Origin of the sequence: Bradyrhizobium sp. SMVTL-02 (genome assembly GCF_051853005.1) — a bacterium.
GTDB lineage: Bacteria > Pseudomonadota > Alphaproteobacteria > Rhizobiales > Xanthobacteraceae > Bradyrhizobium.
Map to the genome: position 1 here is coordinate 5,939,168 of NZ_CP182469.1, position 57,132 is coordinate 5,996,299.

At 63.9% G+C, this 57,132-nt stretch carries 47 protein-coding genes, 1 tRNA gene and 3 pseudogenes (2 of these 51 only partly in view); 21 read left to right on the forward strand and 30 right to left on the reverse strand.

Annotation, left to right across the window (positions count from 1 at the left end; genetic code table 11):
• Window positions 1-395, forward strand: the 3' portion of a protein-coding gene (locus ACNJYB_RS28450; protein ID WP_439369853.1) for a haloacid dehalogenase type II. It extends 295 nt beyond the left edge of the window; the window shows 395 of its 690 coding nt (coding positions 296-690); the start codon falls outside the window, past its left edge; its stop codon occupies window positions 393-395.
• 131 nt (window positions 396-526) lie between these two features.
• Here the strand turns inward: ACNJYB_RS28450 and ACNJYB_RS28455 are convergent, their stop codons facing one another.
• Window positions 527-1,984 (reverse strand): NAD-dependent succinate-semialdehyde dehydrogenase, encoded by a 1,458-nt coding sequence (locus ACNJYB_RS28455; protein WP_439369854.1) that lies wholly within the window; start codon window positions 1,982-1,984, stop codon window positions 527-529.
• Between the two features lie 201 nt (window positions 1,985-2,185).
• Window positions 2,186-2,254: pseudogene (locus ACNJYB_RS28460) on the reverse strand (cupin domain-containing protein); the annotation flags it as partial.
• Window positions 2,255-2,589: 335 nt separating this feature from the next.
• On the opposite strand from ACNJYB_RS28460, the gene ACNJYB_RS28465 reads away from it, so the two are divergent.
• From ACNJYB_RS28465 to ACNJYB_RS28495, 7 genes are all read left to right on the forward strand, one after another.
• A complete protein-coding gene (locus ACNJYB_RS28465; protein WP_439369855.1) occupies window positions 2,590-3,468 on the forward strand; it encodes a GNAT family N-acetyltransferase in 879 nt (292 codons plus the stop codon).
• 606 nt (window positions 3,469-4,074) lie between these two features.
• Window positions 4,075-6,045 (forward strand): AMP-binding protein, encoded by a 1,971-nt coding sequence (locus tag ACNJYB_RS28470; RefSeq protein ID WP_439369856.1) that lies wholly within the window; start codon window positions 4,075-4,077, stop codon window positions 6,043-6,045.
• On the forward strand, window positions 6,042-6,827 hold the full coding sequence (locus ACNJYB_RS28475; protein ID WP_439369857.1) for an ABC transporter ATP-binding protein: 786 nt from the start codon (window positions 6,042-6,044) through the stop codon (window positions 6,825-6,827). Before ACNJYB_RS28470 ends, ACNJYB_RS28475 begins: the two co-directional genes overlap by 4 nt.
• A 9-nt stretch (window positions 6,828-6,836) precedes the next feature.
• Entirely contained in the window at window positions 6,837-7,766 is a 930-nt protein-coding gene (locus tag ACNJYB_RS28480; protein WP_439369858.1) for a branched-chain amino acid ABC transporter permease, read from the forward strand.
• Window positions 7,767-7,781: 15 nt separating this feature from the next.
• Window positions 7,782-8,909, forward strand: a complete 1,128-nt coding sequence (locus tag ACNJYB_RS28485) for a branched-chain amino acid ABC transporter permease (RefSeq protein WP_439369860.1) — start codon at window positions 7,782-7,784, stop codon at window positions 8,907-8,909.
• 30 nt (window positions 8,910-8,939) lie between these two features.
• A complete protein-coding gene (locus ACNJYB_RS28490) occupies window positions 8,940-10,346 on the forward strand; it encodes an ABC transporter substrate-binding protein (protein WP_439369861.1) in 1,407 nt (468 codons plus the stop codon).
• A gap of 70 nt (window positions 10,347-10,416) precedes the next feature.
• Entirely contained in the window at window positions 10,417-11,259 is an 843-nt protein-coding gene (locus ACNJYB_RS28495) for an ABC transporter ATP-binding protein (RefSeq protein ID WP_439369862.1), read from the forward strand.
• 289 nt (window positions 11,260-11,548) lie between these two features.
• Here ACNJYB_RS28495 and ACNJYB_RS28500 read toward each other — a convergent pair.
• The 4 genes and pseudogenes from ACNJYB_RS28500 to ACNJYB_RS28515 all read right to left on the reverse strand — a co-directional run.
• A pseudogene (locus ACNJYB_RS28500) lies at window positions 11,549-11,755 on the reverse strand (P-type conjugative transfer ATPase TrbB); the annotation flags it as partial.
• Complete coding sequence (locus tag ACNJYB_RS28505; RefSeq protein ID WP_439369863.1) at window positions 11,680-12,168, reverse strand: hypothetical protein; 489 nt, start codon at window positions 12,166-12,168, stop codon at window positions 11,680-11,682. The gene ACNJYB_RS28505 and the pseudogene ACNJYB_RS28500, both read right to left, overlap by 76 nt.
• A 245-nt stretch (window positions 12,169-12,413) precedes the next feature.
• Entirely contained in the window at window positions 12,414-13,610 is a 1,197-nt protein-coding gene (gene lldD / locus ACNJYB_RS28510) for an FMN-dependent L-lactate dehydrogenase LldD (protein WP_439375667.1), read from the reverse strand.
• 112 nt (window positions 13,611-13,722) lie between these two features.
• Complete coding sequence (locus ACNJYB_RS28515) at window positions 13,723-14,607, reverse strand: LysR family transcriptional regulator (protein WP_439369865.1); 885 nt, start codon at window positions 14,605-14,607, stop codon at window positions 13,723-13,725.
• Between the two features lie 148 nt (window positions 14,608-14,755).
• Here ACNJYB_RS28515 and ACNJYB_RS28520 point away from each other — a divergent pair, with 148 nt between their 5' ends.
• Entirely contained in the window at window positions 14,756-16,621 is a 1,866-nt protein-coding gene (locus tag ACNJYB_RS28520) for an FUSC family protein (protein WP_439369866.1), read from the forward strand.
• A gap of 363 nt (window positions 16,622-16,984) precedes the next feature.
• Here the strand turns inward: ACNJYB_RS28520 and ACNJYB_RS28525 are convergent.
• The 5 genes and pseudogenes from ACNJYB_RS28525 to ACNJYB_RS28545 all read right to left on the reverse strand — a co-directional run bounded on the left by ACNJYB_RS28525 (window position 16,985) and on the right by ACNJYB_RS28545 (window position 21,569).
• Window positions 16,985-17,060, reverse strand: a tRNA-Lys gene (locus ACNJYB_RS28525).
• A gap of 168 nt (window positions 17,061-17,228) precedes the next feature.
• A pseudogene (locus tag ACNJYB_RS28530) lies at window positions 17,229-17,824 on the reverse strand (Spy/CpxP family protein refolding chaperone).
• 209 nt (window positions 17,825-18,033) lie between these two features.
• On the reverse strand, window positions 18,034-19,035 hold the full coding sequence (locus ACNJYB_RS28535) for a TRAP transporter substrate-binding protein (protein WP_439369867.1): 1,002 nt from the start codon (window positions 19,033-19,035) through the stop codon (window positions 18,034-18,036).
• 264 nt (window positions 19,036-19,299) lie between these two features.
• On the reverse strand, window positions 19,300-20,862 hold the full coding sequence (locus ACNJYB_RS28540) for a 2-isopropylmalate synthase (protein WP_439369868.1): 1,563 nt from the start codon (window positions 20,860-20,862) through the stop codon (window positions 19,300-19,302).
• A gap of 443 nt (window positions 20,863-21,305) precedes the next feature.
• Window positions 21,306-21,569, reverse strand: a complete 264-nt coding sequence (locus ACNJYB_RS28545; RefSeq protein ID WP_439369869.1) for a hypothetical protein — start codon at window positions 21,567-21,569, stop codon at window positions 21,306-21,308.
• 277 nt (window positions 21,570-21,846) lie between these two features.
• On the opposite strand from ACNJYB_RS28545, the gene ACNJYB_RS28550 reads away from it, so the two are divergent.
• The 3 genes from ACNJYB_RS28550 to ACNJYB_RS28560 all read left to right on the forward strand — a co-directional run bounded on the left by ACNJYB_RS28550 (window position 21,847) and on the right by ACNJYB_RS28560 (window position 26,007).
• Window positions 21,847-23,079, forward strand: a complete 1,233-nt coding sequence (locus tag ACNJYB_RS28550; protein WP_439369871.1) for an SMP-30/gluconolactonase/LRE family protein — start codon at window positions 21,847-21,849, stop codon at window positions 23,077-23,079.
• 121 nt (window positions 23,080-23,200) lie between these two features.
• Entirely contained in the window at window positions 23,201-24,322 is a 1,122-nt protein-coding gene (locus ACNJYB_RS28555) for a D-alanine--D-alanine ligase family protein (protein WP_439369872.1), read from the forward strand.
• A gap of 374 nt (window positions 24,323-24,696) precedes the next feature.
• A complete protein-coding gene (locus ACNJYB_RS28560; protein ID WP_439369874.1) occupies window positions 24,697-26,007 on the forward strand; it encodes an ABC transporter substrate-binding protein in 1,311 nt (436 codons plus the stop codon).
• A 210-nt stretch (window positions 26,008-26,217) separates the two neighbouring features.
• Here the strand turns inward: ACNJYB_RS28560 and ACNJYB_RS28565 are convergent, their stop codons facing one another.
• From ACNJYB_RS28565 to ACNJYB_RS28605, 9 genes are all read right to left on the reverse strand, one after another.
• Window positions 26,218-27,387: a Gfo/Idh/MocA family protein gene (locus ACNJYB_RS28565; protein WP_439369875.1), complete on the reverse strand. Its 1,170-nt coding sequence runs from the start codon at window positions 27,385-27,387 to the stop codon at window positions 26,218-26,220.
• Between the two features lie 43 nt (window positions 27,388-27,430).
• The gene (locus ACNJYB_RS28570; RefSeq protein ID WP_439369877.1) at window positions 27,431-27,745 is read right to left on the reverse strand and encodes a septal ring lytic transglycosylase RlpA family protein; all 315 of its coding nucleotides are present in this window, start codon (window positions 27,743-27,745) and stop codon (window positions 27,431-27,433) included.
• Window positions 27,746-27,845: 100 nt separating this feature from the next.
• Window positions 27,846-28,691, reverse strand: a complete 846-nt coding sequence (locus ACNJYB_RS28575; protein WP_439369878.1) for a CmcJ/NvfI family oxidoreductase — start codon at window positions 28,689-28,691, stop codon at window positions 27,846-27,848.
• A gap of 334 nt (window positions 28,692-29,025) precedes the next feature.
• Complete coding sequence (locus ACNJYB_RS28580; RefSeq protein WP_439369880.1) at window positions 29,026-29,964, reverse strand: ABC transporter substrate-binding protein; 939 nt, start codon at window positions 29,962-29,964, stop codon at window positions 29,026-29,028.
• Window positions 29,961-31,055, reverse strand: a complete 1,095-nt coding sequence (locus tag ACNJYB_RS28585) for an LLM class flavin-dependent oxidoreductase (protein WP_439369881.1) — start codon at window positions 31,053-31,055, stop codon at window positions 29,961-29,963. Before ACNJYB_RS28585 ends, ACNJYB_RS28580 begins: the two co-directional genes overlap by 4 nt.
• 26 nt (window positions 31,056-31,081) lie before the next feature.
• The gene (locus ACNJYB_RS28590) at window positions 31,082-32,254 is read right to left on the reverse strand and encodes an acyl-CoA dehydrogenase family protein (protein ID WP_439369882.1); all 1,173 of its coding nucleotides are present in this window, start codon (window positions 32,252-32,254) and stop codon (window positions 31,082-31,084) included.
• Entirely contained in the window at window positions 32,248-33,045 is a 798-nt protein-coding gene (locus ACNJYB_RS28595) for an ABC transporter ATP-binding protein (RefSeq protein ID WP_439369883.1), read from the reverse strand. Before ACNJYB_RS28595 ends, ACNJYB_RS28590 begins: the two co-directional genes overlap by 7 nt.
• The gene (locus ACNJYB_RS28600; protein ID WP_439369885.1) at window positions 33,039-34,061 is read right to left on the reverse strand and encodes an ABC transporter permease; all 1,023 of its coding nucleotides are present in this window, start codon (window positions 34,059-34,061) and stop codon (window positions 33,039-33,041) included. The genes ACNJYB_RS28595 and ACNJYB_RS28600 overlap by 7 nt, the downstream gene beginning before the upstream one ends.
• Entirely contained in the window at window positions 34,039-35,142 is a 1,104-nt protein-coding gene (locus ACNJYB_RS28605) for an ABC transporter substrate-binding protein (RefSeq protein WP_439369886.1), read from the reverse strand. Before ACNJYB_RS28605 ends, ACNJYB_RS28600 begins: the two co-directional genes overlap by 23 nt.
• 473 nt (window positions 35,143-35,615) lie before the next feature.
• On the opposite strand from ACNJYB_RS28605, the gene ACNJYB_RS28610 reads away from it, so the two are divergent.
• On the forward strand, window positions 35,616-36,596 hold the full coding sequence (locus ACNJYB_RS28610; protein WP_439369887.1) for an ABC transporter substrate-binding protein: 981 nt from the start codon (window positions 35,616-35,618) through the stop codon (window positions 36,594-36,596).
• A 124-nt stretch (window positions 36,597-36,720) separates the two neighbouring features.
• Here the strand turns inward: ACNJYB_RS28610 and ACNJYB_RS28615 are convergent, their stop codons facing one another.
• Window positions 36,721-37,167: a hypothetical protein gene (locus ACNJYB_RS28615; RefSeq protein ID WP_439369889.1), complete on the reverse strand. Its 447-nt coding sequence runs from the start codon at window positions 37,165-37,167 to the stop codon at window positions 36,721-36,723.
• A 319-nt stretch (window positions 37,168-37,486) separates the two neighbouring features.
• On the opposite strand from ACNJYB_RS28615, the gene glgC reads away from it, so the two are divergent.
• From glgC to ACNJYB_RS28630, 3 genes are all read left to right on the forward strand, one after another.
• Window positions 37,487-38,749: a glucose-1-phosphate adenylyltransferase gene (glgC, locus tag ACNJYB_RS28620; protein WP_439369891.1), complete on the forward strand. Its 1,263-nt coding sequence runs from the start codon at window positions 37,487-37,489 to the stop codon at window positions 38,747-38,749.
• Window positions 38,746-40,200: a glycogen synthase GlgA gene (gene glgA / locus ACNJYB_RS28625; protein ID WP_439369892.1), complete on the forward strand. Its 1,455-nt coding sequence runs from the start codon at window positions 38,746-38,748 to the stop codon at window positions 40,198-40,200. The genes glgC and glgA overlap by 4 nt, the downstream gene beginning before the upstream one ends.
• Window positions 40,201-40,461: 261 nt before the next feature.
• Window positions 40,462-40,722 (forward strand): SemiSWEET transporter, encoded by a 261-nt coding sequence (locus ACNJYB_RS28630; protein WP_183241954.1) that lies wholly within the window; start codon window positions 40,462-40,464, stop codon window positions 40,720-40,722.
• Between the two features lie 192 nt (window positions 40,723-40,914).
• Here the strand turns inward: ACNJYB_RS28630 and ACNJYB_RS28635 are convergent, their stop codons facing one another.
• A complete protein-coding gene (locus ACNJYB_RS28635) occupies window positions 40,915-41,709 on the reverse strand; it encodes a DODA-type extradiol aromatic ring-opening family dioxygenase (RefSeq protein WP_439369893.1) in 795 nt (264 codons plus the stop codon).
• Window positions 41,710-41,866: 157 nt separating this feature from the next.
• Here ACNJYB_RS28635 and ACNJYB_RS28640 point away from each other — a divergent pair, with 157 nt between their 5' ends.
• A complete protein-coding gene (locus ACNJYB_RS28640) occupies window positions 41,867-42,046 on the forward strand; it encodes a hypothetical protein (RefSeq protein ID WP_027547875.1) in 180 nt (59 codons plus the stop codon).
• 7 nt (window positions 42,047-42,053) lie between these two features.
• On the opposite strand, the gene ACNJYB_RS28645 is transcribed toward ACNJYB_RS28640, so the two are convergent.
• Window positions 42,054-43,529, reverse strand: coding sequence for a carboxylesterase/lipase family protein (locus ACNJYB_RS28645; RefSeq protein ID WP_439369895.1), 1,476 nt, complete (start codon window positions 43,527-43,529; stop codon window positions 42,054-42,056).
• A 273-nt stretch (window positions 43,530-43,802) separates the two neighbouring features.
• Window positions 43,803-44,051, reverse strand: a complete 249-nt coding sequence (locus tag ACNJYB_RS28650) for a hypothetical protein (RefSeq protein WP_439369896.1) — start codon at window positions 44,049-44,051, stop codon at window positions 43,803-43,805.
• 190 nt (window positions 44,052-44,241) lie between these two features.
• Between ACNJYB_RS28650 and ACNJYB_RS28655 the strand changes: the two genes are divergently transcribed.
• The 3 genes from ACNJYB_RS28655 to ACNJYB_RS28665 all read left to right on the forward strand — a co-directional run bounded on the left by ACNJYB_RS28655 (window position 44,242) and on the right by ACNJYB_RS28665 (window position 47,726).
• Window positions 44,242-46,932 carry a flavin-containing monooxygenase gene (locus tag ACNJYB_RS28655; RefSeq protein WP_439369897.1) on the forward strand — a complete coding sequence of 897 codons (2,691 nt, stop codon included), beginning with the start codon at window positions 44,242-44,244 and terminating at the stop codon, window positions 46,930-46,932.
• Between the two features lie 131 nt (window positions 46,933-47,063).
• The gene (locus ACNJYB_RS28660) at window positions 47,064-47,336 is read left to right on the forward strand and encodes a hypothetical protein (protein ID WP_439369898.1); all 273 of its coding nucleotides are present in this window, start codon (window positions 47,064-47,066) and stop codon (window positions 47,334-47,336) included.
• A gap of 84 nt (window positions 47,337-47,420) precedes the next feature.
• The gene (locus ACNJYB_RS28665; RefSeq protein WP_439369899.1) at window positions 47,421-47,726 is read left to right on the forward strand and encodes a hypothetical protein; all 306 of its coding nucleotides are present in this window, start codon (window positions 47,421-47,423) and stop codon (window positions 47,724-47,726) included.
• A gap of 269 nt (window positions 47,727-47,995) precedes the next feature.
• On the opposite strand, the gene ACNJYB_RS28670 is transcribed toward ACNJYB_RS28665, so the two are convergent.
• The 4 genes from ACNJYB_RS28670 to ACNJYB_RS28685 all read right to left on the reverse strand — a co-directional run bounded on the left by ACNJYB_RS28670 (window position 47,996) and on the right by ACNJYB_RS28685 (window position 53,779).
• Window positions 47,996-48,151 carry a hypothetical protein gene (locus ACNJYB_RS28670; protein ID WP_439369901.1) on the reverse strand — a complete coding sequence of 52 codons (156 nt, stop codon included), beginning with the start codon at window positions 48,149-48,151 and terminating at the stop codon, window positions 47,996-47,998.
• 127 nt (window positions 48,152-48,278) lie between these two features.
• Window positions 48,279-48,797 (reverse strand): septal ring lytic transglycosylase RlpA family protein, encoded by a 519-nt coding sequence (locus ACNJYB_RS28675; protein ID WP_439369902.1) that lies wholly within the window; start codon window positions 48,795-48,797, stop codon window positions 48,279-48,281.
• Window positions 48,798-49,252: 455 nt separating this feature from the next.
• Window positions 49,253-50,848 carry an NAD-dependent malic enzyme gene (locus tag ACNJYB_RS28680; protein ID WP_439375668.1) on the reverse strand — a complete coding sequence of 532 codons (1,596 nt, stop codon included), beginning with the start codon at window positions 50,846-50,848 and terminating at the stop codon, window positions 49,253-49,255.
• 600 nt (window positions 50,849-51,448) lie between these two features.
• Complete coding sequence (locus ACNJYB_RS28685; protein WP_439369903.1) at window positions 51,449-53,779, reverse strand: mechanosensitive ion channel domain-containing protein; 2,331 nt, start codon at window positions 53,777-53,779, stop codon at window positions 51,449-51,451.
• Window positions 53,780-54,669: 890 nt separating this feature from the next.
• Here ACNJYB_RS28685 and ACNJYB_RS28690 point away from each other — a divergent pair.
• Window positions 54,670-55,389 carry an MBL fold metallo-hydrolase gene (locus ACNJYB_RS28690; RefSeq protein ID WP_439369904.1) on the forward strand — a complete coding sequence of 240 codons (720 nt, stop codon included), beginning with the start codon at window positions 54,670-54,672 and terminating at the stop codon, window positions 55,387-55,389.
• 208 nt (window positions 55,390-55,597) lie between these two features.
• On the opposite strand, the gene ACNJYB_RS28695 is transcribed toward ACNJYB_RS28690, so the two are convergent.
• Both ACNJYB_RS28695 and ACNJYB_RS28700 read right to left on the reverse strand, forming a co-directional pair.
• Window positions 55,598-56,635, reverse strand: a complete 1,038-nt coding sequence (locus tag ACNJYB_RS28695; RefSeq protein ID WP_439369905.1) for a patatin-like phospholipase family protein — start codon at window positions 56,633-56,635, stop codon at window positions 55,598-55,600.
• Window positions 56,632-57,132: the 3' portion of a polyphosphate kinase 2 family protein gene (locus ACNJYB_RS28700; protein ID WP_439369906.1), read on the reverse strand. 429 nt of this gene lie beyond the right edge of the window; the window shows 501 of its 930 coding nt (coding positions 430-930); its start codon lies off the right edge, out of view; the stop codon is at window positions 56,632-56,634. Before ACNJYB_RS28700 ends, ACNJYB_RS28695 begins: the two co-directional genes overlap by 4 nt.

Sequence of the window (57,132 nt, forward strand, 5' to 3'; positions counted from 1 at the left end):
CCGACGTTCCGGCAGGCCTGGCCAAGGTCGCCAGGGAGATTCCGCTGGTCATCCTGTCGAACTCAATGAAGAACCTCATCATGTCGAATGTGGAGAAGCTTGGCGCTCCCTTCCACATGGTCATCACGGCGGAGGAGACCGGCGCCTACAAGCCGCAGATGAAGGGCTTCGAGTATATGCTGGACAAGCTGGGCTGCGGCCCGGACGATATCACCCACGTCTCCTCTTCCTTCCGCTACGACCTGATGACCGCCTACGACCTCGGCATCAAGAGCAAGGTCTGGGTGAACCGCGGTCACGAGCCCGCGAACCCCTTCTATGAATACACCGAGGTCGCTGGCATCGACGGGCTCGCCGCGGCGGTCGGCCTGGAGCCGATGCGCAAAACCGCGTGAGAGCGATTGGTTCTGGTCCTCTCGCTGCGCTTCATTTCTTCGAAGCTTCGATGGATTGGTGTGATGTGAAGGAAAGAGGGGGCGGTTCGACCGCCCCCTCTCTTGCTTCCGATGCCGATCCGATGGACCGCTCAGTCCAGCCCGCCCACGTGGAGCGCCTTCGTCTCGAGATATTCTTCTATCCCGAGCTGGGATCCCTCGCGTCCGAGGCCCGACTGCTTGATGCCGCCGAAAGGCGCCACCTCGGTCGAGATCAGGCCGGTGTTCAGGCCGACCATGCCGAACTCGAGCGCCTCGGCAACGCGCCAGGAGCGCCTCAGGCTCTCAGTGAAGAAATAGGCGGCAAGGCCGAAGGGCGTGCCATTTGCTATCGCAATCGCCTCGTCCTCGGTCTCGAACCGAAAGAGCGGTGCGACCGGCCCGAAGGTCTCCTCTGAAGCCAGGAGCATCTCGGTCGTCGCGCCGCCGAGCACGAGAGGTCGGGCATATTGCCGACCTTCCGGCACCGCGTCACTCTCCGCGATGATCTTTGCGCCCTTGTCCAGGGCGTCCACGACGTGCCGCTTGATCTTCTCGATCGCGGCGCCATTGATCATCGGCCCTATCGCCACGCCGTCCTCCGTGCCGGGACCGACCTTCATTTTCGCGACCCGGCCGGCAAGCTTCTGGGCGAAGGCGTCGTAAATGCCGGATTGAACGAGAATGCGATTGCAGCAGACGCATGTCTGCCCGCCATTGCGGAATTTTGACGCAATCGCCCCCTCGACCGCCCGGTCGATATCGGCATCGTCAAAAACGATGAACGGCGCGTTGCCGCCGAGCTCGAGGCTCAGCCGCTTGATGTTGTCAGCAGCACCTTTCATCAACAAGGCGCCGACGCGGGTCGATCCGGTAAACGAGATCTTGCGAACGGTTTCGTTGGCCATCAGCTCCTTTCCAATGTCCGCCGGCATGCCCGTCACGATGTTGATCACGCCCGCGGGAATTCCCGCCCGCTCGGCCAAAACAGCGATGGCGAGGGCCGAAAAGGGCGTGAATTCGGAGGGCTTGATGACCACAGTGCAGCCGGCAGCCAGCGCGGGTGCCACTTTGCGGGTAATCATCGCGTTCGGGAAATTCCAGGGCGTGATGATCCCGCAGACGCCCGCCGGCTCTTTCAGCACCAGGATACGGCGGTCGACGGTCGGTGACGGGATCGTCGATCCGTTGATCCGCCGTGCCTCTTCTGCAAACCATTTGACGAAGGACGCCCCATAACGGATTTCGCCGAGCGATTCAGCAAGCGGCTTGCCCTGTTCCAGCGTCAGTAGAAGCGCCAAATCTTGCTCATGATGCCGCATGAGCTCATACCAGCGCTCGAGCAGTACGGCACGCTCTGCATGAGTCTTTGCCTTCCAGTGCTTGAACGCAGCGGCGGCGGCCTCGATTGCTGCCCTGGTCTCGTCTCGACCCATGTGGGGGATGGTACCAAGCACGCTCTGGCTCGCGGGATCGATGACATCAACAACCGCCTTCGTGCTCGCATCCCGCCAGGTACCGCCGATCAGCGCTTGCTGCCGAAACAGATCCTTCTCCTTCAATGCAATCATGGCCTTGCTCCTTGCCTCGGGCTCGACTCCGCCGTCACTGCCTGGATTTGCGAGTGGCGGGACGAAGCCGTCTCATGCGAGCAGTACACGCCCGCACGCCGCATTTTTCGTTGATCACGAAGTGCCTGGCCGCTCTGAATCTCGTCAGATGGTGCCTCGTAAGTCGAATATTCCAGCGCCGGCTCTGCCCTCGGCCTCGCCTCAGTCATAATGGCAGACGTAGATCTTTCGCACGGTCTCGATCGTGCGCCAGATCCCAACAAAGCCAGGAAATGCCATCGGTGCACGCCTCTGCCTGGCTTGGCGCGTCGACGACGCCCGGAAAAGCGACTAGCCTCGCAAGATCTTCTTGAGCATTCCCGCCGCCCAATCTTTCCTGCGCAGCTTGCCGAACATTCGAGAGGGTAGCTGCGAGCCGGAGCTTTCCCTGCCGAATCAAACTGCAAGACAGGCCGAAGATTTCGAAATGAAGGCCCAAACAGGGGAAACCTGCTGGGATTCCGTGCGATAGTGCGGCGAAATACGCCTGCTGCCCTATCGTGGTGGGAGGAAAAAGGCGCGATGTGCGAGAGATTGGCATCCCCCGAAGGAATGGACGAGTCGAGATGGGACGAACGGTACGCGTGAAGTCCTTTGAACTGACCGCGAAAGACATCAACGACATTGATGTGACGCTGCTCCACGCCCTCTCGACCGGGGTTGGCTGGCCCCATCGGCCCAAGGATTGGGATTTCCTACGCCGCGCAGGTCACGGCATCGTAGCCGTTGATGGCATTGGACGCGTCTTCGGCAGCGCGATGTGGTTCCCACATGGCCGCGAATTCGCAACCATCGGCCTGGTGATCACATCGCCCCGAACCCAGGCTCAGGGTACTGGCCGCTGGCTCATGGAACAGGTGTTCGAGCGGTGCGGCGACCGCAATTTGAGCCTCAACTCGACCGATGCCGCATATCACATGTATCTTTCGCTGGGCTTCACGAAGGAAGCCACCGTGTATCAGTGGCAGGGCGAGTTCGTGTCGCCGCCCCCGCCGGTGCCGGCTCTGGACGGCGAATTGAGCTCGCTGTCCAGCGAGAATATCGAAGAGATCGCAGCACTGGATGAACGCGCGTTCGGCACCAACCGTCAGAGGCTGCTGGCATTGCTTTGCGAAGGCGCGTCAATTTGCGTCCTGCGCCGCGGCGGAGAGACCGTCGGTTATTCGATGAAGCGCGAATTTGGGCGCGGTCATGTGATCGGCCCCATCGTCACCAGCAACGATTGTGACGCGATCCATCTTACGGCCGTGCATCAAAGGGACCTCGCGGGAAAATTCGTCCGCATCGATACGCGGGAGCAGACGGGCCTGTTTGCCGAGTTTCTTCAACAGAGCCGCCTCGCCATGAACGACACAGTCACAACCATGTCCAAAGGACGTCAATTCCTGAACCGAAAGGAAAACGAGCCGTGGGTCTACGGATTAGCCGGTCACGCCTTAAGCTGAAGAAGTGAATCCGATCGACGCGATGGCGTCCCTTGCGACCAGCGATATTGCCTGCGCTCCGCGCCGCCAACCACGCGTTCTGTGTTTCAACTCATTCGTACAACGACCCGAGCGCTTCGGCACTGGCGCATCCGTGAACGCGCAGGCTCAGCCATCGACGATCGCCCGCACCTGATGACACGCTTATCCGACGCGTTGCACGCCGTGCCGTAGGACCATCAAAAGCGTCGCACGAGACCCGCTTTGCGCTGCCGCCAAATTTAAAAAAGCCCCTGCGGGCCAATCGTTTAAGGGTGGTGGGCGACCAGGGCTGAACCTGGGACCCGCTGATTAAGAGGCGCGAAGAGCGGGCTCCATCGCAGCGCAACATAAATCTGGACGTTTGAGTTTGGGCGTCTGAACCGCATCGGTATTAGCGACCGGCATCCCAATGCCACCGCGTCTGCCGCCATGACGACCTGGCGCGGCAAACGAGGGCTTGTAGGACTTTTGATCCGTTGTAATGTTGGAACATGCGGACATTCGCATGGCTGCTTCCCGAAAAGGGCGCGGAATCACCATAAGCAGGCGCGAACCAACGCGCCGGTTTTTTGGATCGAGACCGACATGGCCTGTGGTGGATCGTTCGATACGTTCCCCAAATTGCTCCTGCGAAATGCAGCACGGTTCGGCACGCGTCCGGCGTTTCGGCACAAGGATCTTGGCATCTGGCAGACCTGGACCTGGGCCGAGGTGGCCGCAATCGTACGTGCTTACGCCGCGGGCCTGTATCGACTTGGCGTGCGGCAAGGAGACAAGGTCGCTGTCGTTGGCTCCAATCGGCCGAAACTCTACTGGACCATCATGGCAGCGCAGGCGCTGCGAGCGATTCCGGTTCCGGTTTATTCGGATGCGGTGGCTGACGAACTTGCTTTTGTTCTCGCTCACGCCGAGGCAATGTTTGCGGCAGCACAAGATCAGGAGCAGGTCGATAAGATCCTCTCGGTATCCGACCGAGTGCCGGCTCTGCGGAAGATCTTCTATGACGAGCCGCGCGGCCTTGACGACTACGATCACAGCCGATTGATCGCAATTCACAACGTTGTCGAAGACGGCTGCGCAGCGCTTGCGGCCGACGCAGCGCTTGGTGGCCAGATTGATGAATTCATCCGCCAAGGCGACGACTCTGACATTGCGGTCATCCTCTATACTTCTGGAACGACCGGCACATCGAAGGGCGTTGTATTGTCGACGCGAGGCTGCATTGATGCGGCGACAGATACCACCAGGTTCGACAGACTGACCGACCACGACGTAGTGTTCGCCTATCTGCCGCTGGCCTGGGTTGGCGATCATTACCTCAACTATGTGCAAGGCCTTGTCGCTGGTTTCTGCATGGCGTGTCCCGAGAGCGGCGAAACGATCGAGCAGGATAGGCGTGAGATCGGGCCGACCTTCTACTTCGCCCCGCCGCGCGGTTTCGAGGCCATGCTGACGCGGGTCATGATCCGCATGGAGGACGCTGCGCCCATCAAGCGGCGGATGTTCAACTACTTTCTCGGCATTGCGCGCCGATATGGCGAACAGATCGTGAGCGGGAATCCGGTGCCGCTGTCAGGCCGGCTGCTCTACGCGCTTGGGCGCTTGCTGGTCTACGAGCCGCTCAAGAACGTCCTTGGCCTGTCCCGCGTTCGCGTCGCCTATACTGCCGGCGAAGCCATCGGTCCGGATCTGTTCGCGTTCTACCGCTCGATCGGCCTGAACCTGAAGCAACTCTACGGGCAGACCGAGGCGTTCCTCTATGTGACGTGCCAGCCGGATGGTGAGATTTACTCCGATACGGTTGGTCCGGCAGCGCCGAACGTCGACATCCGGATTACGGAATCGGGCGAAGTGCAGTTCCGCTCGCCCGGCATGTTCATTGGATATTTCAAGGATCCAGCGAAGACCGCGGAGGTCATGACTTCCGACGGTTACGTGAAGACCGGCGATGCGGGCTTCTTCGACGAGAAAACCGGACATCTGAAGATCACCGATCGTGCGAAGGACGTCGGCCGGCTGGCCGACGGCACGATGTTTGCGCCGAAGTATCTTGAGAACAAGTTGAAGTTCTTTCCTAACATCAAGGAAGCGGTCACTTTCGGCGACTCCAGGGAGTTCGTTTGCGCCATGCTCAATATCGACCCGACCGCTGTGGCGAATTGGGCCGAACGCAACAACATCGCCTACGGTTCCTATCAGGAGCTCGCCGCGCATCCGCTGGTCTATGATATGGTGGCGAAAGATATCGCCGAGGTGAACCGATCTCTTGCCAGGGAAAAGGTGCTGGCGGGGGCGCAGATCCGCCGCTTTCTTATTTTGCACAAGGAGCTCGACGCCGACGACGGCGAATTGACCCGTACGCAGAAGGTGCGCCGCCGGTTCATTGCCGAACGCTATGCACCGCTGGTCACGGCGCTCTACAACGGCTCGCACGAAGCCGACATTTCCATTGAGGTCACTTTTGAGGATGGCCGCAAGGGCACGATCGCGGCGCGGGTCAAGATTCGCGACACGCAAGCAATTGGTTCTGCGGATTCTCTGGGGAAGGCCGCATGAGAGCGCCGGATACCAACGAAATCCTGCTGCAGGTCGAAGGCGTATCGCTGGCCTTCGGCGGCGTTAAAGCGCTGACAGACGTTTCGTTCAACATCAGAAAGGGCGAAATTCGCGCGATCATCGGCCCCAACGGCGCCGGCAAGACCTCGATGCTCAACGTCATCAACGGCTTCTATCATCCTCATCATGGCGCCATCACCTTCAAGGGGCGCACCCGGGCCGAAATGCAACCCTTCGAGGCAGCCCGCGGCGGCATCGCGCGCACCTTTCAAAATGTCGCCCTGTTCAAGGGAATGAGCGCGCTCGACAACATCATGGCCGGCCGCACGCTAAAGGTGCGCCGGGGCCTGTTCTGGCAAATGCTGCGCTACGGTCCTGCGCGGGCAGAGGAACTCGAGCATCGGCACCGGGTCGAGCAGATCATCGACTTCCTGGAGATCGAGGCGATCCGCAGGGTGCCGGTTGCGCGTTTGCCATACGGCCTGCAGAAACGCGTCGAACTTGGTCGCGCTCTCGCGATGGAGCCCGACCTTCTTCTCCTCGATGAGCCGATGGCGGGCATGAACCTTGAGGAAAAGGAGGACATGTCGCGGTTCATCGTCGACGTGAACAACCAATACGGCACGACGATCGCGCTGATCGAACACGATATGGCCGTGGTTATGGATCTCTCGGATCGGGTGGCGGTGCTCGATCACGGCGTCAAGATCGCCGACGGCACGCCCGACGAGGTAAAAAACAGCCAAGCCGTCATCGAAGCCTATCTTGGCGTTGCACATTGAGGAGCGTTCGTGATCGCATTGGGCCAATTTCTGGAAGTTCTGATCGGCGGATTGTTGTCCGGCGTGCTCTATTCGCTGGTCGCGCTCGGCTTTGTGCTGATCTTCAAGGCATCCGGTGTGTTCAATTATGCGCAGGGCGCAATGGTATTGCTGGCAGGGCTCGCACTGGTTCGCACCCTCGATCTCCTGGTTGCCAGCGGCTTTCCTCTTTGGGCTGCGATCGTCCTCGGCATCGGCTGTGCCGCAGTGATCATGGCGGCAACGGCTTGGCTGATCGAGCGGTTCGTGATCGGACCTCTCGTCAACCAGGACGGGCTCACGCTGTTCATGTCCACGATCGGCGTGACATTCGTCATCGAGGGCGCGTCGGAGATGATCTTCGGGTCGGATGTCTACCCGTTGCGGCTGTTCCCGACGGACGCCTGGTTTGTGCTCGAGGATCTCTTCCCGGGTGGAATTCTGATCAACAAGCTGGATGTCTGGGGCGCGTTGATCGCCGGCATCCTGGTCGCCGGCCTCGCGATCTTCTTCCAGCGCACCAAGACCGGTCGCGCACTCAGAGCGGTGGCCGACGACCATTTGGCCGCGCATTCAGTCGGTATTCCGATCAGTTGGATCTGGTTCGTGGTCTGGCTCGTTGCCGGTCTCGTTGCGCTGGTCGCGGCGACCGTGTGGGGTACCAAACTCGGCGTGCAGTTCTCCATCACCTTCCTCGCGCTTAAGGCTCTGCCGGTTCTGATCATCGGGGGCCTCACCTCCATTCCGGGAGCCATCATCGGCGGGCTCATTGTAGGGGCGGGTGAGAAGATTGCCGAGGTGTATTTGGGGCCGTCCATCGGCGGCGGCATCGAATATTGGTTTGCCTACGTGCTGGCGTTAACGGTGCTGCTCGTGCGGCCGCAAGGGCTATTCGGCGAGAGGATCATCGAACGCGTCTGAGATGAGGAGTTCGTTGTGCTTTATCGCGAGGCTGGCCAGTTCAAGACGACCTACGCAGAGGACATGGCGATCTTCCCGATCCGTCAGGACCGTATTGCGCTGGCGATCTTGCTTGGTCTCGCGTTCATTGGCGTGCCGTTGTTGGCGACCCTCCATATCTGGCCGTTCGGCAGCGACTATCTGCTGTGGGCCATCTTGCTGCCCTTCCTAATCCTGTCGCTCGCGGCGATCGGCACGAACGTTCTCGTCGGGTATTGCGGCCAAATCTCGCTGGGCAGCGGCGCATTCATGGCCATCGGCGCCTATTCCGCCTACAAGCTGGCAGTAGGTGTTCATATCCCGCTTGCCTGGTTTGGGTTCGCGATCTCGATCCCGCCGTTGCCCGTGCTGGCATCCATTCTGCTTGGCGGGCTCATCGCGGCGGGGGTCGGAATCCTGTTCGGCATTCCCAGTCTGCGGATCAAGGGCCTCTACCTGGCAGTAGCAACGCTCGCGGCGCAGTTCTTCTTCGATTGGGCTTTCCTCCGGATCCCGTGGTTCACCAACTACGCCCCGTCGGGATCAGTCAATGCGCCGGAGCTGGATTTCTTCGGTCTGGTCGTTCGCACGCCGGTCGAGCGCTATCTGCTGTGCCTGCTCTTCGTGACCGTGATAGCGGTTTTGGCGAAGAATCTCGTTCGCGGAAATCTTGGCAGACAATGGATGGCGATCCGCGACATGGATATCGCCGCCGAGCTAATCGGTATCCGGCCGCTCTATGCAAAGCTCACGGCTTTCGCCGTCTCTTCGTACATCGTCGGCGTGGCGGGGGCGCTTTGGGCGTTCGTCTACCTGGGCTCATGGGAGCCGCTTGCGTTCTCGATCGACCGTTCACTGCAGCTTCTGTTCATGGTCATCATCGGCGGGCTCGGATCGATAATGGGTTCGTTCGTCGGGGCGGCCTTCATCCTCATCGTGCCGATCATGCTAAATCTGATTCCAACCGAGCTCGGCGTGCCACTGTCGACGCAAACGATCACTCATCTCGAGTTCATCATCTTCGGATCGCTGATCTGCTATCTTCTCATCAAAGAGCCCCAGGGCTTCGCCCGGCTGATAACGATTGGCAAGGAGAAGCTGAGACTTTGGCCGTTTCCCTATTGAAGGAGCGATCGCGCCTGGATCGCCACGCAGATGGCGACGCTGGCTGAAGAGGCAGGAAACAAATCCCCCGGACGGAAAAAGAGGGGCTCAAAGGAGGAGGATATCAAGATGGCAAGTACTGCACGGAATGTATTGATACTGGTGGTGGCCGCCCTGTCGGGCGCGGCGTTCACCGCACCGGCTGCAGCGCAAAACGAGCAGTTCGTCCCGATTCTGTCCTACCGGACAGGACCGTACGCTGTGAATGGCGCCCCATATGCGAACGGCGTTGCCGACTACTACACCCTGATCAACGAGCGCGACGGCGGCATCAACGGCGTCAAACTCCTGGTCGAGGAATGCGAGACCGGTTACGCCACCGACAAGGGCGTCGAGTGTTATGAGCGTCTCAAGGGCAAGGGGCCGACCGGCGCGGCCTTCATCAATCCGCTGTCGACCGGCATCACCTTCGCCCTCACCGAAAAGACGGAGGCGGACAAGATCCCGATCATCACGATGGGGTACGGCCGTGCCGACTCAAAGAACGGTGCGGTGTTCGCGTACAACTTCCCATTGCTCGGCACCTACTGGTCCGCGGCCGATATCGCGATCCAGCACGTCGCCAATGAGCTCGGTGGGTTCGATAAGCTCAAAGGCAAGAAGATCTCGCTGCTGTATCACGACAGCCCGTACGGCAAGGAGCCGATCCCGATGCTGCACGTGTTGGCAAAGAAGTACGGTTTTGAGTTTACTCCGATCCCCGTGACGCACCCCGGCGTCGAACAGAAATCGCAATGGCTGGCGATCCGCCAGAACCGGCCGGACTATGTCCTGGTCTGGGGCTGGGGCGTCATGAACAGCACGGCAGTCAAGGAAGCGGCGGCCGTTGCTTATCCGCGCGACAAGATGATCGGTGTCTGGTGGTCGGGTGCAGAGCCGGATGTCACGCCCGCAGGCGATCAGGCCACAGGCTACAAGTCGCTGATGCTGCAGCATGGCGCAGGTAAGTTTCCCGTGCACGCTGACATAGCGAAATACGTCTACGCCAAGGGTAAGGGTTCAACAGAACCTGGCAAGGTCGGCGAAGTTCTCTACAACCGTGGCGTGGTTAATGCCATGCTCGGCGTGGAGGCGATCCGCAAGGCGCAGGAGAAGTTCGGCCACAAGCCGCTGAAGGGTGAGCAGGTCCGTTGGGGCCTCGAGAATCTCAATCTCTCTGATGCACGCATCAAAGAGCTCGGCTTTGAGGGAATGTTGAAGCCGATCAGGATCTCCTGCTCCGACCACGAGGGCACGCGTGACGGGCGCGTACAGCAGTGGGATGGCAAGACCTGGAAGGTGATCTCCGACTGGTACACGGCTGACGAATCGCTCATCGACCCGCTCGTCGCCGACGTTTCCGCGAAGTATGCCGCGGACAAGAAGATCCCGCCGCGCGATTGCGCGAAGGAAAGCTGAGGCATGTGAGCGATCCGGGAGCAGGCTTTGGCTCCCGGATTCCGGCCACCCTGCTTGGAAAGGTTTGCGCGTGTCAATTTCCAAGGTCGTTGCCACGGCGACGGAAGAGGCAGCTCCGGTTCTGTCCGTCAACAATATCGAGGTTGTCTACGATCACATCATCCTCGTGTTGAAGGGCGTATCGCTGGCGGTCCCTCGGGGCGGCATTGTCGCGCTTCTCGGCGCCAATGGTGCCGGCAAGACCACGGCGCTGAAGGCGATTTCCAATCTGCTGCATGCAGAGCGCGGCGAGGTCACCAAGGGCTCGATCTTGTTCGACGGCGTCGAGGTCCAGTCCCTGTCGCCAAACGATCTGGTGCGGCGCGGCTGCATTCAGGTGATGGAGGGGCGGCGTGCCTTCCCTCATCTTACGGTCGAAGAAAATCTCCTGACCGGCGCTTTCACGCGCAGAGACGGCAAGTTGGCGATCACGCAGGATCTGGAGCGAGTCTATGCCTATTTCCCCCGTCTCAGGGAGCGGCGAGGTTCGATCGCCGGCTATACGTCGGGCGGCGAACAGCAGATGTGCGTGATCGGACGTGCGCTGATGTCGCGCCCCAAGATGATCCTGCTCGATGAGCCCTCGATGGGCCTCGCGCCGCAGATCGTCGAAGAAATCTTCGAGATCGTGAAGGATCTCAACATTAAGGAAGGCGTCTCCTTTCTTCTCGCCGAGCAGAACACCCATATGGCGCTAAAATACGCGAGCCACGGCTATATCCTCGAAAATGGTCGCGTGGTGATGGACGGCGAGGGACGGACGCTCGCTGCAAATGAGGACGTCAAGGAGTTCTACCTTGGCGTCGCTGGTGACAAGCGAAAATCATTCCGCGATGTGAAGCACTACAAGCGTCGCAAGCGCTGGCTCGCTTAGTCGAGGACCTGAGTGATCGAAGCGATTTGGTCGGGGGATTCGCGCCGAACCGGAACGATGTCCGTTCGCGGGTGATTGCCGCGCGGCGCTGTACAGCCGATGCCCCGGTTTGTCGGAATGGCTCGCGCCATCAGCCGTAAGTGCTTGATTTTAATGGTGGGCGCACCAGGGCTCGAACCTGGGACCCGCTGATTAAGAGGCGCATGAATTGCCAGCAGAATCAACGACCATTCCGACAAGTGTACGGTTTAACCAGCATTGAACCTGCAATTGGTTTCGCTCTTGTCGGAATGGCGCGATAGATGCGCACTCCATCGGGAGCGGACATCATTTGTCCTGTGTCCGTCAGAGGATTCGCTAGTCGGCCGACCCACAGCCGGCCATCAGGGTTGAGCATCAGTTCAACAATCGCCGGATCGTTCAGAAAGCGCGCGATCGCCGGTCCGAGCACGTGCGAAGTTGCTGACTCCGGAGCGCCTCGAATTCGTCGCGACATGCTTCGCTGAAGTTGCGAAGAATATCGCCCTTTTTTGACTCGAACAGCTCCCGAACCTTTACATTCGTAACCGCAACCGCCGGCTCGAAAAGCGTATCTATGACCCGAGCAAGCACATGTTCGGCAGCCGAAAGAACTTCAGGCGAGGACATAACACGCATGCGGCTTATCTTCTCGTATAGAACGGTCAGTGAGCCGACATCGGGTTTATCGTGCTGGAGCGCATCCGCGAAGCACTTGGAGGCGATTTCAATGAATTCCTTGTAGAGGTCCTGGCGGCGCAGCCTGTCCTGGACCAGCCATCGGGCGCGAACCTCGCGCCGCTGAACAATCCAGGAGCCGAGAAAGGACATCGCTCCGCCGATCGAGGCCCCGCCTAAGGCCGCGGCTGCTGAAACGAACGTCGCATCCATCGTCTCACCTTTCTTCAAGAACCAAAAGCCCGAGGTGCAGGGAGCACATCAGCAGAAGCGCGGGCGAGTATCGTCAGCAGTGCCGAACCGGATGGCCTTTGACGGCTTTGAGATTTACTGCCAGAAGGTTGGCAAAAACAAAATCCGCTTTGAGCGCGCGTCGCGTGCGGCGCCTACGTGCGTCTCGATCCATCTGCTCCGACGCATGCATCCTCGCGCCCGACGGAGCAAACGGCAATCAGTCGTCACGCAGCCGCTTTCGGCAACAAACCGGGTCTGGACAGCTGTTGAGACTCGAGTTGCCTCGCTGCCGTCTCGAGGCTGGCACTTGTGATCTCGGCCGGCGATTTCGCGCCGATCAGGGTCATCGTCACCTTCATGTCGGCGGCAAGAAGTTGCAGTAGATGCGACACGCCTTGCTGGCCGCCAGCGGCGAGCGCGTAGATGTAGGCGCGGCCGAGCAGGACGCCCTTGGCGCCCAGCGCAAGCATGCGCACGACGTCAAGGCCGGAGCGAATTCCGGAATCGGCTAGCACGGTCAGCTTGTCGCCCACCGCGTCGACGATGGTGGGCAGCGCGCTCACCGTTGGCATGGCGCCGTCCAATTGCCGGCCGCCATGGTTTGACACCACGATCCCGTCGGCGCCGAGACGAACCGCGTCGCGTGCGTCCTGCGGGTCGAGTAGCCCCTTGATGATGAGCTTGCCCTTCCAGCTGTCGCGCAGCCATTCGAGATCTTGCCAGCCGATCGACGGATCGAAGTTGGCGTCGAGGAAAGTCGTGTAGTCCGTCATGCTCATGTGACGGCGGGTATACGCCTCGATGTTTCCGAACGAGAGCGGCCGGCCTAGCAATCCCACCGCCAAGGCCCAGCGTGGGTGGGTGATGGTCTGCATATATTGTCGCAGCCTCGCGCGCGGGCCAGACATGCCCGAATGGCGATCGCGGTAGCGCGAGCCGGGGGTCGGCATGTCGACGGTAAAGACGAGCGTCTTCATGCCGACCGCCCATGAGCGCTCCAGCGCGTTGCGCATATAGCCGCGGTCCTTCAGCACGTAGAGTTGCGACCAGAGCTCGCCATCCGCACCTTCGGCGACCTCCTCGATCGGGCAGACGGATACGGTGGAAAGAGTGTAGGGGATGCCGGTCGTCGTCGCGGCCCGCGCCGCCTGGACCTCGCCGCGCCGCGCATACATGCCGGTTGCGCCGACCGGCCCGAGCGCGATGGGCATCGCCCATCTCGTGCCAAGGATCTCCGTGTCGAGCTTCGGGGCGCCGACGCCCCGGAGCACGAACTGGCGGAGCGCGATCTGCTGCAGCGCCTCGACGTTGGTCCTCATGGTGAACTCGGTGCCGGCGCCGCCGTCGATGTAATCGAACAGGAAGCGCGGCAGCGCGCGACGCGCTGCCTCGCGATAATCTGTTGGTGCCGAGATGATCATATCGTTTCTCACGTTTGTTTCGGCTGGCGTTGGCAGCCTCAATAACGGAGAAACTCGCATTCTTAAAATGAAACGTTGGACTAGGACTTAGTCGGCAAAGGAATAGCAATCGTCACTCGGCAGTTTTCTTCTTCCCGGTCATCTCCAGCCAGGCACGCGCGGCGTGGGAGAGGTAGGCGCCGCGACGCCAGATCATCGTCAATCGCCACTCGGTATCCGGTTCCGTAAGGAGCAGGGCCTTGACCCGCTGCCCACAAGCACGATCGGCAAGAATGCGGGGCAGGAAAGCGACGCCGAGACCTGACGCGGCCAGTTCGACAAGGAAGTCGACCTGGCTACTTCGCGCCGCGACGGCGGGCTCGAAGCTGTGGCGGCGGCATGCGTTGGTGATCAAGCGGTTGATCGCATACCCTTCTGCAAAGAGAAGGAAGGGCAGGTCCCGCAGCGCCGCAATATCAGTCGAGCTGGCGCGCGCGAGTGGGTGGCCCAAGGCCAGCACAGCGACGAGGGGCTCGCGTTCCACATCCTGCCATTCCAGTGCTTCCGTGTCGGGCATGAGCGCAGCGGCGAGGTCGAGATCGCCCGAGTGAACCATCTCGATGAGTTCGTCGCCGCCGTGCTCGGTCAAGCGCACGTCAATGCCCGGATAGCGTCGCCGGAAACGAGCCAGCAAGGGCGCGAAGATGCTGCTGCTCGCCACCGGCGGCAACCCGATCCGTAAGGTGCCGCGCTTCAGCCCACGCAACTCCTCGAGCGCGGCCAAAAGGTCACTGCGGTCGGCAAGGAGCTGGACCGCGCGCGGATAGACGACCTCGCCCACATCGGTGAGCTTGGTCTTGTGGCCAGTGCGCTCAAGCAGCCGTGCGCCGATCTCGTCTTCCAGCTGCTTCACGGCCTTGCTCACCGTCGATTGCGTAGCGAAGACCGTCTTGCCGGCCTGCGAGAAGCCGCCCTGGCGCACCACTTCGACAAATGCTCGCAAGGTCCGGAAATCCATTTGCTATTCCATATCAGAATAGAATGCAGTCGGAAATGTCGTTTTGACGATGGGTGGCGCGAGCCTATCAAGTGAGCGTCAGAAAACCGAGACACTGATGTGCCTACCCTCTCGACCCCCTGCCCTTTCGATGCGCCGCCCAACACGGGTGGGCCGCGCCAAGCGGTGGCTGCACACGCGCGCATTCAGCGTCCACCCAGAGCAAATCGGCATCGGCGACGGGTTCAAGGGCGCGTCGGCCGTGGCGCTGATGGTCTGCGCCGCACTCGTGTTTCGCCAGCCCGAGCTCGCCTGGAGCGCATTCGCCGCCTTCTGGACGTGCCTTGCGGACCCTGGGGGGACACGGCATGCACGGCTATGGGTGATGAGCGTCTTCGTTCTATGCGGCAGCGCGACCGCCGGGGCGGTTTCTGTGATCGCCGCACTCGGCGCGCCAGTTGCCGGCGCGGCGGTGTTCGGCATGATCGCCGTTTCCACCTTGGGCGGCCTGCGCAAGCCTCGCCTCGCGACCGTCGGCACACTCGTCGGCGTCGTCGCGGTGGTCGCGATCGAGCAGCCGGTGCAGTTCGCAGAAGCCCCACTCGTGTGTCTCCTGTTTCTCGGGGGTGGCGTGCTGACCATCATCCTCGCCTTGGGATTGCGGCCCACCAACCCCCATGATGCGGCGCGCCGGGGCATTGCCGGCGTCCTAACCGAATTGCGGGATATGACAGCTGAAATCGCGGCCTCCGGAGATGGACGACCCGATGCGGAGCAAAGCCGCTTGCGCCTTGATGCCGAGCATCGCAGGTCGGTCCGGGACGCGATCCAGCGTGCACGTGCCGCGATTGAGCACGCGGCCGCTGGAAAAGATGACAGCAGCGCGCTTGAGCTGAGAAAGCTGCTCACTTCTTGCGACGGGATCTTCGCGGGCCTGATCGCGCTCAGCAATGATCCGCAGGGGCGGCGGAGCTGGTCTCGGGACTGGGTTTGCGTTCTCGCCGACATCGAGGCGGCACTCGCTGCAGCAGCCCGTCAGGTGCGCAGGGGACGTGCCGATGCAGTTGCACTCCACGGAACGGCCGCGCGCATTCGAGCTCATGCGCTGTACGAAGACGAGATCACGGCGCGCGCGATCGAGGCTGTGGCGGCCTGTATCGACGATCTCATCAAGCCCGCGGTTGCGGGCGTCGTTCCAGCGTCGATCGCGTCCGTGCTGCCTGCCGGTTCCGGATCGGCTTCCGGCCGAGAGGTCGCCGCAAACGCGCTTCGCCGCGCCACCGTGGTTCTGATTACCTATGCGCTCGGCCACGTGATTGCGTTGCCGGAGGTGCAATGGGCGACGATGGCGGCCGTGGTGGTCACGCATCCAGACGCGCAGATCTCCGGGCCGCGCATGATCGAGCGCGTGCTGGGCAGCCTGGCGGGCGGGCTGGCCGCGGCCGCGGCTGGTTTACTTCTAACCGAGCCATGGGAACTGGTCGCCGCCGTCTTGCCGCTCGCCGCCGCTGCCTTGGCGCTGCGATCCGTGAACTACACGCTCTTTGTACTTTTCCTGACGCCGCTGTTTATCCTGGTCGCGGAGCTGGTAACGCCGGGCCTGGGGCAGCTAGCCGCGACAGCGCGAGCGATGGACAATGTGTTTGGCAGTGTCCTGGCGCTTTTGGGCTGCATGGTGCTTTGGCCGGAACGCCGTTTCAATCGCTTTGCAGCACAGCTCGCCGAAGCGGTTGAGGCCAATCTCCAGTTTGCGGCAGCCGTCATCTCGCCCAGTCAGGACAGGACGGCGGTTGATGTGGCCCGGCAACGCGCTGGCCTGACGAGTACCGCCGCCGAGCAGACCCTGCACCGGTTGATCATGCCGGGCGAAAGCCGAACGGCAGCGCTGGTCGAGGCACGCGCGCTCCTTGCGGCCGTGCGCCGACTGGCCGGGATGGCCACCACGCTCCACGTCACCGGCTATGCGGCCGGGCGCGATCACCTGCTAGCGCAAATGGCGGAAGTCTCGTCAGGTTACCGTCGCTCGCAAATCTGATTTGAACGGATTAGACTAGCGCCGCTGACGCTGAGCCTACGAGCCCCGCTCGACCTCCGTCGTAGCGCGCCGCGGCCATGGCACGATCTAGTTCGCGGCGCCGAGTCTCGCGCACCTTTCTTGTCGCTAACCATCAGTGTGCGGCCGGCTGGCTCGAGCGAACCAACCGCGAGTTCGTCGCTTGGCCTAGCAAGTCGTGGGAATGGCGGGGGAGGTTCGGAATCAAACCCACGATTCACCGTTACCTTCCCGATCACGCGCGCATCGAACCTCGTGAGCCATAAGGATTGTTTTCTTTTACAGCCGCTGACTCAGCCTGTCGGAATGACGAATTAACAATCTTCTATAAGTGCTTGATTTTAATGGTGGGCGCACCAGGGCTCGAACCTGGGACCCGCTGATTAAGAGTCAGCTGCTCTACCAACTGAGCTATGCGCCCGAAAGGCCGGTCAAAGCCTTGCGAGGCCGGTCGTTTAGCAAAGCGATCCGGGGATGGCAAGCGACGTGGCGCATGTTTTCCAAGGTTCTTCCACAGCCCCAAAAAGCGAAAAGCCGCTGGATTCCAGCGGCTTCGCCAAGGTTAATCCCCGTGAAATCCCGTACCGGCTCAGAGCCGGCCCTCGCCGTCCCGGTCCGGGCCGGCGTCGCGGTCGAAACGGTCGCGGTGGAAGTGCTCCATGCCCCTCTCCATCATCCGGTCCATGCCGCGCTCCATGAAGCGGCGGGGCGGTCCGTCCTCGCCGCCGCCGACGGGCCGCGGTGGCGGGTCAGCACGGCAAGGCGCCGCTTCTGGCCCTCGTCCAGGGTTTTGTAGAGTGGATCGGCGGCATCGGCGATCTTCTTCAGGGCGGCGGAACTGGCGCCCATGTCCTCGGCGCGCTGGCGCAGGCGGGCGATCGGATCGTCCGGCTTGTCGGCGTCACCGGGACCGGCATTCATGCGCGCATTGGCGCGATCGATGCGCAGCTTGGCGAAGTCGCGGACGGCGGCTTCGACCGGCGGCCACAGCTTCTCCTGATCGGCGTTGAGCTTCAGCCCGGCATGAACGGCGGCGATCCGCGCGTCGACGAAGGCGGCGCGGTCCTCCGGATTCATGCGGATGTGGCGGAAGTGCTCCATCCACGGGTGATGATATTGGGCATAGACCGCGCCCGAGCCGGCGATGCTGAGCGCGGCGATGGCGGCAATAGTGAACTTCTTCATGACGGACCTCCTCTGGAAGGATGCCCGCAAGGATGAGCGCGAGGAGGCTGACGCGCAACTTACAACTTGGACAGGAAAGCGGTTCTTGCAGAGATGTAACTGCCGTGAATGTCCGTTCAGATGCATACTGAAATGATTTGCAACAGAAAGGGCTTCCGGGCCGACACGGAAGCCCTCTTCATACACCATTTATCCGCGCGCCAAGCGCGTCAGTTCGTCGTGCTCTTGGCTTCCTTCAGGAACTCGTCGATCAGCGGCTGGCCGACGCGGCCCGCGGCGTCCTTGTAGACCGGCTCCATGGCCTTGCGCATCGCCTCGTCCTGCTCGCCCGTGAGCCTGATGATCTCGCTCTTGCCGCTCTTCCTGATCTCGGCGAGCGCGTCGTCGTTCTCCTTCTGCGACTGCGCGTTGTTGAAGTCGGTGGCTTCCTTCATCGCCTTCGACAGCTGGTCGCGGATGTCGGCCGGCAGGTCATCCCAGAACTTCTTGTTCACGATCACGACGTAGCCGATGTAACCGTGATTGGTCTCGGTGATGTACTTCTGCACCTCGTGCATCTTCTGGGTGTAGATGTTCGACCAGGTGTTCTCCTGCCCGTCCACCACGCCGGTCTGCAGCGCCTGGTAGACCTCGCCGAAAGCCATCACCTGCGGCAGCGAGCCGAGCGCCTTGAACTGGGCCTGCAGCACCCGCGAGGACTGGATGCGGAACTTGACGCCCTGATAGTCGGCGGGCGCAATCAGCTTCTTGTTCGCGCTCATCTGCTTGAAGCCGTTGTCCCAATAGGCAAGGCCGGTGATGCCCTTGGGCTCGAGCAGCTTGAGCAGGCGCGCGCCGAGCGGGCCTTCCGTCACCTTCCGCAGCGTCTTCAAATCCGGAAGGAGGTAGGGCAGGTCGAACACCTCGAACTCGCGGATGCCGAGCGGGCCGAACTTGGAGTTGGATGGCGCCAGCATCTGCACGCTGCCGAGCTGAAGCGCCTCGAGCTCTTCCTTGTCCTTGTAGAGCGTCGAGTTCGGGTAGACCTCGACCTTGACCTTGCCGCCGGTGTACTTCTCGGCGAGCTCCTTGAACTTCTCCGACGCCTTGCCCTTGGGCGTGTCGGTAGCGACGACGTGGCTGAACTTGATGATGATCGGCGACTGCGCCGAGGCGGGCCCCGTCAGTGCCAAAGCCGCAATCGATGCCGCAGCCCAAATGAGTTTCCTCATGCTTCCTCCAGTAGGTTTTGCGGGACTCGGACCGCAGGGGCCAAGCCTCAATTTCTTGGAAGGCAGCTTTAAAGGGAAGCAGGGACAGGTGCTATTGGCCGTTAGCAGGGCAGCCATTCATCATGAACGCCGCTGCGCCCCCTCTCCCGCTTGCGCGAGAGGGGGCCTCCACAATCGGGCTATCCCTACGAGGAGAGAACCTTCACCCCCCGCCCTTCCGGCGTCGGCCTCTCCCGCAAGCGGGAGAGGCAAGGACAGGCAGCGTCAGCCCGCCGCTGCCGTCGTCACCGTATCGCGTTGGCGCTTCATGACGATCTTGTTGAGCGCGCCGAGATAGGCCTTGGCCGAGGCCACCAGCGTGTCGGGATCGGCCGCGCGCGCCGTCATCGAGCGGCCGTCCTGCGACAGCCGCACCGACACCTCCGCCTGCGCGTCGGTGCCTTCGGTCACGGCGTGGACCTGGTACAGCTCGAGCTTGGCCTCGTGCGGCACCAGGCGCTTGATGCAGTTGAACACGGCATCCACCGGACCGTTGCCCTCGGCCTCCTCGATCTTGATCTGGCCGTCGACGTCGAGCTTCATGGTCGCCCGCTGCGGGCCATGGGTGCCGGCGATCACGGTCAGCGAGGTCAGCTTGATGCGGTCGTGCGAGGCCGCCATCTCCTCGTCGACCAGCGCCTCGATGTCCTCGTCGTAGATGTCCTTCTTGCGGTCGGCGAGCGCCTTCATCCGCGTGAACGCATCTTCCAGCTGGTTCGGGCCGAGCTTGTAGCCCATCTCCTCCAGCTTGTGCACGAAGGCGTGGCGGCCGGAATGCTTGCCGAGCACCAGCGAGGACTGTTTCAGGCCGACCATCTCGGGCCGCATGATCTCGTAGGTCGAAGCGTCCTTCAGCACGCCGTCCTGATGGATGCCGCTCTCATGTGCGAAGGCGTTCCGCCCGACGATCGCCTTGTTGTACTGGACGGGAAACGAGGTCGCCGCCGACACTACCTTCGACGCGCGGGTCAGCTGCGTGGTGTCGATCTTGTTCCAGTACGGGAATTTGTCGTTGCGGACGTTGATCGCCATCACGATCTCTTCGAGCGCAGCGTTGCCGGCGCGCTCGCCGATGCCGTTGATGGTGCACTCGACCTGACGCGCGCCGCCGACGATGCCGGCCAGCGAGTTCGCTACCGCCATGCCGAGATCGTTATGGCAGTGGACCGAGAACACCGCCTTGTCCGAGTTCGGCACGCGCTCGATCAGCGTCTTCATGAAGTGGGCGTATTCCTCCGGCACCGTGTAGCCGACGGTGTCGGGGATGTTCACCGTGGTGGCGCCGGCCTTGATCACGGCCTCGACGATACGGCAGAGAAAATCCATCTCGCTGCGCGTGCCGTCCTCGGCCGACCATTCGACGTCGTCGATCTGGTTGCGGGCTCGCGCGACCATCGCAACCGACGTCTCGATCACCTGCTCCGGGGTCTTGTTCAGCTTCACCCGCATATGCAGCGGCGAGGTCGCGATCACGGTGTGGACGCGGCCGCGCTTGGCGAATTTCACCGCCTCGGCGCAGCGGTCGATGTCGGCGGGATGCGCGCGCGACAGGCCGGCGATGACGGAGTTCTTGGAGCGGCGGGCGATCTCGCTGACGGCCTGGAAGTCGCCTTCGGAGGTGATGGGGAAGCCGGCCTCGATGACATCGACGCCCATGTCATCCAGCAGCTCCGCGACCTCGAGCTTCTCCTCGAAGGTCATGGTGGCGCCGGGGCACTGCTCGCCGTCGCGCAGCGTGGTGTCGAAAATAATGACGCGGTCCTTATCGGACTTGTTCGCGGGGGCCATTGCAAGTTTCCTTTTGAGCTTTTGCGCCGTCAGTCTTCTGGGCGCCTGAGGTGTCCGGTGATCTCGAGCAACCCCCTGAGTGCCCAGGCGCGCAGCGCCCAGCCGGCCCTCAGGGGCAGCTAAGAAGAAGCCCGCCGAGAAGGAGGGTGGGCAGCGCGGCCGGGATCGTGGCGGCGGCCAGAGCCACCTCCGTCGAAATCCCGTCGATTTGGCCGCGAATCAGCATTGCCGGACCCTTTTGAGCCCCAAAATCCTCGGTCAAAACCGTTGACGGTTGGTTGCCGGGAGGCTCGATGGGTCTGTTTCTAGACGAGAAATGGCCGCAACTGCAACGCCAAAAGATGGTCAGGACGGCTGACCTGGTTCGCGATTGCTGCTCGTCCTCGCGATACAAAGGCCCTTATTGTGCTTCGCTCCTTCCGAAATAAGGAAGCTGCGACAGACTAGCCCGCGCGGCGGGCGCGCGCCCTGCTCTCCCAGCGGTCCAGCATCTGGCCGAGCTCGCCGGTGGCTAGCTTTGCAACTGCGTTGGAATTCGCGGCTTCGTTGGTGTTGGCGGGCGCGGCAGCGCGCAGCCAGCCCGGCTCGCTGTATTCCCGCCAGCGCCGCGCCTCCGCCCGACGTTTGCGGGAGGCGAGATCGCGGGTGAAATAGCCAGCGGCGAACGCGACGGCGAGTGCAATGACCAGTGCAACGACGGCTAGCACAGAGACTCCCGGTATTTGCCCCGCGCATCGTTCTGCCAGCATCGGGCACGAGGTCAAGGCTTGACACACCCCGAAATCGGCCCCGCTTGACCGCCGGCGGCCGAGGCGAATTGTCGCCGTGCAGCTTCGCACAGCCGCAATGCGGCAATGTTGCGGCGACCCCGCGGCATCGCGCTGAGGCTGCGAAGCTGCCCCTCGCAACCGAACGCGGACCGGATTAACCTTCGCCTCGCTCGGCCGGATCAACCGGCCAGCCGAACATGACCGGGAGGACGCGATGACACGCCAGGAGGCTCCTGAGCAGGAGCAGCGTGCGCAGGATGCTGCGCTTTCACGACGAACACTTGTCCGGGGACTGGCGCTCGGCGCCGCCGCCACAATGGCTGGCCCCGCGCTGGCCCAGACCGGGCCTGCCGCACCGCCGACGACGATCACCACACCGCCGCGCGATTTCGGCCCGGGCGGCGCGCCGACCACCTATTTCTGGGACCCCGACATCATCGCGGTCGATCCGTCCTTCAACGATCTCGCGCAGCCCAACACCGCGATCAAGCGTCTCTACACCGGCCTGTTGTGGGCGGAGGGTCCGGCATGGAGCGCACAGGGGCGTTATCTGCTCTGGAGCGACATTCCCAACAACAGGCAAATGCGCTGGACCGAGGACGACGGCCGCGTCAGCGTCTTCCGCTCGCCCTCCAACAATTCCAACGGCAACTCCTTCGACTTCCAGGGCCGCCAGCTCTCCTGCGAGCACCTGACGCGCCGGGTGACGCGCTACGAGCATGACGGCACCGCCACGGTGCTGGCGGATTCCTATCAGGGCAAGCGGCTGAACTCGCCGAACGACATTGCCGCGCATCCCGACGGCAGCTACTGGTTCACCGATCCGCCCTATGGCGGCCAGCTCTATGAAGGCGAGCCTGACGTCGCGGGCGGCCCGAGCAACGCGAGCGGCAAGCTCAATCCGCGGATCGGACAGCCGGCCGGCTTCGTGCCGGGCAAGCGCGAGCTGCCGACCAACTGCTATCGCATCGATCCCTCCGGCCGCATCGATCTCGTCGTCACCGAGGACCAGGTGCCCGATCCGAACGGCCTGTGCTTCTCGCCCGACTACAAGAAGCTCTACATCGCCTCGACCGGCAAGGGACCGGGCGATACCGGCCCCGGCGGCAACGGCGAAATTTTCGTCTTCGACGTCGGCACGGACAACAAGCTCTCCAATCTCAAGAAGTTCAGCGATTGCGTGATCGACGGCGTGAAGTGCGGGCCCGACGGCCTGCGCTGCGACGTCAACGGCAATGTCTGGTCCTCCAGCAATGCCGGCCGCGCCGTCGGCTACAGCGGCGTGACGGTGTGGTCGCCGGAAGGCAAGCTGCTCGGCCGCATCCGTCTGCCCGAAGTCTGCGGCAACGTCTGCTTCGGCGGTCCCAAGCGCAACCGCCTGTTCATGGCCGCGAGCCAGTCGCTCTATGCGGTGTATACGGCGACGCAGGGCGCGGGGCCGGGCTGAAACGCAGCGAGCCTTGATACGACACGGCGCCGGCGGGCCTCGCCGGCGCCGAACTATTTCGATCGATGCGCCAGCCGGGCAACAGAGGTGACTTTCGGACAGAGCACGTCATAATTGAGCCATGGCAGAGAAAATTCGGGTCGTTGTTCTCTATGGCGGCCGGTCCGGCGAGCATGAGGTCTCGCTGAAATCGGCGGCCTCCGTATTCAGGCATCTCGACCGCACCCGCTTCGAGGTGATCCCGGTCTCCATCGACAAGGAAGGTCGGTGGCAATGGAACGATCTTGGCTCGCTCGATCTGGCGCAGACGACGTCCTTGCCGATCCTGCCCGAAGCGCCCGAGATACGGCTCGCCAGAGAACCTGACGGACGCGTCGCCCTCGTGCCTGTAACCGCGGGGACGATGGACCCGATCCATATCGACGTCGTCTTTCCAGTGATCCACGGGCCGCTTTGCGAGGATGGCACCGTGCAGGGCCTGCTGGAACTGGCCGACGTCGCCTATGTCGGTTCGGGGGTGCTCGCCTCCGCCGTCAGCATGGACAAGGATGTCGCCAAGCGACTCGCCGAATTCGCCGACATTCCGGTTGCGCCCTATCGCGTGCTCACCCGCACGACCTTCGTTCAGGACCGATCGTCGTCGCTTGCGAAGGTGAGCGAGGGCCTGAGTCTGCCGGTCTTCGTCAAGCCGTGCAACATGGGCTCCAGTGTCGGCATTCACAAGGTGAAGGATTGGGATGCGCTCGCAGCCGCCCTCGACGATGCGTTCCGCTACGACGTCAAGGTGCTGGTCGAACAGGGCATCGACGCGCGCGAGATCGAGGTCGCGGTGCTCGAAGGCGAGACGCTGTTCGCCAGCCTCGCCAGCGAGCTGAATCCCAATGCGCATCATGAGTTCTATTCCTACGAGGCCAAGTATCTCGACCCTGACGGCGCCCGGGTCGACCTTCCAGCCAGGCTGGATGCCGCGCAGATGGAACGCGTGCGGTCGCTGGCGACGCGGGTGTTCGCGGCACTCGAATGCAGCGGCTTCGCGCGCGTCGACTTCTTCCTCGACCGCAAAACTGGTGAGTTCTATTTCAACGAGATCAACACCCTGCCCGGCTTCACCTCGATCAGCATGTATCCGAAGATGATGGAAGCCTCGGGCGTGCCGTATGGCGAGCTGCTGACCCGCCTCGTCGATCTGGCGCTGGACCGACACCGGCAGCGGCAATCGCTGGAGCGGGGCTACGCGAGCTAGGTTGTTTCCGCTCGAACCGAAACAGTCGCCACCGGCGAAGCGATGGCCGAGCCCATCGCCGAAGGTGCAACGCGCGAGGTTGACTTGTCGCCCTTCGATCCCGCCCGGCTGGCGGCGCTCGATCCATCGCTGCTGCAAGCACGCTGAAGCGCTCGACGACGCCGCGGCTCGCCAATCGCTCGCAGCCGACCCGCGCCGAGGTCAGGTCCATCGCTCCGCGGGGAGAGGACGGACGTTTTCCTTGGTTTTTGCCGACGCGATGGGTCTGCCGCCGGCGCCTATCGACCTTGGGCGATGTTGACTTTCCGCTACTGCACTCCCAATACTTCGCAAAAAACGACAACCAATCATAAGACTTTTTGAGGGAGGATAGGATGCCGACTTCACGCAGGCAGCTGCTGAAGGGTACGGCGGCTGCCGCCGCTACACTCAGCCTCGATTGGACCAGGGCCCAGGCGCAAGCCGAGACATTGCGCATCGGCCTGATCTACGACCTCACCGGCCCCTTCGCCGCCGGCGGGTCGGTCGCCTCGTCGATCGGCGCGCAGATCGCGATCGATCTCGTCAACGAGAAAGGCGGCGTCGGCGGCAAGTACAAGGTTGCTCCCGTCGCTGCGGATTCCCAGAGCAAACCCGACGTCGCGATCAACGAGGCCGAGCGCCTGATCAGTCAGGAGAAGATCGACATCCTCAACGGCGTCTATGCGAGCTCGCATGCGGTGCCGCTCGCGGCCAAGGTCGAGCAGCAGAAGAAGATCCTCTGGATCACGACCGCGGTCTCAACCGCCGTGTTCAAGGACAAGAACCTGCAATACGTGTTTCGCGCGCAGATCCATTCGGATCAATACGGCCAGGCCTTCGCCGCCTTCCTCACCGAGCATGCCAAGTCCAAGCTCGGCATGGAGCCGGGCGAGGTGAAGGTCGCGCTGATCCACGAGGACGGCCCCTATGGCGTCGGCGTCGCCGCCGCCGACGAGGCCTATGCCAAGCAGGCCGGCGTCCAGGTGGTTCTGCGCGAGGGCTATTCGGCCTCAGCGCCCGACCTCTCGGTGCTGGTGACGAAGATCAAGCGTGCCAAGGCCGACGTGATCTCCCATGCCGGCTACAACCCCGACATCACCCTGTTCCTGCGCCAGGCGCGCGAAAGCGGATTGCGGTTCAAGATGCTGTTCGGGGCAGGCGCCGGCTACAGCCAGCTCGACAAGCTGCGCGCCACCTTCGGCGCCGACATCGACAATTTCTGCAACATCGATCCGGTGCCGGCGCAGCTGCTCGATCCGGCCAAGCTCGCGCCGGGAATCGGCGATCTGATCAACGCGATGGTGACGCGCTACAAAGCCAAGACCGGCGCCACCGACGTGCCGCCGCATTGCTCGATGGGCTTCAACCAGACCTGGGTGCTGCTCAACGACGTGCTGCCGGTCGCCAAGGAGAAATACGGCAGCTTCGAGCCCGAGGCGATCCGGAAAGCGGCGCTCGACGTCGATATCCCGGCCGGCGGCACCATCCAGGGCTATGGCGTAAAATTCTTCCCGCCGGGCACGCCGCTGTCCGGCCAGAACGAGCGCTCGACACCGGTGGTGATGCAGAACGCCGGCGAGCACATCTCGGTGGTGTGGCCGACCAACATCCGGACGCAGGACCCGGTCTTCCCGCTGCCGAAGGGCTCGACCTACGGGGCGTAGGGAGGTCTCGCTACACGAGCGGTGCACCCTCTCCCCTTGTGGGAGAGGGTGGCTCGCCGCGTAGCGGCGAGCCGGGCGAGGGGTCTCTCTCCGCACGTGAATTTCTTGCTGATGAAGCGAGTGGAGCGAGACCCCTCATCCGGCGCTCCGCACCACCTTCTCCCGCAATGGGAGAAGGGAAGACAGCGTGCCTGCGGAGACAAGTTACTTTCACAACACCACCCTTCTCCCCTCCTCCGCCGCCCAGTAACCAGCATAGTTCACCTTGATCGTCTCGTAGGCCAGCGCGAGGTCCGACAGCGGCTGGCGCTCTGTGGCGGCGCATTCCATGAAGTCCTGGATCTCCTGCAGATAGCCGCGCGTCCACTCCTCCTCGAGGCAGACATATTGCCAGCCGGTCTTGCGGTCGACCTTTTCGGTGATGTAGACGCTCGCGAGCTTCTCCTCGCTGGTCTGGTAGCTCGTCAGATGATTGTTCGGCGTGATGTTGGCGAACAGCGAGCCACCGCTCGTGTAGGTTTCGATCAAATTGCGCACGCCGCCCATGATCATGTCGCCGGAGAACACGGTGGCCTTGGTGCCGTCGGAGAAAGTCGCGGTGAGCGTGCCCCAGTCCTCGACGTCGACGGGATTGGCCTTGATGTAGCTGCGCTCCTCCGGCTTCAGCACGGCGGTGACGTTGCCGACATCACCGGTGACGCTGGCGACATGGATGCTCTCGCCGCGCGCCCTGGCTTCCACCTGTTTCAGATACAGCACGGCCGAGAGCGGATGGCAGCCCATGCGGATCAGCGAGCCGCCGCCGGTCATCGCCCATTGCGCCGCGTGCGCGGCGTGCGAGCCGGAATGGCTCTCCTCGCCCTTCATGAACAGGATCTTGTCCTTGGTCGCCGTGATGATCTCCGCGGTCTTGGTCACCGCCGGCGCGTAGATCCAGTCCTCGGCATACATGAAAAGCTTTCCGGTCCGCTCGATCGCGGCGCGCGTCCTGTCCATCTCTTCGATCACGCGCTCATACATCAGCGCCTTCGGCACGTGCTTGCCGATCGGCTGCGTGTCGCCATCGCGCCCGAAATAGCCGGCGAAGGGCTTTTCGCAGATCACGTGCTTGCCGGCCTGCATGCTGGCGACGATAATCTCCGCATGGAGGTTCGGCGGGGTGCAGATGTCGATGACGTCGAGCTCGCCGTCCGCGATCAGCTCGGCGAAGCTCCGATAGACCCGCGGGATATTGTGATGCCGGGCAAAGGCGACGACCTTGTCGCCGCGCGCGGCGACCGCCGCAACCTCGACGTCCACGCCATAGACGCGCCGGAACGCATACACGTGCAGCTCCGACACGAAGCCGCAGCCGACGAGTCCCACCCTTATCCTGGCCATAGCGCCCCCTTGCTTCGGGCGGCACTATAGCGCGCCCGGGGGCCTAATCCACCGAGACGCGCACCACGCCCGCGCTCATCATGCCGAGCGCACGAGCGGCAGGGACCGAGAGATCGACGATGCGGCCGCGGATGAAGGGGCCGCGATCATTGACGCGGCACTGGATCGTGCGCCCGCTGTAAGACACCCTGAGCACGCTGCCGAACGGGCGCGTGCGGTGGGCGCAAGTCATTTCGCCGCCTTTGCCGACCTTTCCATACCCGTAATAGGAGGCAAGGCCGCTTTCGGCTTTTGCAACGGATATCAAGGCAAGAGATAAAGTCACGAGACCAAGCAATAGAGTCGTCTGCGCGTGCACGGCACCGCTCCCGGGTTGCCTGCCCGGCGCTGCAAACGTCGCTAGTTTCCTCAGGTTCCGGGAACCCTGCCGGAAGTGCCGGCAGGGCCATCACACTTTGTTACTGCCGGTGGAACACCAGCGTGCGGACTTCGATGCTTTCGCGGGGCGCCGCATCGACCGGCGTGGTCGGATCGACGAAGGCGGTATGCGGCCCGAAACGGGTGCGGCCGTCGGTTGCGGAATCGTAGCACTTCAGCAGCAACGCCTCGTCCGGCGTCATCTCGGGGAAATAGAACCAGCGGTGGCTGGGATTGTATTTCACCGAATAAGTCTCGCCGCGGCGGTTGGGATAGATCAGGTCGGATGCGACGAGATCATCGGGCTTAACCGTCGTGCCGTCCGCCATCGCGAGCGGTGAATCGCGCAATGGGCCGCGGATCGGCCGCCACAGATTGATCACCTGCACGCGCCCCTTCAGCAACTCCTCGGCCTCGTCAGGCAGATGCTCGCGCACGCGGTTGGCGCCGGAGGTGACGGTCTGATCGACGTGGACGCGCGTCGCCGGCTGACGCGGACCGCCGCCACGGATATCCGGCGCACCATCGACACGCTTGCGTACCGTGTGGTCGAAGATGACGACGCGATCGGCCTTCAGCGTCGCACGCAGAAACGCCTCGACCGCGGGATAGTAGACGCTGCGGATTTCCTCCTCGTTGTAAAAGTCCTTCACCTGCGTCGGGTGACGCACCAGCGCAAAGCCCTCGCGATCCAGCGAGAAGTTCTGAGCGATCAGGCGTGCATCGAAGATCGGGACCTGGTGCGGCTCCGGCAGTGACGTGCTCTTGGGCTCGCCGGGCGGCGGATCGAAGGCATAGGTGCGCGGCTTGGCCGATGTCGGCGCGAGATAGTTGAGTTCGGCAGTGACGAAGGGAAGCGATTCGATTTTTGTTTCTTGCAGGCCCATGGCCGGTCTCCCGATGTGGTCGTCGAATTGATTTTTGCGGGGGTGCACCGTGCCGCAAGAGCTGCGGTGCAAATAGCAATGAGGGTGTTGTTGCTGGAGGGGAGCGCAGAAGAAATCCTTCGAGGGACGCAGGTGAGCGGTGGTCTCCTTCTCCCCTTGTGGGAGAAGGTGGCGCGTAGCGCCGGATGAGGGGCATCTATCCCCGCGTTCGAAATGCCAGAGATGTGATCGCGGAGAGCCCTCACCCGTCTCGCCGCTTCGCGGCGAGCCACCCTCTCCCAAGGACCCACAAGGGGAGAGGGGAAGAACCGCGTCCGCCCGACGCAAGCGCGCGCTACAACCCCGTCTTCGCGATCGCGTCCGCAAACGAGCGGTCGACGATCTCGGCTGCATCGAGCTTCTGCTTGATCAGCCCCCAGCGGAAATACAGATCGATCGTGCTCTGCTCGTCCGCGACCACGCCGTCGTCGATCGGCGCGATGCGGATCTTGGCGCGCGAGAGCCAGTTCTGCGGCACGGCTGTGGGGATGTTCATCAGCCTGCCCCAGGTCGCGGCATAGCTGTCGACATTGTTCAGCGACCACGCGCGCGCCGCGGTGAGGCGGCGGACGAAGTCCGTCAGCTCGGCGCGCTTGTCCCTGATCGCGTCGGGGCGCGCCACCTGGAAGCTCAGGCCCGGTGTCAGGCCTTCGGAGGTGATGATGCGGCGCGACTTGAATAGCACCTCCTCCTGGCTGACATAGGGCTCCCACGTCGACCACGCGTCGACCGAGCCTTGCGTGTAGGCGATCTTCGCGTCCGACGGCGCCAGGAATGCGATCTGCACGTCGCTCGCACTCCAGCCGTTCTTCTCCAGCGCGGCGAGGATCAACTGATGGCCGATCGAGCCGCGGCCGGTCGCGATCTTCTTGCCGCGCAAATCGGCAAAGCTCTTGATCGGCGAAGTCTCGGGCACAAGGATGGCGAGCCCCTCGCGCGTCTGCCGGATCGCGGCGATCGCCTTCACCGATGCGCCGGAGGCAGCGGCAAACGTGAAGGGCGCATCCCCAACGAGGCCGGTCTCGATCGCGCCGGCACTGAGCGCTTCCAAGAGCGGCGCGGCTGCCGGAAATTCCCTCCACTCGATCTTATAGGGGACATCCTTGAGCGCGCCGGCGGCTTCCATCACGGCCTGCGAATTGCCCTTCTGGTCTCCGACCCGCAAGGTCGTTTGCGCCGCCGCCAGTTCAAGCGAACCGAACAGCAGCGCACCGGCCAGCATGAGGCGGATCATTCCGCCGCCTCGCCGCGAACCGCCTGACGCTTGGCAACCAGCTCGCGCGTCAGCGGGATCAGCTCGCGGCCGTAGTCGATGGCGTCAGGAAGCGGATCGAAGCCACGGATCAGGAAGTGGCTGACGCCGAGGTCGTAATAGTCACCGAAGACTTCGGCGACCTGCGCGGGCGTGCCGACCAGCGCCGTGGTGTTGCTGTTGGCGCCGGTGAGCTTTGCGATCTCCGTCCAGAGCCGCTTGTCGATGCGGCTGCCCTGGTCGGCCAGCGACAATAGCCGCTTTGCGCCGTCAGTGGCGTGATTGGGTCGGCGGTAACCGGTCTGATCCTGAAGCGCGGTGGCGCGTTCGAGAATGTGCTCCGCCTTCTGCCAGGCTTTCTCCTCGGTATCGGCGAGGATCGGCCGCACCGACAGACTGAAGCGCGGGCTCGGCCGCCCATGCTTGGCCGCCGCCGCACGCACGCGCGCAGTGACGTCGCGCACCTGAGCATAGGATTCGCCCCACAGCGCAAAGGTGTCGGCATGCTTGCCCGAGACCTCGATCGCCGCATCCGAGCCGCCGCCGACGAAGGTATAGATGCCGCCCTTTTGCAGCGGTTTCACCTGGGAGAAGCCGTTCTCGACGGTGTAATATCTGCCGCTGTAGTTGAACGGCTTCTCGCTGGTCCATTCCAGCCGCACCACGTCGAGGAACTCGCTGGTGCGGGCATAGCGCTCGTCCTTGTCGTCGAGCGTGTTGCCGTCCTGCCGGAGTTCGATGGCGTTGCCGCCGGTGATGACGTGCAGCGAGACGCGGCCGCCATAGAGCTGGTCGAGCGTGGCGAGTTGGCGCGCAAGCAGCGTCGGCGCGGTGAAGCCCGGGCGCTGGGCGATCATCACCTTGAGCTTTTTGGTGATGGTCAGCACGTGCTGGGCGACCTGCAGCGCATCCGGCGTGGTCGAATGGAACGCAAGCAACGCGCGGTCGAAGCCGGCGAGTTCATGCGCCTTCGCGACCGTCTCGATATAGTTCGGATCGAGCACCGGTCCCTGGCGCACGATGGTCTCGGAAGCATTGCTGTTGGCGATAAAGCCGATGAACTCGACCGACATCGGGGAACTCCTTGTAAGTGATGGGGTCAGACGTCAAGCGCTGCGCGCCCTGCGGAGATTTTCGTAGAGTCGTCCTGGGGAGTGTGAACGCGACCGCAGAGCACGTCGCGGTAATGCCGCTCCAGCGGATTTTTGCGCGACAGACCGTGATTGCTGGTCAGCGACAAGGCGTCCTCCACTGCGGCCACGGCGTTATTCGTCACCGTCAGTTTGATGATGTTGGACTCGATCGCGCCGAGCCGCAAGCCGTCGTCGAAATCGGAAGCAAAACTGTCGATCAAGCGTGCGTTGACCGCGAGCCGCGCCTCGATGCCGCCGAGGATTTCCTGCGCCCGCGGCAAGGTCGCCAGCGGCGCGCCGAGGCTGCCGGGCACCCGTGTCTTCAGGAAGGTCACCAGCCAGTCGCGCGCCGCGCGGGCGACGCCGTCATAGATCGCGGCGACCAGGATCGTGTGGACGGTCGCCTGCGTGACGTCGGGCGCGCGCCAGTCCGCGGGCTTGCGCACATCGACCTCGGAATCCAGCGGAATCACGACGTCGTCGAAGATCACGTCATGGCTGCCGCTGGCGCGCAGGCCGTGGTGGTCCCAGGTCTCGACGATGCGCGTGCCCGGCAGGCCGGCCGGCACCAGGAACTGACCGACGCGCGGCTCGGCCTCGTCGGTTCGCGCCCACACCAGATACCATTTCAGAATCGGCGAGCCCGTCGAATAGATCTTGTGGCCGGTGAGACGCCAGCCAGTTTCGGTGCGCCGGGCGATCGTTGCCGGGAGGCCGCCGCGCGCGGGCGAGCCGAGCTCCGGCTCGACCCGAAGCGCATTGACCAGCGCAAGGCCTTCGACGCTTTCGCGCGCGAGCTTGCGCGACAGCCGCGCCGGCCAGGTCGGGCTGCGCGCCATAACCAGATGATTGATGTAATGCATCGACAGCACGAGCGCGGTCGACGGATCGGCCTTGCCGAGGATACCGATGACGCGGGCGGCGTAGCGCGCACCCGCGCCGGCGCCGCCATGGGCCGCGGGCACCGTCAGCGACAGCAGGCCGGCCTCGGACAGTTCGCGGAAATTCTGGAAGGGGAAACTGCCCGAGCGGTCGTGCTCGGCCGCGCGCGTGGCAAAGGTTTCGGCCAGCGCCTCGGCACGGGCGATATAGTCGGGTTCGCGGTGAGCCGTGCGGCCCTTGGCTGCAGACGTTACCATGTGGCGTCCAGCCCCAACAGGCCAAGGATCTGGCGGCGCAGATCGGCAAGATACGGGTCGCCGCGATGGCGCGGATAGGGGCGGTCGATACGGATGTCGGCCTTCACGCGCGCGGGCCGGTCGCTGAACACGATCACGCGGTTGGCGAGAACCAGCGCTTCCTCTGCATCATGCGTCACCAGCAGCGTGGTAAAGCCTTTGCGCTGCCAGAGCGACACGAGCTCGGCCTGCATGGTGATGCGGGTCAGGGAATCCAGTTTTCCCAGCGGCTCGTCGAGGATCAGGATCTTGGGATCGTTGACCAATGCGCGCGCCAGCGCGACGCGCTGCGCCATGCCGCCGGAGAGCTGATGCGGATAGGCGCTGCGGAACGACGACAGCCCGACGAGATCGAGCGCGGCGTCGACGCGGTGACGCTGGCTCTTGAGGATGCCCTGGGCCTCGAGGCCGAGGGCGACGTTGTCCCAGACCGACCGCCAGGGAAACAGCGTCGGATCCTGGAACACGACGACGCGGGAGGGATGCGGATGTCTGATGCGCTCCTCATCCTCCCGCAGCCTGCCCGCCTTGGGCTTGTCGAGGCCAGCAACGAGGCGCAGCAAGGTCGACTTGCCACAGCCGGACGGGCCGAGCAGCGCGACGAATTCGCCGGGCTCGACCGAGATGCTGACGTCGCTGAGAACAGGCAGCTCGGCGCCGTCGATGTCGAAGGCGTGGCTGACCTGCTCGATGTCGAGCGCGGCGCCGGCGGGTGGACGCGTGATCGCCTCGGCGAAAGCTGCCTCTACCATTTGACGGTACCCTTCTGCCAGACCAGCAGGCGATCGCGGATCGAAAACAGCAGCGTGATCGCCCCGGAGCAGAGCAGCGACATCACGATCAGCGCCGCGTACATGTTGGCGTAGGCGGCCCAGCCCTGCGCCCATTGCAGGTACCAGCCGAGCCCGGCCTTGACGCCGATCATCTCCGCGACGACGAGCACGGCGAAGGAGGAGCCGAGCCCCATGAACAGGCCGACGAAGACATGCGGCAGCGCCGCGGGGATTGCGACTTTCAGCACCAGGAAGGACGGCTTTGCACCCAGCGTGCGCGCGACGTCGTAATAGGCGTTGCTGACACTCGCGACACCGGACCAGGTCAGCACCGTGACGGGAAAGCCGGTCGCCAGCGCGATCAGGAAGGTCGAGGCGCTCCAGCTCGATGGGAAGGTGAAGAAGGCAATCGGCAGCCAGGCCGTTGCCGGCAGCGGTCCGATGAAGCGCAGCACCGGATGCACCCAATAGCCGACCGCGCGCGACCAGCCGATCGAGACGCCGGTCACAAAGCCGACCGTCGCGCCGATCAGATAACCGCCGAGCTGGAGCTTGATCGAGGCGAAGACGCTGTCGAGCAGTTTTGGCAGATCGTCGGTATAGACCTCGATGATCGCCTGCGGCGGCGGAAAGAACGGCAGCGGCAGCCAGGCGAATTTCGCAGTCGCCACTTCCCACACCGTCAGGAAAGCGCCAATCGCGACCAGCCACGGCGCGCGCTTATGCAAGGCCTTGCCGGCGGAGCCGAGATAATCCGCGCCGGCGGTTCCGAACAGCGCGATCGCCGCGATAATGAAGGCGGCGATGCCGAGCGAATGCGTCCGCGACCAGTCGCCCACGTCCTCCCACCACAGGCAGGACAGGCCGAAGGCGATCCAGGCGATGCTGGCGAGCACGCCGACGCCGGACTCCCGGATCCAGGTCGCCAGCAGCGGCGCACGCGAGGCGCGCGGCGCGCCGGAGGCAAGGCCGTCAGACAGCGAATACGTCGACATAGATGCGCTCCGCGAATTTGGCGGTGTCGGTGCTCTGCTTGAAGACCTGCACGCTCTTGAGATCGTCGGCATAGGCCTTCAGTTCGCGCTTGAGCACGTCGCCGACGGGATGATGATGGTGGGTGTGGTAGCGCACCATGCCCTCGATGTCGGCGAGCGTCGCCGCCTTCGGCGCGTAGGGCTGGAACGATTTCGCCGCCACCGCCGAATTTTGCGAGGTGAACATCGCGGCGTCGAGCAGCGCCTCGGTGATGGCGCGCGCGACCTGCGGCTCCTCACGCACCAGGCTGCCGCGCAGGCCGAGGATGCAGCAGCTCTTCTCGCGGTACTCGCCATCGAGGTTCGAGGCGACTTCCTTGTATTGCGTGTCCTTGAGCCAGAGATAGGCGAGCGGATCGGAGGACAGGAAGGCCTGCACCTCGCCCTTCTCCACGGCGACGTTGAGCAGGTTGCCGGGATAGGCGCGCCAGTCGACGTCCTTCACCGGATCGATGCCGAGTTTTGCCAATTGGATCGAGAAGAAGTTCTTGTCGGGACCGGCGAGATCGCCGACCGCGACGATCTTGCCCTTGAGATCGGCGAGCTTGGCTACACCGGAGTTGGTGCGCGACAGCACGCGCATGCAGCCGCCGTGGGTGCCCGCGGCGATCTTGACGTCAAAGCCCTGCTCCAGCGGCTTCAGCCAGCGCAGCGCCATGCCGAGGCCGGCATCGCTCTTGCCCGTCGCGATCGCCTCGAGCAGCTGGTCGGTCGAGCCGGAATAATTGACGAGCTCGACGTCGAGATTGTGCTTCTGGAAGAAGCCGTGCTCGATCGCGACCGGCACCGGCGCAAGACAAACCGCGCCCGCATTCCACGACAGTTTCAGCTTGCGCGGCGCGCCCGTGAGCGCGGGCGCATCGGAAGCCGTGCGACACAGCGGAAACTCCGAGAAGTCGACGCCGGGCGCGATGGCACGCGGTGCGAAGGCCTGAGCTGCGCCAAAGGCGCCAAGCGGCGCGGCGAACGCCGCAGCTAGGCCCGCCTGCAGCAGATGACGTCGGTCGAGGCGCGATCCGCCGCGCGTGTCATTCTTGTCCATCAGCCCCGCTCCTGAGTTGGCACGGCTCCGCCGTCCGCGCAGCGCATAGCGTTGCGCATGTTCCGTACGGAGCTGCGTCGAGAGAATATTCTTCGCTGGCGCTTTTCGCGTCGCGTTGATGCGATGCGCAAATCATGCGGCCCAGTCGCCGCATCGTCAATGAAATGGAATTTCGAATGTGAGGCGAAGCGAAGTCATTCTCTCCATCGGGGCGTGCGGGAACGATGAAGGATTTTCGCTGCCGCATCGCCTTGCAAACTGCGCGGCGACTCCGTTGCCGGCTTCATCCGTGCGCGTCTTCCGCTGCGCACGCCGCACGTTCTCGAAAGCAGCACTTCGTTGAAACGTCCTTGCCGATCGCGAGCGCAATACGGTTGGCCATTTCATTGACTGCGGACTGCGCGGCCATAGACTCGATCGTCTCGCTGCATCGTCCGCTCACGCCTCGTGAGCGACGCAACAAGACGGATCCAATGAGCATCAACTCCCACGACCATTCCATCACCCGCCGGCTCGCCACCTCGCTGCTGGCCGCCGCCATCACCCTGTCGACGGCCGTTGCATCCCTCGCGGCCGAGACCGTCGTGCTGCGCGTCGGCGACCAGAAGGGCGGCAACCGTTCGCTGCTCGAAATCTCCGGCTACGCAAAGGACCTGCCCTACAAGATCGAATGGTCGGAATTCCCCGCGGCGGCGCCGATCCTCGAGGCGCTCAATGCCGGCGCGCTCGACGTCGGCTACACCGGCGACCTCTCCTTCCTCTCGGTCTATGCGGCGGGCGCGCCGATCAAGGCGATCGGTGGCACGCGTTCGGACGCGAAGACACAGGCGATCCTGGTGCGCCAGGATTCGCCGATCAAGTCGGCGGCCGATCTTAGGGGTAAGCGCCTCGCCGGCACGCGTGGCGGCTGGGGCCAGTTCCTGATCGATGCGACGCTGGAGAAGGCGCAGATCAGGCTGGAGGATGCGACCTTCGCGCCGCTCGGCCCCGTGGATGCCAAGATCGCGCTGGTCGCGGGCTCGATCGACGCCTGGGCGGTCTGGGAGCCCTATGTCTCGTTCGCGACCTTGAAGGACAAGGCGCGCGTGATCGCCGACGGCGAAGGCCTGACGCCGACCATCACCTTCATCGTCGCCTCGGACAACGCCATCGCCACCAAGCGCGCAGCGGTGCAGGACCTGGTGCAGCGGCTGAACAAGGCGCGGCTGTGGTCGCTGGACCATCTCGGGGAATACGCGAAGAACACGGCCGAGCTGACAAAATTGCCGGAGGACGTGCTGCTGTCGGCCTACACCGCGCAGCGCACCAGCCCGATCGTGATCGACGAGAACGTGGTGAAGGAGATCCAGGCCGCCTCGGATCGCTCGACGCGCTACGGCATCCTGCCGAAGCAGCTCGACGTCAGCAAAGCCGTGGACCGTAGCTTCACCGCCGCGGCCGCGGGATCGAACTAAACGGAGGCGGCAGGATGCGCAGGCCTCGCCCCAAGGCAGGCCCGCTGCATCTCGCCGCGATCGTGCTCATGCATTTCGCCTGCATGAGCCTGATCGTGTGGCTCTCGCTCTAGCCGCGCTAGGGTCACCAATAGGCGCGGTAGTACGGACGAGCGTACGGCCGATAATAGCCGTAGTAGGGCCGATAGTAGCGGCGGTAGCCATAGTATCGCGGATAGGCATACGGTCCGTAGCCGTAATAGGCCGGCGCGTAGCCGTAGGCGTAGCCCGGATATCCATAGCCGCCGTAATACGGTCCGCCATAATAGCCGTAGCCGTAAGGCGCGCTGCTGGCGATGGCGCCGCCGATGATTGCGCCGGCCGCGAGGGCGCCGACACCCCAGCCCCAGCCGCCGCCCCAACCGCCGCCCCAGCCGCGCCCGCGCCAATAGACCTGCGTGACATCATCGCCGACTGCCGCTTTCATGGCCGCGACATTGGTCGGCAGCGGGGCTGCTGCGGCCTGCCCGATTTGGCCGACCATGACCGCGCTCGCCAGTGAACAGGCAATTGCCGTTTTCCAGATCCTCATCGTCTTGCTCCCTGTCTGACGTTTCGCTTGGAAAAAGGATCGCAGGCCTATGATCGGGCAACGTTGCGCCAAGTCAAAGCCTCGATTTGGCGTGCGGCGCACAAGAGAGCGGGTGCATGCCTCAATTTTGGTCGGGGATCGCCGATATGGCACCGACACGACGGCGCCGGGTCCCGGCGACCAGGGCAAAGCATTAAGCTTCCCGCGCGTTCGCAACCAACAACCATCTTCCTGATTTACTATTCCTACCGTTACTATCGGTTCCAATGGTGCGCGGCCGGGACGCATCGCGACGCGCCTGAGGTGTGGGGAGGATGGCATGAGTGCCGTGGGTAATGAGCCGCTCGCGCGTCAGGCGCTGGCGTTCGTCCTGGCTGGTGGACGTGGCAGCCGGCTGCTGGAGCTGACAGACCGGCGCGCCAAGCCCGCGGTCTATTTCGGCGGCAAGTCCCGCATCATCGATTTCGCGCTGTCGAACGCGGTGAATTCCGGCATCCGCCGCATCGCGGTCGCCACCCAGTACAAGGCGCACAGCCTGATCCGCCATCTCCAGATGGGCTGGAATTTCTTCCGCCCCGAGCGCAATGAGAGCTTCGACATCCTTCCCGCGAGCCAGCGCGTGTCCGAGAACATGTGGTATGTCGGCACGGCGGATGCGATCTACCAGAACATCGACATCATCGAGTCGCACGCGTGCCGCTTCATCGTCGTGCTGGCCGGCGACCACATCTACAAGATGGATTACGAGGTGATGCTGCGCCAGCACGTCGAGAGCGGCGCCGACGTCACCGTCGGCTGCCTGGAGATGCCACGCACCGAATCCTCGGGCTTCGGCATCATGCATATCGACGAGAACGGGTGGATCCAGCAGTTCCTGGAGAAACCGAAGGATCCGCCGCCGATGCCGGGCAAGCCGGACGTCTCGCTCGCCAGCATGGGCATCTATGTCTTCAATGCGAAATTCCTGTTCGACGAGCTCAAGCGCGACGCCGAGGACCCGAACTCGAACCACGATTTCGGCAAGGACATCATTCCCTATATCGTCAAGAACGGCCGCGCCATCGCGCACCAGTTCTCGACGTCATGCGTCCGCTCCGGCAGCGACGAGCGCGCCTACTGGCGCGACGTCGGCACGGTCGATGCCTATTGGGCCGCCAACATCGACCTCACCGACGTCGTGCCCGAGCTCGACCTGTTCGACCGCGCCTGGCCGATCTGGTCCTATGCCGAGATCACCCCACCGGCGAAATTCGTCCATGACGAGGAAAGCCGGCGCGGCCAGGCCGTGAGCTCGCTGGTCTCCGGCGGCTGCATCATCTCCGGCGCCTCGCTGCGCCGCTCGCTGCTGTTCACCGGCGTGCGCATCAACTCCTATGCCAATGTCGAGAACGCCGTGATCATGCCTTATGTGAATGTCGGGCGTGGCGCGCGGCTGAAGAACGTCGTGATCGACCGCGGGGTCGAGATACCCGAGGGCCTCGTCGTCGGGGACGATCCCGAGTTCGACGCCAAGCGCTTCCGGACCACCGAGCAGGGCGTCTCGCTGATCACCCAGCCGATGATCGACAGGCTCAATACATGACGCCTGTTCGCGTCCTCGCGGTCGCCTCTGAAGTCTACCCCATCGTCAAGACCGGCGGCCTTGCGGACGTCGCCGGCGCGCTGCCGATTGCATTGAAGGCGCATGGCGTCGAGATGCGCACGCTGATGCCGGGCTATCCCGACGTGATGCGGCTGGTGTCCGATGCGGAGGAAATCCGGCGCTGGCCGGATTATTTCGGCGGACCGGGCCGCCTGCTCGCCGGCTCCCGTGACGGGCTCGACCTGTTCGTGCTCGACGTGCCGCATCTCTATGCGCGACCGGGCAATCCTTACGTCACCGCCGAGGGCGTCGACTGGCCGGACAATGGCGTGCGTTTTGCGGCGCTGGCGCGCGTCGCGGCCGATATCGGCCACGGACTCGTGCCGGCGTTCGTGCCTGACGTCGTGCACGCCCATGACTGGCAGGCCGGGCTCGCGCCAGCCTATCTGCACTACGACAATCGCCCGCAGCCCGGCACCGTGATGACGATCCACAACATGGCCTATCAGGGCAAGTTCGCGCGCGAGCTGATCGGCGCGATCGGCCTGCCGTGGAGCTCCTTCGACGTCGACGGCCTCGAATATTTCGGCGGCATCAGCTTCCTCAAGGCCGGCCTGCAATTCGCCGATCGCATCACCACGGTGTCGCCGACCTACGCCCATGAGATCCAGAGCGACGAAGGCGGCATGGGGCTCGGCGGCGTGTTGCGTGCCCGCGCGGGCGCCCTGAGCGGCATCCTCAACGGCATTGACACCGAGGTGTGGAATCCGCAAACCGATCCCCACATCGCCTATCGCTTCGGCGCGCAGAACCTGACGTTCCGCGCCGCTAACAAGGCGGTGCTGCAGCAGCAGTTCAATCTCGATTGCTCCGACGAAGCACTGCTGCTCGGCGTCATCAGCCGGCTGTCCTGGCAGAAGGGGCTCGATCTTCTGCTCGAGGCCATTCCGACTATTTTGCGCGAAGGCATGCAGCTCGCGCTGCTCGGCAACGGCGACCGCGATCTCCAGGACCGTTATCAGGCTGCCGGGCGCGCCAATCCCGGCCGGATCGGCGTCGTGATCGGCTATGACGAGATCTTGGCGCATCTGATCCAGGCCGGCTCGGACGCGATTCTGGTGCCGTCGCGGTTCGAGCCGTGCGGCCTGACCCAGCTCTGCGCGCTGCGCTACGGCGCGGTGCCCATCGTGTCGCGCGTCGGCGGCCTCGAGGATACCATCGTCGATATCGGCGACGCCGACGTATCGGGGCGCGACGCGACCGGCTTCAAGTTCGGCCCGGTGACGGCGGATGCCTTCGCCGGTTCGCTGCGCAAGGCCAACACCGTCTTCCACGACAAGCTGACCTGGCGGCGGCTGCAACGAAGCGGCCTTGCGACCGACGTCTCCTGGCGCAACCGCGCCGGCGACTATGCCGCGCTGTATCGCAACCTGATCGCGGCCCGCGCTTGAGGGCGCAAGGCTCTCGTATGTGAAAAGCCTCCCTGCGGCCCCTCCTTCGAGACGCCCGCTGTAGCGGGCTCCTCAGGATGAGGGCGGAGTGCGTAGCGGCACTTTCGACGGACACCGATGCTGCTCAACCTCATCCTGATGAGGAGACCGCGAAACCCGGTCGCCTCGAAGGACGCGGCGCGCACAAGCTGCCGCCAGGAAGCCTTATGCGGCGCCCCCGCGAGAGGATGACCGACGTCGAATCCATGCTATAGAACCGGCATGGAACCCCTCATGATCAAGCTGATCGGCTTTGCCGCCGCCACCTGCACCACCGTGGCCTACGCGCCGCAAGCGATCAAGGTGTGGAAGACCCGCTCCACCGGCGACATCTCGCTCGGCATGTTCCTGGTGATGGTGCTGGGCCTCGCGCTCTGGCTCATCTACGGCCTGCTCTCGGGCGATGGCCCGCTGATCGCCTCGAACGCCGTCACCATGCTCCTCGCCGGCGGCATCCTGGTGATGAAGCTGCGATACGGGTGAGCGACGCTCCGCTCTTCATTCTCCCGTTGCGGGAGAAGGTGGGGCGAAGCGTCGGATGAGGGGTTCGCTCCACAAATTCACTGTGCGAGATTCCCGGGGCGGAGAGAGACCCCTCACCCGTCTCGCCGCTTGGCGGCGATCCACCCTCTCCCACAAGGGGAGAGGGTCAAGGCGCAATGCCGCTCCACGAACTCATCCAAACACATACGACGCCATCGCGACGCCCGCGACCTCGTCGACGAAGACGCGCTTGCCGACATCCTTGCCGGCGGCACCGGCGGCGACCATCAGCGGCAGCAGATGGTCCTCGCGCGGATGCGCCAGGCGTGCGCTCGGCGCGTTCTCCCACTCGACCAGCATGGCGTTGCGGCGCGCCGCATCCGGATTGCTGATCGCCTCGTTCAGATAGGCCTCGAAATCATACGAGACCGGCTTCGACTCCGGCCGGTTGAAGCCGCGCATGTTGTGATAGGTGAGCCCGCTGCCGACGATCAAAATGCCTTCGTCGCGGAGCGAAGTGATCGCCTCCCCGACCTTGATGTGCTCGGCCGCATCGTAGCTCGACTTCAGCGACAAGAGCACGATCGGCATGTCGGCGTTCGGATACATCAGGCCGAGCGGCACGAAGGTGCCGTGGTCAAAGCCCTGATTGGGATCTTCGCGGCAATCGAGGCCCGCGTGCTTGAGCAGCGCCCTTACCTCGGCGGCAAGCTCCGGCTTGCCAGGCGCCGGATATTTGAGATGATAGGTATGCTCGGGGAAACCGTAATAGTCGTACACCATCGGCGGATGCGCCGAGGTCGAGACGGTGAAGGCGTCGGCCTCCCAATGCCCGGTGATGACGAGCACGGCCTTCGGCTTCGCCGGGAGAAGCTGCGGCAGCCGGCCAAACTCCTCGGCGGTTTTGGCGTATTGCACCCGCCGGTCCTCCATGAAGGGCCACGGGCCGCCGCCGTGCGACAGGAAGAGGGTCGGAAATCGCGTCATGGGTAAAGGCTCGGCTCAAAGACAACATAGGTGCGTAGCGGCCGCAGGCGACCGGCGGCGAGCATAGGCAAACCCGTATGGTTAGCAAGCCGTTAACGATTTGCCTTCCAAAATCCCCGCCGTGGCCGAAGGAGCCGGTCAGAAGACGAGGACTGAGATGAGGAAGTTTGCGCTGGGGGACGTCGTCAACAGTGACAAGGGCCGCCGCGGCGTCGTTCGCGCCGCCTTCAAGTCGCGGGAAGGCCAGCAATTCTACGCGGTCGAGAAGGACGGCGCGATGGACTATCTCGAGGAAGACCGGCTGAGCCCGGCGCCGCGCGTCGAGCTCGCGGCCTAAGTCCAACTCATTTCCTGCTCTCATCTGCGAACCGGTCGAGGCGCTCCGCAAAGGGGTCGTCTCCGCTCGCGATGCGATCGTTCGCGATCAACAATAGGCGGTCGCGGTCTGCGGCCGCGTCCCAATGCGGCAGGTCCGGGCCGTTGGGATCGCCGCCTTTTGCAAAATTGATCCAGTAGCCGCGCATGCGGCTTGCGACCTCGCGATCGCGCCGCGACAGGATACCGGCCCCGGGCACGCCTTCGGCACCGAAGATGAATTGCAGCTCGCGTCCGTGACCACCTTCCGGATTGGCGCGTCGCGCCTCCGGCACATAGGCGAAGCGATAACGGAAGGTTGGCGCGCCCGTCGCAGCATGCAGGCGGGCCAGCAGCCGCACCGGCTCGGAGAACACCTTGTCGCTGTAGACTTGGGCTGCAAGGTCCGAAGGCCTGGCGAGGTCGGGATAGAGCTTGCGCAATTGTTCGGATGTCGCACCTGACGATGCAAGCGCCTCCGCGATCTCGGGTTCACTGTCGAATCCCGTCTCGTCATCGTTGGAGCCGATGATCATGGGAATCCGCTTCTCATGTCCGGCCGCAAAGCCGGCGGCAATGTCTTCCGTCACGAGACTCCCGTCGATCGCCGGCGCGAAGCCGCGCGGGGATTTCGCCAGCAGCTTCCGTTCGGCCGCAAGCAGCCGCACCGTCGGGATCGTGCGCGGATCGGTGTCATCCTGCCCGAGCGTCGCGACGAACTGCAGGCCGAACGCCTCTGCCTCCTGCCGGGAGCGCAGGCGCACGCGGCCGGGCGGCGATTGCAGGATGGCTTTCTGAAACAGCTCGCGCGTCTCGCCGCACAGCATCAACAACGCGATCGATGTCGCACCCGCGCCACTGCCGAACAGCGTGACGTTGCCGGGATCGCCGCCGAACGCCGCGATATTGTCGTGCACCCAGCGCAGCGCCGCGACCTGGTCCATCAGACCGTAGTTTCCCGAGCCGCCTTGCGACAGCGCGGGATGCGTGAGCCAGCCGAGCACGCCGAGACGATAATTCACGGTGACCACGATGAGACTGGCCTGCGCGAGCCTGGCACCGTCGAACAGCGGATCGTTCGCGGTGCCGCCGACGAAGCCGCCGTCATGGATGAACACCATCACCGGCAGCGGGCCGTCGACGCCGAACGGACGGAATACGTTGAGCGTGAGGCAATCCTCGCGCGCGCTTGGCAGCGACGGTTGAAGGCACGGCGCAGCGTACTCATAGGCCGTGCGCATCTCCGAGCTTTCCACGGTCGCCTCTGGCGGACGCCAGCGCAGCGGCCCGACCGGCGGGGCCGCATAAGCCAGTCCCTTGAAGAAAGCCACCTCGCCTTCGACGCCGCCGAGCATCTGGCCTTCGCGCGTCAGCGCAAACGGAAACTGTCCGACCGGCTGGGCTGCGGCCGGGCCGGCAAGGCAAAGGCATGCGGAAGCCGTAACGAGCGCAAGCAGGGACCGCATCTTGGAGGATCTCGATGCGCGGAAGGTCTCCTGGAAGGTTACGTCTGCGATACGCGAACAGGCAAGCCGCCTCTAACCTCTCCCCGCTTGCGGGGATAGGTCGGATTGCATCGAAGATGCACTCCGGGAGAGGGGGTACAGGTATCTCGGCAGATGTACGTGTGGAGCGAGGCCCCTCGCCCCAACCCACTCAGCGCGAGCGAAGCTCGTCGCGGCCCCGCAAGAACGGGGCGAGGGAGCGCAGCGTCGCGGCAGCGAAAAGCTGCGCCACAGCTAACCGCCCTTGGCAATGATCTCCGCCAGCGCGCGGCGCGCGATGATGCCGAGTTCACCGAGCGTGGAGTGTCCCGCCTGCGCCGCCTCGATCAGGCGCTCGGCGATGAACCTGCGGCTGTCGTGATCGCCGCCATGCGGCAATTGGCGACACGTCTGCTCCAGGACGACGTCCATGTTGGCTTTGGTCCGTTCACTCAACTCTGTCATGACGCCCGGCCGGCACGCGTGGCTTGTAGCCGCAAGCATACACAGACGGATCGGGCATGATTAGCCCGGACAATCACGGCCATTGTGCATCGCGATGCGTGCAATGGGGCCAACGTTCGCGCGGCCACGGCACCATCGAAATCGACTACCGACGATTGCACTTGCTCTGATGACAAGCCGAGCCTGCAGGACTAGCCTGCCGGCAAAACAAAACGCGGGAGGAAATGCCATGCCGGAAGCAATGGTTGCTGCGCGTGAGTCCAAAGCGGCGAATGGAACAGCCCAGCAAGTCGACGTCGCCGTGGTCGGCGCCGGATTTGCCGGCCTCTATCTTCTCCACCGCCTGCGCAAGGCCGGATTCACGGCGGTTGGCCTCGAAGAGGCCGGCGATGTCGGGGGAACCTGGTACTGGAACCGCTATCCCGGCGCGCGCTGCGATATCCAGACCCTCGACTACAGCTACACCTTCGATCCCGAACTCGAGGCGGCCTGGACCTGGTCGGAGAAATACGCGACCCAGCCCGAGATCCTGCGCTACCTCGGCTTCGTCGCGGACCGATATGATCTCCGCCGCGACATCCGCTTCAAGACCAGGGTCACCGAAGCCAGATGGGACGAGGCCACCGAGCGCTGGCAGCTCACCACCGACAATGGCGCGCCTGTTTCCTGCCGCCATTACATCATGGCCACCGGCTGCCTGTCCGCGCCCAAGCCGCCGGAGATCGACGGCGTCAAGGACTTCGAGGGCGAGGTCTATTTCACCGGGCGCTGGCCGCATGACGGCGTCAATCTCGCCGGCAAGCGCGTCGCCGTGATCGGCACGGGATCGTCGGCGATCCAGTCGATCCCGCTGATCGCCGAACAGGCCGCGCATCTCACCGTGTTCCAGCGTACGCCGAATTTCGCGCTGCCGGCGCACAATGGCCCCGCTCCAGACGACCGCATGAGCCTGCTGCAGGGCAACCGCGCGGCCTATCGCGAGCAGGCGCGGCAGTCGATGGCCGGCGTGCCCTATCCGCAGCAGACCGTCGTGAGCTGGCAATTGAGCGACGCCGAGCGTCGTGAGCGGTTCGAACGCGCCTGGGCCGCCGGCGACCTCGTCCACATCCTGACGCAGCTCTGGGCCGACCAGGCCGTCGATGTCGACGGCAACAAGATCGTCCAGGACCTGATCCGCGAGAAGATCCGCGCCGCCGTGAGGGATCCCGAGACCGCCGCGGCACTCACGCCGCATGACCATCCCTTCGGCGCCAAGCGGCCCTGTCTCGACACCAATTACTACGCCACCTACAACCGGCCGAACGTCACGCTGGTCAATCTGCGCCAGGAGCCGATCAAGGCGATCACCGCGAGCGGCATCTCCACGAACGGCCGCAGCTTCGAGCTCGACGTCATCGTGTTCGCGACCGGCTTCGACGCCATGACCGGAGCGATCCGCGCCGTGCATCCGATCACCGGGCGCGCCGGCAAGTCGCTCAGCGATGTCTGGGCGCAGGGGCCGCAGACCTATCTCGGGCTCACGGTGGAAGGCTTCCCGAACTTCTTCATGATCACCGGCCCCGGCAGCCCGTCGGTGCTGTCGAACATGGCGGTATCGATCGAGCAGCATGTCGACTGGGTCGTCGATCGCCTTGCCGCGTTGCGCGATGCCGGCTTCACCACGATGGAGCCGACCGAGACGGCGCAGGCCGGCTGGGACCGGCACATGGCCGACTGCTCGATGCTGACGCTGCACCGGCTCGCCAACACCTGGTACACGGGCGCCAACGTGCCCGGCAAGGTGCAGGGCCTGATGCCCTATACCGGCGGCGTCGGCCCCTATCGCAGCATCTGCGACGAGGTCGTCAGCCGCGGCATGCTCGGCTTCAAGCTCACCGGCCCCAATGGCGCCGCGCAATGCAATGACGGCGAGGTGGTGCGGCTGCAGCCGGATGTGCGGCTGGTGCTGAACCTGCTGGCAACGCTCAACCTGCCGCCGATCGAGTCGATGGGCGCAGCAGGCGCGCGCGCCTTCGTCAACGAGTTCAACAAGGGCCGTCCCGCCGGACGGCCGATCGGCGAGATCGTCGACGGCACCCTGCCCGGTGGCGACCGCCCGCTGCCCTACCGCGTCTTCAAGCCCGCGACCGCGGGGCCGCACCCGGTCGTGGTCTATTTCCACGGCGGCGGCTGGGTGCTCGGCGACGAGCAGTCGGACGAGCCGTTCTGCCGCGACATGGTGCGCAGGACCGGCATGATGTTCGTCAGCGTCGGCTATCGCCACGCGCCGGAGCATCGCTTCCCGGCGGCGGCCGAAGACGGCTATGCGGCAACGCGCTGGATCGCCGAGCACGCAACCGAACTCGGTGGCAGGCCGGGGCCGGTGCTGGTCGCTGGCTGGAGCGCGGGCGGCAACATCGCCGCCGTCACCTGCCAGCTTGCGCGTGATCGCGGCGGACCCGAGATTGCGGGCCAGTTGCTGATCTGTCCGGTCACCGACTGCAGCTTCGATCGCCCTTCCTACAACGACAATGCGACCGGCTATTTCCTGACGCGCTCGCTGATGTACTGGTTCTGGGACCTCTACTGCTCACCGGCCGACCGCACCGATCCGCGCGTCTCGCCGCTGCGCGGCAAGGTCGCGGGCCTGCCGCCGGCCTTCGTCGTCACCTGCGAGTTCGATCCGCTGCGCGACGAAGGCATCGCCTATGCCGAGGCGATGCAGGCTGCCGGCGTCCCGGTCGAGCAACTCAAGGCGCGCGGCCATTTCCACTCGTCTTTCACGATGGTCGACGTGGTGATCACGGGCGCCCCAGGCCGGGTGCAGATGGCCGAAGCCCTGCGGCGCTTTGCCGGGCTTCCGCCGGAGGTCAGTCGCGGCGATGAGAACAGCCAGGGTCATGCGAGCCCGGCGCACAAGATCGCGGCAGCTGCGAGCTGAGGCGGGCCGGAGCAGCCCGGAACCTTTTCCCGGCTGCTGCGTTAGGTGGCCGTGGCTTTGAGATGCAGCGATAGGCGTAGGCCCCGGCGCGCAAACCCGCGCGCTGGGGTTCTTTTTGCGTGAGGGGGACGATGGGGGACGTTGTTGCGGAGTCAAAAGTCGATTTCGGCGCGCTTGCGGCCCTGCATAAATGGCCGTCGCTGGCCAACCAGCGCCGCCCGGACCGCGAGCCCTATCAGGTGAGCGAGGGGACGCTCGACGAATGCATCTCGGCCTTCATGCAGAAGCCGGCGGCAACCCGGCACCTCTATGAGATTCGCACGGCGCCGCAGCCGCCGCTGGTGACCGCCGTTCTCTCACCCGAGCACGTCATCGAGCTGTCGCGCTTGCGGGAATTTCTCTGACGGCCTTCACAAGCACGTGCGCAGGAACCTTCTTCCGGTTTTTCCCGTTATCGGGGATCGGAAGTCAAATCGTGAGCGCCTCACATGCTTGAAGCTGGCGTTGCATCTCCCGTCGTGCCCTATGGCGCGGACCAAACTCTCTTCGTCGTCGTCGACCGTCTCGACCTTGCGACTGAAGTCCGCATCGAGCGCAGCGATCTCGAAACCACCATCGGCGAGTTCGTCGCCGGCTGCTTCAACGATCCCGTCAAGGTGATCTCGTTCAATACGCTCGAACACTGGATGAAGGACATCTCAAGCGACGTCGCCGGGGCGATAAAGGCACGCTGCGACATCTATGGCATAGAGCTGCCCGACTATCTCAGCGACTTCGTCGAGAGCCATAGCTGAGGGCGCATCGCGCCTCAAGCGTTTCAAATCCCAGGCAATAAAAAAGCGCCGCGTCCGCGGCGCTTTTCGTGTGGCAACCTCAGTGGTGCCAGAACAATGCCAGCAGCAGAATGATCGGCAGCGGCACGCCAAGCAACCAAAGCAATGCACCTCGTCCAAATCCCATGATGTCCTCCTCCTCTCTCACGCCCAAATGACGCAGGAGTCGAGCGGAAGTTCCCCGCTTCGCGGGAAGGACGAATGCGCCTACAGCATGGGTTACGGGAGTCTTATGCGCGCCGATACTTGCCGGTGATGGCCTCGATCTCGCGGCGGCGTTCGCCGGCGAAGGTCAGAAGCTTTTCGATCGTCAGCGTATCCGTGATCCTCTTGGCGAGCCGCTCGGCACGTGCGGCCTGATCTTCGAGATACTGGATCGTGTTCAAGCGTCCGCCTCCACAAAAGCCCCGATTTGTTTGGGCAACCATGGTGCTTGAGAAGCGCCTAACAGCCGGTTAAGCGCGACGCCTAACACCCGGTTGAGCGCGGCGCCTCACCTCGACGAACCGCGCTTCATCGCACGACGTCGAGGCGGACATTGGCAAGGCCTTTGTCGACCATGCCGAGCGCTTCGGCCGCGGACGGCGAGATGTCGACCACACGCCCGCGAACGAAGGGGCCGCGATCGTTGACCCGGACGGTCACGAAGCGGCCGGAGGACACGTCGGTGACGCGCAGCTTGGTGCCGAACGGCAGCGTGGGATGCGCCGCGGTCAATTCGTTCTTGTCGAACTTCTCGCCGCTCGCGGTTTCAGTGTCCGAGTAGAAGCTGGCGAGGCCATGCGATGCGGTTCGCCTTGCCTCACCACCGGGGACGCGCGCCCGGCTGATCGGCCGCGGGTGCAGCGCCGCCACGCGGTGCGGCCGCTCGATTGCGGCCTGCCGGGTCGTGCCGGCGAGATCGGCTTTCTGGCGGCCGACCGGCGACTGCGCGCAGGCGGCGAGAGATGCGGCACCCAGGACAGCGAGCAGCAAGCGGCTCGAGGTTGCCAGCGACATTCGGGCAGTTTCGGCACGTGCAATGCGAGACATGATGCGCCCTCCGAACAACCGCAAGTTTCGGTGGGCAATCGGGGCAGAACCTTGTCGGAACAAAAGCGGCCTTGCGGCCCGCCATCGTTTCGCGCCGGCTGTGACGATTCCATCACAGTGGATGTCCCGAATTGGGACAGATCAGCGGACCATCTGCACGATACGGTGCGCAAACACACGCGTTCGGCGGGGCCTGGCCGATCTCGACGTCGCCCCGGAGTCGGATGGACTTTCGACGCGGCTAGCAGGGTGCCCTGCCCTCACCCGGATTGCGCCGGACGATGCTTCGCATCGCCGGAGCGATCCGACCTCTCCCCGCAGAAGAGGGGAGAGGTTAAGGGGGCAGGCTGGTTTCACTCCCTCTCCCGTCCTTACGGGCGCCGCGACGAGCTTCGCTCGCGACGAGAGGGTGGGGTGAGGGGCTATCTCGGCCAACTCAGCTGAAATTGTCAGCCTCAGTACTTTGGCTCATACATCTCCGACTGGACCAGGGCCTTCACGTCGTTCGGCGCGGGTCCGTCCGCCAAGCCACGCTGATAGGCAACGTCTGCGACGGCAGCGGCGATGCGGACCGAGACCTCGCGGATGCGGGGCAGCGCCGGATAGAGGCTGCCCTGGGCGAGGTCCTCCTTGCCGACGCAATCGGCGAGCGTATGGGCGGCCGCCATGAACATCTCGTCCGTCACCAGCCTGGAGCCGCTGGCGATGACGCCGAGGCCGACGCCGGGGAAGATGTAGGAGTTGTTGCCCTGGCGCGGCACGAAGGTGCGCCCGCTGAGCGTGACCGGATCGTAGGGGCTGCCGCAGGCGAACAGCCCGCGGCCCTCGGTATAGCGATAGGCGTCCTCCGCCGAGCATTCCGCCTTCGAGGTCGGATTGGAGAGCGCGAACACGATCGGCTGCTCGTTGAGCTCGGCCATCGCCTTCAGCACCTCGGGCGTGAAGGCGCCGCCGACCGCGGCCACGCCGATGATCGCCGTCGGCTTCAGCGTTTTGATCGCGGTGAGGAAGTCGGCAATCGGCGCTTGGCCGGTGTGAGCGTAGCGCAGCTTGTGACCGGAGAGACCTTCACGGCCGCTGACGACGAGGCCACGGGAATCCACCAGCCAGTTGCGCCGGAGCGCTTCGGCTTCCGTGGCGCCCTCCGCCATCATGGCGGAGACCACGAGATCGGCGATGCCGGTCGCCGCCTCGCCCGCGCCAAGGAACAGGATCTTCTGATCCTTCAGCTTGCCGCCGGAAACACGCAGGGCAGAGAACAGGCCGGCGAGCGCCACCGCAGCAGTACCCTGGATGTCGTCGTTGAAGACGCAGGCCTCGTCGCGATATTTGTGCAGCAGCTTGAAGGCCGAATGGTTGGCGAAATCCTCGAACTGGATCAGCACGCCAGGGAAGGTCTTTCGCGCGGCAGTCATGAACTCCTCGACGAAGCTGTCGTAAGCTTCGCCCGTGAGCCTGCGTTCGCGCAGGCCGATATAATAGGGATCGTTCAGGAGTTCTTCGTTGTTGGTGCCGACGTCGAGCAGGATAGGCAGGCACTGCTCGGGATGGACGCCGGCGCAGGCCGAATAGAGCGACAGCTTGCCGACCGGAATGCCCATGCCGTTGGCGCCGAGATCGCCAAGTCCCAAAATGCGCTCGCCGTCGGTGACGACGATCAGCTTGGCCGGATAGGGCCAGTTCTTCAGGATCTCGGCGATCTGGCCGCGATCGCGCGAGGAGATGAACATGCCGCGCGGTCGCTGGAAGATCAGGCCGTATTTCTGGCAGGCGAGCCCGACGGTCGGCGTGTAGATGATCGGCTGGATCTCGTCGATGTTGTCGACGACGACACGGAAGAACAGCGCCTCGTTGCGGTCGTGCAGCGCGTTCAGCGCGACGTATTTTTCGAGATCGGTCGGCAGCGTGCGCAGATTGGTGAGCACGCGCTCAGCTTGCGTCTCTATCGTCAGCACGCAGGGCGGCAGCAGGCCGCGCAGGCCGAGCGCCTCGCGCTCCGCTTCCGTGAAGGCGGTGCCCTTGTTGAGCAAGGGATCGCGCAGCAGCGTCATGCCGTGTGCGGTGTCGGATGATGTCGAATGGGCGCTGACCCGAGCAGGTCTATTCACGAAATCCCCCAGGGAGTTTCTTATTGAAGGGGCAACCATTGTCGGCCAGCGGTCCCCCGAGATCAAGGACGTTGCCATCGCAGCATCGATTGTGATCTCGCACCGCAGCGAGATTTTCGCCTATGGGTAGGGGAATCGCATATGGCGTGCACGATGCTGCGGCATCGCTCTGGGCTCCCTCTCCCGCTTGCGGGCAGGGAATCGCATATGGGAGTGATATCGCCTGTGGCCATCCTTCGAGACGCCCGCCGTTGGCGGGCCCCTCAGGATGAGGACCGAGTACGTTTCGCCAATTCAACGGGCTCTGATGCCACTTAGCCTCATCCTGAGGAGACCGCGAAGCGGTCGTCTCGAAGGACGAGGCGCGCGCTCAGCTCGCGCAAAGAGCCAAATGCGATAGCCCTACGCTTGCGGAGGAGGCTGGTGTGGGGGTGTCTCCGGGTTGGGATCGTTGAATTGTGGAGGGCATCTCTGCGTGGCGAGAGCCCTCACCCGCCGCGCGCTGCCGGACGAGGGCAGGCAAGCTGGAATTTTGCGGAGCCGCTATCCGATCGCCCGCCGCGGCGTCAGGTTGACGGCCCCCTCTGCCGGCGGCGCGACATGCATCAGAATGGTCTGGGTCGCGGAGGCAACCTCGATGCCGTGCTGCTGGAAGCGCAGCTTCATGCGGCGGTTGAATTCGCGCTGCACCGGCCAGCGGCCGGCCTCGGTGCAGCGGATCTGGCCGACGATCGAGACCATCGCGCCGTCGACCTTGTCGACGCCCCACAGCTCGAGATCGCCGCGGATCAGCGCGCGGAAGTCCGCTTCGCGCCGCATCTCCTCGACGATGTCCTTGAGGATCTGGCCGGCGCGGTCGGTGTCCTCCTTGTAGGCGACGTTGACGCTGACGGAGGCGTTGCCGGCGCCTCGGCTGGCATTGGTGATGGTGGTGACCGCGCTGAACGGCACGATGTGCACCGCGCCGTCGCCGGCGCGAAGCCTGATGGTGCGGATCGAAACGTTCTCGACGACGCCCGAAAGGCCGGACACGCTGACGGTGTCGCCGACCTGCACCGTGTTCTCCAGCAGCAGGAACAGGCCGGTGATGAGGTCCTGGACCAGCTTCTGCGAACCGAAGCCTATGGCGATGCCGACGATGCCGGCGCCCGCCAGCAGCGGGGCGACATTGACGCCGATCTCGCTCAGCGCGGTGAGGCCGACCACAGTCGCGATCACACAGAGCAGCGCAGTGCGCAGCATCGGCTGGAAGGTGCGCAGGCGCGCCGCGCGGGCGTAATGCCCGTCGCGCGACAGCGCATTGATCTGGCGATCGAGCAGCGCATTGCTGATTTCCCAGATCGCAGCGGCGATGAACACGGCAATGCCGATCGTCACCACCGCCGAGATCAGCCGGCCGCCGACCTGGCCGCCGTAGAACCAGACGATGGCGTCCACGCCCCAGACCTCGAGCACGGCCACGAAGCCGATGAAGGCGATTACGCCCGAGACGACCTTGCGCAGCAGCGGCAGATAGCGGTTGGCGCGGGTCTCCAATCCCGGAAAGCGCTGCAGGATCTCCGGCTTGATGCGGAAGCCGCGGTCGATCAGCCCCAGCGTCAGCATGATGGCGACGCGCGTGATCAGCGCCACCACGATGGTGCCGACGAAATACTGCAGCAGCAGCGAGTAGCCGTTGCGGATGTTGAGCGCCCACACCGCCCATAGCGCCAGATCGAGCGCGATGGCGAGATAGTGCCAGCCGCCGGCAATGCGATTGCGCATGCCGGCCGCGATGCCCTGCCGGTCGGCCGGCGCGCGGATGGCTGCAGCGACCTGGCGACGACATTGCAGAATGATGACGACGATGAAGAGGTGCACGACCAGCATCACCATGCGCAGCAGCGCGGCGTAACCGGCGCGATGCAGGCCGAGCAGCAGCGCCACATTGGCGAAGGCGATGCCGGTGACGCCGACACCGACGATGCGGCGTGCCCAGATCTCGATATAGGCCGCCGTCTCGGCCCGCACCGGAAACAGGCCGAACGGCCCCGCCAGCGCCCGGACCAGGCAGATCAGCCCGCGCGAGAACGCGTAGGCGTTGACGACCGCCAGGATCACGAGGCGGACGGTCGTGGGCTCGCCGATCTCCGTTCCCAGCAGCGCGGTGGCGATGCAGACGAATACCAACACGGGAAGCAGCTCGAGCACGAAACGGCTGAGCACGAAGGGCAGCCGCAGCATGACCTGCCAGATCCGCGCCAGGCTGTGACGTCGCTTCTGCAACTCAGGGGCCGGCGTCACGTCGGCGACCGACGATGGCGGATCGGCGATCGGCAGCGCCTGCGCCGGCAGGCGGGCGGTCTGCGGCACGCGTCCTTCCAGGAATACGACCGGGCGGCGGATCAGGCGGAAGATCACCCATTCGGCCGCGAGGGCGCAGCCGAGCACGAGCGCCAGCTTCCAGGCGATCTCGAACAGGAGGTTGTAGGCCGCCGGATCGTTCGCGGTGCGCATGATCCAGTAATAGAAGGCCGGGAAATGCGTGATCGTCCGCGCCATGCGGGCGATCTCGCTCGAGATCTCGCCGATCTGCTCGGACACCGTGAGCATGAGCTGCGCACCGAGGCCGTCGGCCGCAAGCGGGATCGGCGATTTCGGTTCGGGCTCAGCCTGCTGCGGACCGGACGCATTGGCGATCGCGCGCAGCGTGTCGATCATCTGTGCGCGCTTCTTGTCGTCCTGAAGGGTCTCCAGCGCGCGCTTCGCCTCGTCGGGCGACAGCGCGGCCGCACCCTTGGCTTCCGGCGCGGGCGGCGCGGCGCGAGCCGGGGAGAAAGACGAGATGACAAGGAAGAGCGCTGCGAGAAGCGCCGGGACAAGCTTAGGCGACACGCGGATTCCCTGAAAAATGAATGCGCCTGCGGCGACAGGACCGTCCCCGCCGAAGCACTTGCGTCATGTCGGATGACAGCTATTCGCCGCGACCCTGTGTCGGAAATTGGCCTTTGAGGCGACATTCTCTTGGCATTTGCCGCAATGCAGGATCAGAGCAGGCGCCGTCTCGGCCAGGAGAAACCCCATTCAAACGCTGCGCGCGCGAAGGGCTCGCCCGTCATTCCGGGGTTCGGCCCGGAATGACGGCGAGGAGGAGGAGGAGAGTGAACAGAAGATGGAAATGCATTCGTCGAGGCGGCCTTGGAGCTGCCATCAAACGATCGATGTGATGCAAATTACAGCGCCGGGAAGGTAGGGGCTATGCCTCACTGATGCAGCCCGCTAAACCTTGACCCGGCGTGCCGTTCGCGGTTTGCACCGCTATGCGATAGTCCGAACGAGCTCCATCGCAATTAACGCGGCTGGATTTGCGGAGGTGGTGTCATAGACCTCCCCTTGCTCTGAGGTGGACGTTACGCGTCGCGTATTCCGCGACCGTGGCCATGCTCCTCCTGCGACATAAAACTGTCAAGCGGGATCAATGGCTCTCAAATCACATTTGCTGCAGCGTTCCACATTGTTCCGGCACAGATTGGCCGGCGAAACAGCGGAATAAATCCCTCGACGCAGCGTTGGTGTCGAAGGAGTATTCCATTCCCGCCTCTCCGTCGTTTCAGAAGCCCAGAAATGAAAGTATTGCTTTGCATCCCCGTTCTCTCTCGTGACCGGATCGGCTTCCGCGCAGACTCCACCGCAGACCTCGACCACGAAGGTCGACGGCACCGACAACGTCTACGTCTTCCGCTACGGCGGACATCAGTCGATGTTCGTGGTGACGCCGCAGGGCCGTGATCGCGACCGATCCGATCTCGTATCTGCGGCCCGCGAAGCCCTATATCGACGCGATCAAGGCCGTCACCGACAAGCCGATCAAATACGTCATCTACAGCCACCATCATTACGACCACCTCGCCGGCGGCCAGCCCTTCAAGGATCTCGGCGCCACCTTCATCGCGCACCGGCGAGCCAGGGAACGCCTGCTCGAGCTGAAGAAGCAGAAGTCCCTGCTCCCCGACGTCGTGATGCCGGATCAGGTGGTGGACGACAAGAAGAGCATCACGCTCGGCGGCACCACGCTGGAGCTGAACTATGTCGGCCGCAATCATTCCGACAACTCGCTGGTGATGCGGCTGCCCAAGGAGAAGATCGTCTTCGTGGTCGACTTCGCGCCGATCGAGAGCGTCCAGTTCCGCAACATCCCCGACAATGCCTCGCCGCTGGAGTACATCGCCTCGCTGAAGAAGCTGGCCTCGCTCGACTGGGAGCGCATGATTCCCGGCCATCCCTATGCCGGCGGGCGCTTCGGCACCAAGAAGGACGTCGACGACGACATCGCCTACATGGAGGACCTCTCCGCCGAGGTGAAGAAGGCGGCGGACGCCGGCAAGTGCTTCGACGCCGCGATGAAGGAGGTGAAGCTGCCGAAATACGAGAAGTGGGCGAATTACGAGGCGAGCCTTCCGGCCAATGTCGAGCGCTTCTGCTACTGGTGGGGACGCGGATACTGAGAGTCGGCTTGCCAGGACGCGACGAACTTCGGCTTTGCCCACCCTGCCCGGTCCCCGGCGATGATGGCATCATACCCCTGTTTTGCCCGACGGGTCAAACGGACTTCTTGAAATCCGAACAACACCCCGCCAAGCCATTCATTCCGCTGGCACCGCCTACTGTGCATGGGGTTGTTTTCGTGCTTTTGTCCATTGCCGGCTCAGCGGCCTAAAGAAACATGTCTGCCAGGTCGACCGTCGAGGACTTTCCGATCTGGTCGAAGTTTCGCGCCAGCCAGCTTCGCGCCGCGTCGCGGCCTTCGTCGCGCAGGCGACACAATAGGCTCCATTCGGGATGGAATTGCGTGGCCGTGCCGAGTTGCGACATCAACAGGTCGTTGCCGATCCAATGCATGTACATGCGGCTATGCCTGTCGCTGTCGAGCTCGCCGTCGTCGATCAGCCGCGTGGCGAAGGCGATCGCGCGCATCTCGCGCATCAGGGACGAATTGAAGCTGATCTCGTTGATGCGGTGCAGGACATCGGCCGCACTGGTCGGCAGCTCGTTGCGCCGGATCGCCGTGACCTGCACGATGATGACGTCGTGACTGCCCTTGCGGTAGATCAACGGAAAGATCGCGGGATTGCCGAGATAGCCGCCATCCCAATAATGCTCGCCGTCGATCTCGACCGCCTGGAAATAGGGCGGCAGGCAGGCCGAGGCGAGCACGGTTTCCGCCGTGAGATGCGGACTCTGGAACACCTTGATCTTGCCGCTGCGGACGTTGGTGGCGTTGAGAAACAACTGCGGCGCCTCGGGCGAGGAATTGAGCTGGTCGAAATCGACCACGCGCTGCAGCAGCGCGCGGAGCGGATTGAAATGAAAGGGATTGAGCAGGTTCGGCGGCAGCGTGTGCGTCAGCGTGTGGATGACGGCGTGGACCGGATGATATTCCGGCGGCAGCTTCAGGGCCTGGATCCACTGGTTCAGTGGCGACATCAAATCGTACGCCATGTCCATGCGCGACACTTCGTACCAGAATGCATGCAGGCTCTCCCGCGCCGCCTCCGCGCCTCCGTGCGCCATGCCGGAGGCCATCGCGACCGCATTCATGGCACCGGCACTGGTGGCGCTGATCGCCTCGATCGCGAGCCTGCCGTCCTCGAGCACCTGGTCGAGCACGCCCCAGACGAAGGCGCCGTGCGCGCCGCCGCCCTGGAGCGCGAAGTTGACGTTCTTGCAATTCGTGGTCGTGTGGGCTGTCACTTTGCTTTCTTCTTGCCTCCCGTCCCCTCTTTCTCCAGCGCCTTGCGCACCTGCTCGAACTCTTCCAGCGAAGCCTTGTCGGCACGGGGGAAGCGCAGGTCGAGCTTTTCCAGCGCGGCATTGATCACCGAGCCGATCACGACGCGGGCGAACCATTTGTGATCGGCGGGCACCACGTACCAGGGCGCCTGCGGCGTGGAGGTGTGCCGGACGATGTCCTGGTAGACCGCCTGGTAGCGCGGCCACAGCGCGCGCTCCTTGATGTCGTCCATGGAGAACTTCCACTGCTTGGCCGGATCCTCTAGGCGGTCGAGAAAGCGCTCGCGCTGCTCGTCCTTGGAGACGTTGAGGAAGAACTTCAGCACCACGGTGCCGTTGCGGCAGAGATAGCGCTCGAAGGCCGAGATGTCCTCGAACCGCTCCTTCCAGATGTTCTTGGTGACGAGCTTTGGCGGCAGCTTCTCCTTGGCGAGGATCTCCGGGTGCACCCGCGTGAC

What these genes read in the sequence shown, in the direction of transcription:
- ACNJYB_RS28515 (WP_439369865.1), bottom strand. Translation starts at nt 14,607, where the DNA reads ATGGATTTCCGGACCTTGCGAGCATTTGTCGAAGTGGTGCGCCAGGGC.
- ACNJYB_RS28660 (WP_439369898.1), top strand. Translation starts at nt 47,064, where the DNA reads ATGGGGGACGTTGTTGCGGAGTCAAAAGTCGATTTCGGCGCGCTTGCG.
- ACNJYB_RS28600 (WP_439369885.1), bottom strand. Translation starts at nt 34,061, where the DNA reads ATGTCGACGTATTCGCTGTCTGACGGCCTTGCCTCCGGCGCGCCGCGC.
- glgA (WP_439369892.1), top strand. Translation starts at nt 38,746, where the DNA reads ATGACGCCTGTTCGCGTCCTCGCGGTCGCCTCTGAAGTCTACCCCATC.
- ACNJYB_RS28505 (WP_439369863.1), bottom strand. Translation starts at nt 12,168, where the DNA reads ATGGATGCGACGTTCGTTTCAGCAGCCGCGGCCTTAGGCGGGGCCTCG.
- ACNJYB_RS28610 (WP_439369887.1), top strand. Translation starts at nt 35,616, where the DNA reads ATGAGCATCAACTCCCACGACCATTCCATCACCCGCCGGCTCGCCACC.
- ACNJYB_RS28585 (WP_439369881.1), bottom strand. Translation starts at nt 31,055, where the DNA reads ATGTCGGTCGAGTTCATCGGCTTTATCGCCAACAGCAATGCTTCCGAG.
- ACNJYB_RS28680 (WP_439375668.1), bottom strand. Translation starts at nt 50,848, where the DNA reads ATGACGCTGCTGCGCGATCCCTTGCTCAACAAGGGCACCGCCTTCACG.
- ACNJYB_RS28675 (WP_439369902.1), bottom strand. Translation starts at nt 48,797, where the DNA reads ATGTCTCGCATTGCACGTGCCGAAACTGCCCGAATGTCGCTGGCAACC.
- ACNJYB_RS28475 (WP_439369857.1), top strand. Translation starts at nt 6,042, where the DNA reads ATGAGAGCGCCGGATACCAACGAAATCCTGCTGCAGGTCGAAGGCGTA.
- ACNJYB_RS28650 (WP_439369896.1), bottom strand. Translation starts at nt 44,051, where the DNA reads ATGCTTGCGGCTACAAGCCACGCGTGCCGGCCGGGCGTCATGACAGAG.
- lldD (WP_439375667.1), bottom strand. Translation starts at nt 13,610, where the DNA reads ATGATCATCTCGGCACCAACAGATTATCGCGAGGCAGCGCGTCGCGCG.
- ACNJYB_RS28595 (WP_439369883.1), bottom strand. Translation starts at nt 33,045, where the DNA reads ATGGTAGAGGCAGCTTTCGCCGAGGCGATCACGCGTCCACCCGCCGGC.
- ACNJYB_RS28465 (WP_439369855.1), top strand. Translation starts at nt 2,590, where the DNA reads ATGGGACGAACGGTACGCGTGAAGTCCTTTGAACTGACCGCGAAAGAC.
- ACNJYB_RS28640 (WP_027547875.1), top strand. Translation starts at nt 41,867, where the DNA reads ATGAGGAAGTTTGCGCTGGGGGACGTCGTCAACAGTGACAAGGGCCGC.
- ACNJYB_RS28605 (WP_439369886.1), bottom strand. Translation starts at nt 35,142, where the DNA reads ATGGACAAGAATGACACGCGCGGCGGATCGCGCCTCGACCGACGTCAT.
- ACNJYB_RS28550 (WP_439369871.1), top strand. Translation starts at nt 21,847, where the DNA reads ATGACACGCCAGGAGGCTCCTGAGCAGGAGCAGCGTGCGCAGGATGCT.
- ACNJYB_RS28540 (WP_439369868.1), bottom strand. Translation starts at nt 20,862, where the DNA reads ATGGCCCCCGCGAACAAGTCCGATAAGGACCGCGTCATTATTTTCGAC.
- ACNJYB_RS28665 (WP_439369899.1), top strand. Translation starts at nt 47,421, where the DNA reads ATGCTTGAAGCTGGCGTTGCATCTCCCGTCGTGCCCTATGGCGCGGAC.
- ACNJYB_RS28645 (WP_439369895.1), bottom strand. Translation starts at nt 43,529, where the DNA reads ATGCGGTCCCTGCTTGCGCTCGTTACGGCTTCCGCATGCCTTTGCCTT.
- ACNJYB_RS28630 (WP_183241954.1), top strand. Translation starts at nt 40,462, where the DNA reads ATGGAACCCCTCATGATCAAGCTGATCGGCTTTGCCGCCGCCACCTGC.
- ACNJYB_RS28560 (WP_439369874.1), top strand. Translation starts at nt 24,697, where the DNA reads ATGCCGACTTCACGCAGGCAGCTGCTGAAGGGTACGGCGGCTGCCGCC.
- ACNJYB_RS28490 (WP_439369861.1), top strand. Translation starts at nt 8,940, where the DNA reads ATGGCGACGCTGGCTGAAGAGGCAGGAAACAAATCCCCCGGACGGAAA.
- ACNJYB_RS28590 (WP_439369882.1), bottom strand. Translation starts at nt 32,254, where the DNA reads ATGGTAACGTCTGCAGCCAAGGGCCGCACGGCTCACCGCGAACCCGAC.
- glgC (WP_439369891.1), top strand. Translation starts at nt 37,487, where the DNA reads ATGAGTGCCGTGGGTAATGAGCCGCTCGCGCGTCAGGCGCTGGCGTTC.
- ACNJYB_RS28455 (WP_439369854.1), bottom strand. Translation starts at nt 1,984, where the DNA reads ATGATTGCATTGAAGGAGAAGGATCTGTTTCGGCAGCAAGCGCTGATC.
- ACNJYB_RS28635 (WP_439369893.1), bottom strand. Translation starts at nt 41,709, where the DNA reads ATGACGCGATTTCCGACCCTCTTCCTGTCGCACGGCGGCGGCCCGTGG.
- ACNJYB_RS28575 (WP_439369878.1), bottom strand. Translation starts at nt 28,691, where the DNA reads ATGGGCCTGCAAGAAACAAAAATCGAATCGCTTCCCTTCGTCACTGCC.
- ACNJYB_RS28470 (WP_439369856.1), top strand. Translation starts at nt 4,075, where the DNA reads ATGGCCTGTGGTGGATCGTTCGATACGTTCCCCAAATTGCTCCTGCGA.
- ACNJYB_RS28615 (WP_439369889.1), bottom strand. Translation starts at nt 37,167, where the DNA reads ATGAGGATCTGGAAAACGGCAATTGCCTGTTCACTGGCGAGCGCGGTC.
- ACNJYB_RS28565 (WP_439369875.1), bottom strand. Translation starts at nt 27,387, where the DNA reads ATGGCCAGGATAAGGGTGGGACTCGTCGGCTGCGGCTTCGTGTCGGAG.
- ACNJYB_RS28555 (WP_439369872.1), top strand. Translation starts at nt 23,201, where the DNA reads ATGGCAGAGAAAATTCGGGTCGTTGTTCTCTATGGCGGCCGGTCCGGC.
- ACNJYB_RS28580 (WP_439369880.1), bottom strand. Translation starts at nt 29,964, where the DNA reads ATGATCCGCCTCATGCTGGCCGGTGCGCTGCTGTTCGGTTCGCTTGAA.
- ACNJYB_RS28655 (WP_439369897.1), top strand. Translation starts at nt 44,242, where the DNA reads ATGCCGGAAGCAATGGTTGCTGCGCGTGAGTCCAAAGCGGCGAATGGA.
- ACNJYB_RS28535 (WP_439369867.1), bottom strand. Translation starts at nt 19,035, where the DNA reads ATGAGGAAACTCATTTGGGCTGCGGCATCGATTGCGGCTTTGGCACTG.